Source organism: Streptococcus suis (assembly GCF_046032115.1).
GTDB lineage: Bacteria > Bacillota > Bacilli > Lactobacillales > Streptococcaceae > Streptococcus > Streptococcus suis_AJ.
In genome coordinates, this window is the sequence record NZ_JARQOZ010000014.1 from 1 (window position 1) to 56,575 (window position 56,575).

Annotated in this window: 49 protein-coding genes; 40 read left to right on the forward strand and 9 right to left on the reverse strand. The window is 41.0% G+C overall.

All coding sequences use genetic code 11. The annotated features are described in order from the left end of the window. Positions 1-89: 89 nt before the first annotated feature. From tet(40) to P7J36_RS05760, 4 genes are all read left to right on the forward strand, one after another. Positions 90-1,310: a tetracycline efflux MFS transporter Tet(40) gene (gene tet(40) / locus P7J36_RS05745; RefSeq protein ID WP_009247026.1), complete on the forward strand. Its 1,221-nt coding sequence runs from the start codon at positions 90-92 to the stop codon at positions 1,308-1,310. A 360-nt stretch (positions 1,311-1,670) separates the two neighbouring features. Then, complete coding sequence (locus P7J36_RS05750; protein WP_185731051.1) at positions 1,671-2,261, forward strand: relaxase family protein; 591 nt, start codon at positions 1,671-1,673, stop codon at positions 2,259-2,261. Between the two features lie 525 nt (positions 2,262-2,786). Further along, positions 2,787-3,686: an AraC family transcriptional regulator gene (locus P7J36_RS05755; protein WP_024412812.1), complete on the forward strand. Its 900-nt coding sequence runs from the start codon at positions 2,787-2,789 to the stop codon at positions 3,684-3,686. 225 nt (positions 3,687-3,911) lie between these two features. Further along, complete coding sequence (locus P7J36_RS05760) at positions 3,912-4,514, forward strand: hypothetical protein (RefSeq protein ID WP_024411247.1); 603 nt, start codon at positions 3,912-3,914, stop codon at positions 4,512-4,514. 449 nt (positions 4,515-4,963) lie between these two features. On the opposite strand, the gene P7J36_RS05765 is transcribed toward P7J36_RS05760, so the two are convergent. The 4 genes from P7J36_RS05765 to P7J36_RS05780 form a co-directional block, all read right to left on the reverse strand. Then, complete coding sequence (locus P7J36_RS05765; RefSeq protein WP_408551715.1) at positions 4,964-6,682, reverse strand: phospho-sugar mutase; 1,719 nt, start codon at positions 6,680-6,682, stop codon at positions 4,964-4,966. A gap of 89 nt (positions 6,683-6,771) precedes the next feature. Next, entirely contained in the window at positions 6,772-7,341 is a 570-nt protein-coding gene (locus P7J36_RS05770; RefSeq protein ID WP_014638079.1) for an ECF transporter S component, read from the reverse strand. Beyond that, positions 7,328-7,876, reverse strand: coding sequence for a phosphopantothenoylcysteine decarboxylase (coaC, locus tag P7J36_RS05775; RefSeq protein ID WP_408551714.1), 549 nt, complete (start codon positions 7,874-7,876; stop codon positions 7,328-7,330). Before coaC ends, P7J36_RS05770 begins: the two co-directional genes overlap by 14 nt. Then, complete coding sequence (locus P7J36_RS05780) at positions 7,869-8,564, reverse strand: phosphopantothenate--cysteine ligase (protein WP_408551713.1); 696 nt, start codon at positions 8,562-8,564, stop codon at positions 7,869-7,871. Before P7J36_RS05780 ends, coaC begins: the two co-directional genes overlap by 8 nt. A 501-nt stretch (positions 8,565-9,065) precedes the next feature. Here P7J36_RS05780 and P7J36_RS05785 point away from each other — a divergent pair. Further along, positions 9,066-10,736: a formate--tetrahydrofolate ligase gene (locus P7J36_RS05785; RefSeq protein ID WP_408551712.1), complete on the forward strand. Its 1,671-nt coding sequence runs from the start codon at positions 9,066-9,068 to the stop codon at positions 10,734-10,736. A 34-nt stretch (positions 10,737-10,770) separates the two neighbouring features. Here P7J36_RS05785 and P7J36_RS05790 read toward each other — a convergent pair whose 3' ends face one another. Both P7J36_RS05790 and P7J36_RS05795 read right to left on the reverse strand, forming a co-directional pair. Beyond that, entirely contained in the window at positions 10,771-11,574 is an 804-nt protein-coding gene (locus P7J36_RS05790) for a PrsW family glutamic-type intramembrane protease (RefSeq protein WP_408551711.1), read from the reverse strand. A gap of 18 nt (positions 11,575-11,592) precedes the next feature. Further along, positions 11,593-12,291 carry a CPBP family glutamic-type intramembrane protease gene (locus tag P7J36_RS05795; RefSeq protein ID WP_398582301.1) on the reverse strand — a complete coding sequence of 233 codons (699 nt, stop codon included), beginning with the start codon at positions 12,289-12,291 and terminating at the stop codon, positions 11,593-11,595. 166 nt (positions 12,292-12,457) lie between these two features. Here P7J36_RS05795 and P7J36_RS05800 point away from each other — a divergent pair, with 166 nt between their 5' ends. The 14 genes from P7J36_RS05800 to P7J36_RS05865 all read left to right on the forward strand — a co-directional run bounded on the left by P7J36_RS05800 (position 12,458) and on the right by P7J36_RS05865 (position 31,276). Beyond that, positions 12,458-13,105 carry a response regulator transcription factor gene (locus P7J36_RS05800; protein ID WP_398582300.1) on the forward strand — a complete coding sequence of 216 codons (648 nt, stop codon included), beginning with the start codon at positions 12,458-12,460 and terminating at the stop codon, positions 13,103-13,105. A gap of 1 nt (position 13,106) precedes the next feature. Next, positions 13,107-14,456, forward strand: coding sequence for a sensor histidine kinase (locus tag P7J36_RS05805; RefSeq protein ID WP_398582299.1), 1,350 nt, complete (start codon positions 13,107-13,109; stop codon positions 14,454-14,456). A gap of 108 nt (positions 14,457-14,564) precedes the next feature. After that, positions 14,565-15,881 carry an FAD-containing oxidoreductase gene (locus P7J36_RS05810; RefSeq protein ID WP_408551710.1) on the forward strand — a complete coding sequence of 439 codons (1,317 nt, stop codon included), beginning with the start codon at positions 14,565-14,567 and terminating at the stop codon, positions 15,879-15,881. 181 nt (positions 15,882-16,062) lie between these two features. Further along, on the forward strand, positions 16,063-19,113 hold the full coding sequence (locus P7J36_RS05815; RefSeq protein WP_408551709.1) for a DEAD/DEAH box helicase family protein: 3,051 nt from the start codon (positions 16,063-16,065) through the stop codon (positions 19,111-19,113). Positions 19,114-19,120: 7 nt separating this feature from the next. Further along, the gene (locus P7J36_RS05820) at positions 19,121-20,737 is read left to right on the forward strand and encodes an HsdM family class I SAM-dependent methyltransferase (protein ID WP_408551708.1); all 1,617 of its coding nucleotides are present in this window, start codon (positions 19,121-19,123) and stop codon (positions 20,735-20,737) included. Continuing rightward, positions 20,730-21,923: a restriction endonuclease subunit S gene (locus tag P7J36_RS05825; RefSeq protein ID WP_408551707.1), complete on the forward strand. Its 1,194-nt coding sequence runs from the start codon at positions 20,730-20,732 to the stop codon at positions 21,921-21,923. The genes P7J36_RS05820 and P7J36_RS05825 overlap by 8 nt, the downstream gene beginning before the upstream one ends. A gap of 6 nt (positions 21,924-21,929) precedes the next feature. Beyond that, entirely contained in the window at positions 21,930-22,892 is a 963-nt protein-coding gene (locus P7J36_RS05830; protein WP_408551706.1) for a DUF6731 family protein, read from the forward strand. An 8-nt stretch (positions 22,893-22,900) separates the two neighbouring features. Beyond that, positions 22,901-23,449, forward strand: a complete 549-nt coding sequence (locus tag P7J36_RS05835; RefSeq protein WP_408551705.1) for a hypothetical protein — start codon at positions 22,901-22,903, stop codon at positions 23,447-23,449. Positions 23,450-23,508: 59 nt separating this feature from the next. Further along, on the forward strand, positions 23,509-24,516 hold the full coding sequence (locus P7J36_RS05840; RefSeq protein ID WP_029185951.1) for a Fic family protein: 1,008 nt from the start codon (positions 23,509-23,511) through the stop codon (positions 24,514-24,516). A 57-nt stretch (positions 24,517-24,573) separates the two neighbouring features. Beyond that, positions 24,574-25,191: a DUF5052 family protein gene (locus P7J36_RS05845; RefSeq protein ID WP_408551704.1), complete on the forward strand. Its 618-nt coding sequence runs from the start codon at positions 24,574-24,576 to the stop codon at positions 25,189-25,191. Further along, on the forward strand, positions 25,192-25,701 hold the full coding sequence (locus P7J36_RS05850) for a GNAT family N-acetyltransferase (RefSeq protein WP_408551703.1): 510 nt from the start codon (positions 25,192-25,194) through the stop codon (positions 25,699-25,701). It abuts the gene before it with no gap. Further along, positions 25,691-26,344 (forward strand): DNA alkylation repair protein, encoded by a 654-nt coding sequence (locus P7J36_RS05855; RefSeq protein WP_408551702.1) that lies wholly within the window; start codon positions 25,691-25,693, stop codon positions 26,342-26,344. Before P7J36_RS05850 ends, P7J36_RS05855 begins: the two co-directional genes overlap by 11 nt. Positions 26,345-26,352: 8 nt before the next feature. After that, positions 26,353-26,640, forward strand: a complete 288-nt coding sequence (locus tag P7J36_RS05860; RefSeq protein WP_044759672.1) for a DUF1905 domain-containing protein — start codon at positions 26,353-26,355, stop codon at positions 26,638-26,640. A 388-nt stretch (positions 26,641-27,028) separates the two neighbouring features. After that, the gene (locus P7J36_RS05865) at positions 27,029-31,276 is read left to right on the forward strand and encodes a sialidase domain-containing protein (protein ID WP_408551701.1); all 4,248 of its coding nucleotides are present in this window, start codon (positions 27,029-27,031) and stop codon (positions 31,274-31,276) included. A 223-nt stretch (positions 31,277-31,499) separates the two neighbouring features. Here P7J36_RS05865 and P7J36_RS05870 read toward each other — a convergent pair whose 3' ends face one another. Continuing rightward, positions 31,500-32,276 carry a glycyl-radical enzyme activating protein gene (locus P7J36_RS05870; protein WP_408551700.1) on the reverse strand — a complete coding sequence of 259 codons (777 nt, stop codon included), beginning with the start codon at positions 32,274-32,276 and terminating at the stop codon, positions 31,500-31,502. A 131-nt stretch (positions 32,277-32,407) separates the two neighbouring features. Here P7J36_RS05870 and P7J36_RS05875 point away from each other — a divergent pair, with 131 nt between their 5' ends. The 8 genes from P7J36_RS05875 to P7J36_RS05910 all read left to right on the forward strand — a co-directional run bounded on the left by P7J36_RS05875 (position 32,408) and on the right by P7J36_RS05910 (position 40,569). Next, entirely contained in the window at positions 32,408-33,151 is a 744-nt protein-coding gene (locus tag P7J36_RS05875; protein WP_248049585.1) for a DeoR/GlpR family DNA-binding transcription regulator, read from the forward strand. 12 nt (positions 33,152-33,163) lie between these two features. Further along, complete coding sequence (locus P7J36_RS05880; protein WP_024398892.1) at positions 33,164-34,138, forward strand: sugar-binding transcriptional regulator; 975 nt, start codon at positions 33,164-33,166, stop codon at positions 34,136-34,138. A 188-nt stretch (positions 34,139-34,326) separates the two neighbouring features. Next, entirely contained in the window at positions 34,327-34,650 is a 324-nt protein-coding gene (locus tag P7J36_RS05885; protein WP_011922241.1) for a PTS lactose/cellobiose transporter subunit IIA, read from the forward strand. A gap of 32 nt (positions 34,651-34,682) precedes the next feature. Continuing rightward, on the forward strand, positions 34,683-34,988 hold the full coding sequence (locus P7J36_RS05890; RefSeq protein WP_002935430.1) for a PTS sugar transporter subunit IIB: 306 nt from the start codon (positions 34,683-34,685) through the stop codon (positions 34,986-34,988). 12 nt (positions 34,989-35,000) lie between these two features. Beyond that, positions 35,001-36,302 carry a PTS sugar transporter subunit IIC gene (locus P7J36_RS05895; protein WP_024376530.1) on the forward strand — a complete coding sequence of 434 codons (1,302 nt, stop codon included), beginning with the start codon at positions 35,001-35,003 and terminating at the stop codon, positions 36,300-36,302. A gap of 151 nt (positions 36,303-36,453) precedes the next feature. Continuing rightward, positions 36,454-38,898: a glycyl radical protein gene (locus P7J36_RS05900; protein WP_408551699.1), complete on the forward strand. Its 2,445-nt coding sequence runs from the start codon at positions 36,454-36,456 to the stop codon at positions 38,896-38,898. A gap of 14 nt (positions 38,899-38,912) precedes the next feature. Next, positions 38,913-39,581 carry a fructose-6-phosphate aldolase gene (locus tag P7J36_RS05905; RefSeq protein ID WP_014638067.1) on the forward strand — a complete coding sequence of 223 codons (669 nt, stop codon included), beginning with the start codon at positions 38,913-38,915 and terminating at the stop codon, positions 39,579-39,581. A 31-nt stretch (positions 39,582-39,612) separates the two neighbouring features. Then, positions 39,613-40,569 carry a dehydroquinate synthase/iron-containing alcohol dehydrogenase family protein gene (locus tag P7J36_RS05910; RefSeq protein WP_099875998.1) on the forward strand — a complete coding sequence of 319 codons (957 nt, stop codon included), beginning with the start codon at positions 39,613-39,615 and terminating at the stop codon, positions 40,567-40,569. A gap of 236 nt (positions 40,570-40,805) precedes the next feature. Here P7J36_RS05910 and P7J36_RS05915 read toward each other — a convergent pair whose 3' ends face one another. Then, a complete protein-coding gene (locus tag P7J36_RS05915; RefSeq protein WP_408562435.1) occupies positions 40,806-42,059 on the reverse strand; it encodes an IS110 family RNA-guided transposase in 1,254 nt (417 codons plus the stop codon). Positions 42,060-42,426: 367 nt separating this feature from the next. Between P7J36_RS05915 and P7J36_RS05920 the strand changes: the two genes are divergently transcribed. From P7J36_RS05920 to P7J36_RS05950, 7 genes are all read left to right on the forward strand, one after another. Then, on the forward strand, positions 42,427-43,521 hold the full coding sequence (locus tag P7J36_RS05920) for a glycerol dehydrogenase (protein ID WP_029180529.1): 1,095 nt from the start codon (positions 42,427-42,429) through the stop codon (positions 43,519-43,521). Between the two features lie 169 nt (positions 43,522-43,690). After that, complete coding sequence (locus P7J36_RS05925; protein WP_029180530.1) at positions 43,691-44,767, forward strand: aspartate-semialdehyde dehydrogenase; 1,077 nt, start codon at positions 43,691-43,693, stop codon at positions 44,765-44,767. Positions 44,768-44,839: 72 nt separating this feature from the next. Further along, positions 44,840-45,775 (forward strand): 4-hydroxy-tetrahydrodipicolinate synthase, encoded by a 936-nt coding sequence (gene dapA / locus P7J36_RS05930; protein ID WP_408552081.1) that lies wholly within the window; start codon positions 44,840-44,842, stop codon positions 45,773-45,775. Between the two features lie 364 nt (positions 45,776-46,139). Next, positions 46,140-46,472 (forward strand): VOC family protein, encoded by a 333-nt coding sequence (locus P7J36_RS05935; RefSeq protein ID WP_408552080.1) that lies wholly within the window; start codon positions 46,140-46,142, stop codon positions 46,470-46,472. An 85-nt stretch (positions 46,473-46,557) separates the two neighbouring features. Continuing rightward, on the forward strand, positions 46,558-46,947 hold the full coding sequence (locus P7J36_RS05940) for a VOC family protein (RefSeq protein ID WP_408552079.1): 390 nt from the start codon (positions 46,558-46,560) through the stop codon (positions 46,945-46,947). Between the two features lie 152 nt (positions 46,948-47,099). Then, on the forward strand, positions 47,100-47,321 hold the full coding sequence (locus P7J36_RS05945; RefSeq protein ID WP_408552078.1) for an alpha/beta hydrolase: 222 nt from the start codon (positions 47,100-47,102) through the stop codon (positions 47,319-47,321). Positions 47,322-47,408: 87 nt separating this feature from the next. Further along, positions 47,409-47,702, forward strand: a complete 294-nt coding sequence (locus P7J36_RS05950) for a hypothetical protein (RefSeq protein ID WP_408552077.1) — start codon at positions 47,409-47,411, stop codon at positions 47,700-47,702. A gap of 28 nt (positions 47,703-47,730) precedes the next feature. On the opposite strand, the gene pepF is transcribed toward P7J36_RS05950, so the two are convergent. Continuing rightward, positions 47,731-49,521, reverse strand: a complete 1,791-nt coding sequence (gene pepF, locus P7J36_RS05955) for an oligoendopeptidase F (protein WP_408552075.1) — start codon at positions 49,519-49,521, stop codon at positions 47,731-47,733. Between the two features lie 166 nt (positions 49,522-49,687). Here pepF and P7J36_RS05960 point away from each other — a divergent pair, with 166 nt between their 5' ends. From P7J36_RS05960 to pynA, 6 genes are all read left to right on the forward strand, one after another. Continuing rightward, positions 49,688-50,026, forward strand: coding sequence for an ATP cone domain-containing protein (locus P7J36_RS05960; protein WP_002935455.1), 339 nt, complete (start codon positions 49,688-49,690; stop codon positions 50,024-50,026). A 185-nt stretch (positions 50,027-50,211) separates the two neighbouring features. Continuing rightward, the gene (gene nox / locus P7J36_RS05965) at positions 50,212-51,579 is read left to right on the forward strand and encodes a H2O-forming NADH oxidase (RefSeq protein ID WP_002943642.1); all 1,368 of its coding nucleotides are present in this window, start codon (positions 50,212-50,214) and stop codon (positions 51,577-51,579) included. 288 nt (positions 51,580-51,867) lie between these two features. Further along, a complete protein-coding gene (gene pcrA, locus P7J36_RS05970; protein ID WP_408552074.1) occupies positions 51,868-54,147 on the forward strand; it encodes a DNA helicase PcrA in 2,280 nt (759 codons plus the stop codon). Positions 54,148-54,587: 440 nt separating this feature from the next. Continuing rightward, a complete protein-coding gene (locus P7J36_RS05975; RefSeq protein ID WP_408552073.1) occupies positions 54,588-54,908 on the forward strand; it encodes a hypothetical protein in 321 nt (106 codons plus the stop codon). A 4-nt stretch (positions 54,909-54,912) separates the two neighbouring features. Continuing rightward, the gene (locus P7J36_RS05980) at positions 54,913-55,329 is read left to right on the forward strand and encodes a hypothetical protein (RefSeq protein ID WP_408552072.1); all 417 of its coding nucleotides are present in this window, start codon (positions 54,913-54,915) and stop codon (positions 55,327-55,329) included. Positions 55,330-55,762: 433 nt separating this feature from the next. Continuing rightward, entirely contained in the window at positions 55,763-56,446 is a 684-nt protein-coding gene (gene pynA / locus P7J36_RS05985) for a pyrimidine 5'-nucleotidase PynA (protein WP_408552071.1), read from the forward strand. Positions 56,447-56,575 lie beyond the last annotated feature (129 nt).

Consider the following 56,575-nt stretch of genomic DNA (forward strand, 5'->3'; position numbering starts at 1 on the left):
ATAGATAAGGTTCGGCATATGTTCCACAAGTTAGCTTAACAGCTTGCAAAAGTCATATAAAATGAGATTTGAAAGGAGAATGTAACTTCATGTTTGCTAAAAATTCAAAGGCATATTCTGTCTACCTGCTGTTCCGATTTGTCTGTTCCCTGGCGGTTTCTATGTCCACAGTGCTTTCCATCGTGTACCACCTGGAGGTGGTGCAGCTGGATGCTTTCCAGCTTGTCCTGGTAGGGACGGTTCTGGAGACCTCCTGCTTTCTGTTCGAGATACCCACCGGTGTGGTGGCGGATTTGTATAGCCGTCGGCGCTCGGTGCTGATTGGAATGTTCCTCTACGGCCTGGGCTTTCTGATGGAGGGTGCGCTACCGTGGTTCGCGCCGGTTCTGCTGGCCCAGGTTGTCTGGGGTTGCGGTGATACCTTCATCACCGGCGCTCTGGAGGCGTGGATTGCCTCGGAGGAAGAGGACAAACCCATAGACAAGGTGTTCCTGCGGGGCAGTCAAATGGGGCAAATCGGCGGCGTTCTGGGCGTGGTGCTGGGCACACTGCTGGGAAACATAAACCTGCAAATGCCTGTCATCTTGGGGGGCAGTTTGTGCTTGTTGTTGGGGCTGGTGTTGGTTCGCATCATGCCAGAAACCAACTTCTCCCCTGCTATTGAGGAACGGCAGGGCTTGCTTAAAGACTTTGTCTGCCTGTTCAAGCTCAACCTGGGCTTTGTGAAAGGCGCACCTGTGTTGCTGGCGCTCTTAGCAATCACACTATGCGGGGGACTTGCCAGTGAAGGCTTTGACCGGCTCTCCACCGCTCATTTTCTGGATGACACGGTAATACCCGTTATCGGGCCGCTGAACAGCGTCACTTGGTTCGGTGTTATCAGTCTTATCGGCAGCGGCTTAGGTATTCTGGCTTCTCAGTTGCTCATCGCCCGCATGGAGAAAAAAGGGACTGTCAGCCGAACCAGTGTGGTCATGTCCACCAGCGCCGGGTATATCCTGTGCCTGGTTCTCTTCGCGGTGGGGCGGAGCTTTTGGTTCATGTTGTTGGTGTTCCTGCTGGCGGGGCTTATGCGCACCATCAAGGAGCCTGTGCTGGCCGCCTGGATGAACGACCATGTGGATGAGAAAATGCGCGCCACAGTCTTTTCCACCAGCGGACAGCTGGACTCTTTCGGGCAGATCATCGGCGGGCCTATTGTGGGGCTGGTAGCCCAGCAGGTGTCCATACCCTGGGGGCTGGTCTGTACCGCTTTCCTGCTGTTGCCCGCGCTGTTCTTAGTGCCGGTGGCGGGAAAGAAGCGGGATTGATATGGCATAGTTAAGTTTACTGACGAGCGGGAGATTACTTCCGCTCGTCTTCATTTAGTAGCGCAAAATTTGAGGACTCTTTATTTCCTTATTCGGTATAGCGGAGGCGGCTGTCAATTCGACATAATTTTCTTGTGATACTTTACCGTACATGAGCATTTGTTTCGTATTTGAAAGAACAAACTCACCAAATAAAAAAAACGATATTCGGGTGGGTTATTTTGTTATACCCTAAATTACCCTCTGAGTAAGCACGACCTTAAAGACTTAAAGGAACGGTGCAACGAGCAGAGCTGGGAACAGGGCTTGCATGTGCCGGAGAAAGGAAAGACATTTGCTGGAGAAGTCCGGGAAGAAACGGTGGCATGGAGCAAAGACACCTACCAGCTTTTGAAACAGGCAGAGCAGGGAAAGGTCAAAAGCTATGTGCAGGATATTGCCCTTGCGGTGCTGGATTGTAAGGAAACAGCGACCAGCCGGGAAACCTTTATCCGGCTGATGAATGAAAGAGGGTACGGGGTGGACTGGCAGGACAGCCACAAGTACATCACATATACCGACTTAGCCAGGGAACAGGCAGGAGAAAAGGCTTGTAAAATCAGGGATAACAAGCTGGAAAAATACTACAATATGGATTTTGGAAAGGAGAGTATGGAGCATGAGTTTGAGAGAAATGCACGAACAGCAGAAGCAGAGCAGTCCAAGAGAGCAGCTTCAAGAGTTAAACCGACAGAGCCGGACAGAGCTGGAAAACAGTCTGCTCAAAGAAGCGTTGGCGATGTCGAGCGAGAACTGCGAGGAATTGATGAAGCAGTCAAATCAAGAACAAGTGAGGGCAGAGCAGAACAGGAAGCTCATCAGCGAGCTGAAGCAGAGCGTAGAGCTGCTGAAGAACAGCAACGAATTGCTTCAAGACGCTATATCGGGCGAGATTGGGAGCCTGAAAGATGAGGTTAAGGAAAACACCGTCCAAGAGGTTAGAAAGGCGTTACAGGCGAATATAGAGGCTATACAGAGGGCTACAAAGCTTCTTGAGAAGCAGTCTGATACACTTACGAGCGTGATGAAGCAGAAGATCCGGGAGCTTGAGGAAAGTAAGAACAGTTTTTTTAGATATGAGGGCTTGAAGTTGTACCTGTTTTGGGGCGGTATGGTCTGCAAAGGCTGTAACTACAGGGGGAAACCATTGTGGTTACAGCCTTTTTTGCGTTTTTGTGGTAAAATGATGAATGAACAGTATCAAATCGTTATCGGCAAAATTTTATCCAAACGATATAGAAAGCTATATTGCTTATAAAGCACCATTCATAGAGAAAATTTACGCTGAAATAGGACTATGAAAAATCTAAGTTTATCGAACTTAGCAAACTATAAGTTTCTAAGAGATAAAACCTATAAAACTTGTACGGATATTGTAGGGTAGGAAAAGAAATCTTCCTCTATACTAAAATAAACCGAATGAAAAGGGGGATCGAAGTGAATATTATCAAGTCGTTTAACAATACGATTGATTATCTTGAAACAGTTCTTGATGATGAAATTGACGAAAAGAAAGTAGCACAGCTATCCGGATATTCGTACTCGATGTTTAGTCGCTTGTTTTCTATTCTGACCGAAACAACGCTCTCAGAATATTTAAGAAGCAGAAGATTGACGGAAGCAGCCGTTATTTTAAGAGATACGGACGAAAAGATTATTGATGTTGCCTTCAAATTCGGATATGAGTCATCGGATTCGTTTGGAACAGCTTTTAAGAATTTTCATGGATTTACTCCTTCAGAGGTAAGAAACGGGAAACCATTCAAATTAGTATCACGAGTGCAATTATCACTCAGTGTAAGAGGAGGAAGAAGTATGAATATTACAATTCAAAAGAAAAAAGCATTTACAGTTGCAGGGATCAATGAAAATAGCATCAATTCATCATTATGTTCAGGTATATGGGGGAAATTGTTTTCTAAGGTTAGCCATGAAGAAATCTCAAAATTTGGGACAGGAGAATCTGTTGGGGTTTGCCACGATATATTAAACCTTGATAATCATGATGTTTTAGAATCCAATACAATTAGCTATATGGCAGGCTATATTGTTAATGATGTGGATAAAGCAAGAAGCATAGGCTTAGATGTTTTGGAAGTGGAAGAAGCGGAGTATGCTGTTGTAGAATTAATAGGATCTGTTCCGGATTGTATTCATAACGGATGGAAATATGCGTTGGAAGTTTTCTTCCCTGAGCATGGTTATGTTCATTCAGGAAAACCTGACTTTGAATATTATTATGAAGGTGATATGGATAGTAAAGATTATAAAATGGAGCTTTGGATTCCGATAACTAAAGCTAAAAAAATACCAGTTAATCTATCTGATACCTTTTAACGATATCTCGATAGGACTTAAAGGCGAAATCGCGGTTCGCTTCCTGCAAGGAACTGAGGTAGATTTATAGAGTAAAGAAAGGCTGTGACGACAGTGGGAACCCACTGTGGTTACAGCCTTTTTTGCGTTTTTGTGGTAGAATCAAATTGTAGAACAATTTGGAGGTCATAAGATATTAGTCGACTTTATGATTCGATTGAAGAATCCTTCCGATTCAGTGAGTATTTGAATTTCAGCGATTATACTGAACTAAAGAATTTTAATTCAAATAGTGTTGTATTCGAAATTGAAAACAAAATAGATGGTCAGTTAATTAGTTTTGAGGCTGATACAGATATTAACGCCTATGAAGGATCCGAAAGTTTCCTATATTTAAAGTATAAAAAAGATGGAAGTTCAAGTTCAGAATCAATTGGAAGAGTGTCCTATACTAATGGAGAGGTTGAATTCGATGAGTTTCAAGGTACTTATATGCCGGTCCAGATGGATGGTGTTTCAGAGCACGAACTGTCTAGATTAGGTAGTAAAATGGTTGATATAATAAATAGTGATTTTATAGACTATAAGGATTTGGTGGGAAGTTCCGAATATTCCATTATTAAAGACGGTGGTTCTTATCCAATTTTAGATTTACCATGTCAAGAGTGTGGAGAGTATTGGATATGTATTGACGAAGCTTTTACTGACAGAGGAAAGTGTTTGAACTGTGGAGAAATAAATGAGGTGACAGGCTGTGAGCGTTGTGGCGGCTATGATTTTGGTACACCTAGTGATTATGACTATCCATTTTTATGTGATAGCTGCTGTAATTACTATAAAGAAGAGTAAATAAATTCCGTTCCACAGTATCATTCTAAAATAACTTTCAATCCCTTTCGTCTATTAGTATAGAAGAAAGCTCTCAGCACACATAGAAGTAGTCGGTTTGTTAGAAAAACGCATTTAGGTTGTCCAGCTTGCTTACCTGTTTTCCGGCAAGCTGCTTCAAAGGTCCACTGGACCTTTGAACTCCCAAATACGCATCACGTCGAGTGTGTTGCTCTGCTCGTAAAAGCCTAGAAACCTTTGAACGAAAGGATTCCATAGGAGAAGTACCCATTTTCTCTAATTAGATAAAAATGTAACCTCTGTTATTCTTGTATAACTACTTTACAAGTTTTGAAAATTAGATATTATCTGCATCATTTATATATTTGTATATTTATGTTCGAGAAAATCTATACGCATAGTTAAGAAAGAAAAGAGCCGCGAAAGCGACTCTTTTTGGTTTTAAATGATTACCCAACAAACTCGTTGATTTCTTTTTCGATGTTGGCGATTTTTTCTTCTGCTTCAGCAAGGGTTTCACCAACCGTTGCGATGTAGAATTTGATTTTTGGTTCTGTTCCCGAAGGACGAACTGCAAACCAAGAATCATCTGCCAAGGTGTATTTCAAGACATCTGATGGAGGAGTAGTGAGTTTTTCAACGTTTCCATCTTTGTCTGTCTTAGTTTGAAGGGCAAAGTCTTCAAAGACTGCGATGTCCGTTGCGTTGAATTGTGCAGGTGAGTTATCGCGGAATTTAGCCATGATTGCCTTGATTTGCTCTGCACCGTCTTTACCAGAAAGGGTAACTGAGATTGTTTTCTCAGCAAAGTAGCCGTATTCTTTGAAGATTTCATCGATACCATCGGCCAAGGTCATACCACGTGAACGGTAGTAGGCAGCAATTTCAGCAACCATAAGCACAGCCTGGATAGCATCCTTGTCACGCACGAATGGTTTGATGAGATAACCAAAGCTTTCTTCAAAACCAAACATGTAAGTGTGGTTGTGTTTTTCTTCGAACTCTTGGATTTTCTCAGCGATGAATTTGAAACCAGTCAAGACGTTGAACATGGTAGCACCGTAGCTTTCAGCAATCTTCGTTACCAACTCAGTGGATACGATTGATTTAGCAAGGGCAGCGTTTGCAGGAAGTGTGCCTGCTTGCTTGTGGGCCTCAAGGATGTATTTAGCAATGATAGCGCCGATTTGGTTACCAGAAAGGTTCCAGTATGAACCGTCAGCTTGACGAACTTCAACACCAACACGGTCAGCGTCAGGGTCAGTTGCAAGAAGGACATCTGCACCGACTTCACGGCCCAATTCTTCCGCAAGGGCAAAAGCAGCTTGGCTTTCTGGGTTTGGTGAAGCGACAGTAGAGAAGTCAGGGTCAGCAGTAGCTTGTGCTTCCACAACTTGAACAGATTCAAAACCAGCTTGTGCAAGGGCACGACGAGCCAACATTTCACCCGTACCATGAAGCGGAGTGTAGACAATCTTCATGTCTTTACCGTATTCAGCAATCAATTCAGGGTTGATGCTGAGGTCTTTTAGTTCTTCAAGATATTTAACGTCAGTTTCTTCGCCAAGAACTGTAATCAAGCCGTTTTCCTTACTAGCTTCAAGGTCAGCCAATTCAACTGCAAATGGATTGTCAATGGCACGGATGAAGTTGGTCAATGCATCTGCATCAGCTGGTGGCATTTGTCCGCCGTCTTCACCGTAAACCTTGTAGCCGTTGAATTCTTTCGGGTTGTGGCTGGCAGTCACCATGATACCTGCGATGGCATTGTAATGACGAACTGCAAATGACAACTCAGGAGTTGGACGAAGGCTTTCAAATACATAGGATTTGATGCCATGTGCAGCCAAAACTTGAGCCGATTCAAAGGCAAATTCTGGAGAGAAGTGCCGTGAGTCGTAAGCGATGGCAACACCACGTTTTTTAGCTTCTTCACCTTTTGATTCTACCAATTTTGCCAAACCTTCAGTAGCTTGACGAACGACGAATACGTTGATACGGTTGGTACCAGCGCCAATATAGCCACGCATACCAGCTGTACCAAATTCAAGGTTTGTATAGAAGGCATCTTCTTTGTTTTTTTCATCCATTGCGACTAATTCTTCACGCAAGTAATCTGGGAGGTCCGCAAAGTCGAGCCATGTCTGATAGGTTTCTTGATAAGTCATCGCATATCTCCTTAAAATTTTTCTATTAAACGCTTTCATTATACCATTTTCAAAAAAAAAAATCACGCTTTCACGTGATTTTCTGATATTTATTTTTGAACTTTCTGTAAAACTGGAACAATAGCTATGGTTAAGAGACCGGAGATGGTTAATTCTGCAATAGAATTGAATGAGACGATACTAGCTAGTAGCAATTTTATATCCCCAGCATATACATTAGAAAATAGGAAGAAGATACCAGTCAAGACAAAAATTGTATTTGTCAAGGTACCAGTAAGACCTGCTAGTAGGAGACCCTTTTTGTTTTTCATCAATTTGTAAACAAAATATGGTGTAACTCCGATTAAAATACGTGGAACTAAGGCAATCAGGATAGAATTGAAGTTTCCATGTTCTACGAAAGGCGAGAAAACATAACTCATCGGTGAAAGGATTATGCTATTGCGGATGATACTCATTATTCCCATAAAACCACCCAGTTGTGCCCCCAAGCGTGGACCGTAAAGAATGGAAGCGATGATGATGGGAATATGGGTAATAGTCGGTTTTATTGGCAAGATAAAATTAGCAAAAATCATCTGACTGACCACTTCAATGACAATCATGATTGTTAGAAATATTGCAAGAGTCGCAACGTCCCTGGATTTATTTGTTTTCATTTAGAACCTCCATAACTTTATTAAGAATCATATCAACCTCGGCCAGAGCACCTGTACCAAAGTCGCCGCAAGCAAGCAGGGCTTCGCGCGGTTTGATTTCCTCAAAACCATACTCTATGAGGGTTTTGATATTTTTCTGGGTAGCAGGATTGAGGTACATGTTAGTATTCATAGCAGGTGCCAGCAGTTTTTTAGTACCAATTGGCAGAGCCAGGGCTGTTGCAGTAATAATGTTGTCAGCCATACCATTAGCTAATTTAGCTATCGTATTGGCAGAAGCAGGTGCCACGATGAAGAGGTCTGTCGCCTTGGCAATATCAATATGCTTGATAGAGCTGGGATTTTCTTCTAACATGACATCTGTGTGAACCAGATTTTTTGACAAGGATTGGAAGGTTAAGGGCGTTATAAAGTCCATAGCTGAGCGGCTCATGAGGACAGTAACCTGGTGCCCTAGTTTTGTCAATTGACTGGTCAAGTCTGCTGCCTTATAGGCTGAAATAGAGCCAGTAACGGCAAGTGTGATATTAGCCATTTTTTTCTCCTTTTTCTAGGGTATTTAAAATGAGCTGAGCAATTTCATCTTTTGTCTGTGCTTGAATTTCCCTTGTTTTATCAACTAAATAGGCAATGTGCTGATTTTCTCCAATATCCTTCAAGTCATTAGCAAGTATATAATCAGCGCCATTTCGTTCAATGCTTTGGCGAGCTACGGCAAATAATTCCTCCTTAGGAACATTAACCAATAGTTTGAAGCCAAAGAGTGTGATAGCTGGCTTCCATTTTTTTACATAGGAAATGACCTTGGGAGTTTTTTTCAAGAAAAGAACTTGGTAGTCATCCTTGGATGAAATCTTACTTTCTGTATTCTGTTTTTTTAGTAGACTAGAAATGTCTTCAGTTGCTCTTAGTTCATCTAAACCAGCCATATAAACAGGTGTATAATCGGATACAGCCATGCTATGAATCAGAGCCTGATGTGATTTGACTAAAGGTTCTAATGTTTCTTTCAAACTATCAACATTTGTAATTTCGATAATGGTTAAATTCTTCTGAGAATCTGGTTTAACAGCCTGTCTTGTAGTCACAAGAGTAACTTCATGACCGCGTTTCAAGGCTTGTTCGGCAATGATTTTTCCAAGATTTCCAGAAGCATGGTTTGTAATAGCGCGGACTTGATCGATAGCTTCGCTTGTTCCGCCTGATGTAATCAATAGTTTCATGTTCATATTTTACTAGAATTTCTATTTTTCGTAAAGTTTGCACTAATCTATTTGCTAATCAATCTGTGACACTGGAAAATGATGCTGCTAATACAAAAAATATAAGGGCCTGTATTGTCGTCATTTAGTTTTTCTTTTATTACTTCGTTAACTCGCCTTGCCTAACTTCAGTTATGCCTGCGGCTCATTGCCTCGTACTAAAAGTAAACTAAAAGACTATATAAGTGAAGTGTTTTATGCAAGCGGTCGTTTGCTTGCTCATCAAGGCAATTTTTAAAAGAATACTGACTTTCTTTTGAAAAAACTAACTAAAACCAGTCTTAGATGGAAGTGTAGAGCTTGATGAGAATGCAGTTTTTAAAAATTTGTATCTGTTTAAGTAAGGAAACCTGTAGTTTTTCTGAAAATTCCGTACGTTAGTGAATAAATAGTAAAAAATATGCGAAAATAAGCTGTGGTATGGTATAATGTCCATAAAAAATAAGGAAATTAGGAGCTCTCATGAAAACAGATATTGAAATTGCACAAAGTGTGACCTTGAAACCAATCACAGAAATCGTTGAAAAAGTTGGTATCAGCTTTGATGATATTGAACTTTATGGAAAATACAAGGCAAAATTGTCCTTTGATAAAATTAATGCGGTGAAAGACAATGCGCCAGGGAAATTGATCTTGGTGACAGCTATCAACCCAACGCCAGCTGGTGAAGGCAAGTCGACTATTACTATCGGTTTGGCAGATGCCTTGTCTAAAATTGGCAAGAAGACCATGATTGCTCTCCGTGAGCCTTCTTTGGGACCTGTCATGGGGATTAAAGGTGGAGCTGCAGGTGGTGGCTATGCTCAGGTCTTGCCTATGGAAGACATCAATTTGCATTTTACAGGCGACATGCATGCCATTACCACAGCAAATAACGCCCTTTCAGCCTTGATTGATAACCATATCCATCAGGGGAATGTGATTGGCATTGATCAACGTCGTATTATCTGGAAACGTGTTGTGGACCTCAACGACCGCGCCCTTCGTAAGGTAACAGTTGGCTTGGGTGGTCCGCTCAATGGCATTCCTCGTGAAGATGGATTCGATATTACCGTAGCTTCTGAAATCATGGCGATTTTGTGCTTGGCGACGGACATCGATGACTTGAAAGAACGTTTGGCCAATATCGTTATTGGTTATCGTTTCGACCGCAGCCCTGTCTATGTACGTGATTTGGCGGTGGAAGGTGCCTTGACCCTCATTTTGAAGGACGCTATCAAACCAAACCTTGTCCAAACCATCTATGGCACGCCAGCCTTTGTCCATGGTGGTCCATTTGCTAACATTGCTCATGGCTGCAACTCAGTCCTCGCTACCACAACCGCTCTGCGATTGGCCGACTATACCGTCACAGAGGCAGGTTTCGGGGCTGACCTTGGAGCAGAGAAGTTCCTTGATATCAAGGTGCCAAACTTGCCAAAAGCACCCGATGCTGTGGTGATTGTAGCGACACTTCGTGCTCTTAAAATGCATGGCGGAGTGGCTAAGACAGAACTTTCTGCTGAAAATGTAGAGGCGGTCAAAGCTGGTTTTGCCAACCTCAAACGTCACGTTGAAAATATCCAGAAGTATGGTATTCCAACAGTTGTTGCTATCAACGAATTCGTTTCAGATACAGCTGATGAAATCGCTGCTTTAAAAGAACTTTGCGCAGAAATTGGCGTACCTGTCGAGTTGGCTAGTGTTTGGGCAAATGGCGCTGATGGTGGTGTTGAATTGGCTGAGATAGTTGTTGCTACTATTGATAACCAAGCAACAAACTACCAACGCCTCTACAAGGCTGAGGATAGTTTGGAAGAAAAAGTGACCAAGATTGTTACACAAATCTACGGTGGTACAGGCGTTGTCTTTGAGAAGAAGGCTCGTAACCAGCTGGCTGAATTTGCTAAGAATGGCTGGGATAAGTTGCCAGTCTGCATGGCCAAGACCCAATACAGCTTCTCAGATGATCAGTTTGCCCTCGGTGCACCAACAGGATTTGACATTACAGTCCGTGAATTTGTGCCAAAATTAGGTGCAGGCTTCATCGTGGCTCTGACAGGTGATGTCATGACTATGCCAGGTTTGCCAAAAGCCCCTGCAGCTCTCAACATGGATGTGGCAGAAGATGGAACTGCGATTGGTCTATTTTAGAAAAGACAAAATCCGCTCGGTTGAGCGGATTTTTCTATGCTTTATCGACTTGTCGGTAGGCAACTAGGCCCAGTAGGATACTAGCCAGCGGAAGCAGTGATGTCATAAAGCCAGTATTCAAAGGCGAATTGAAGAAGAAATGTAGGCCTAGACTGGCAAGGAGCCAGAACGCTCCTTGGGCTTTGGATAGACTTTTCTCCTGACCAAGCAGAGCAACTAGACCAACCGCAAAGAGTAGGGTAAATACCCAGTGGGTCCAGCCAGCCTGTCCTACCCGACCGATAATGGTTTCAAATCCATCCAGTTTACCCACAAACATATCTCGGAAGGTAAACATGATATCTTCAACAATTTGGAAACTGAGACCTGCAATCATACCGCTGACCAAGGCATCTTTTACAGTCATTTTTCTCGCAATCAGCAAAACCAAGAGGACAACCAAGCCCTTCCCAAACTCTTCCGCAAATGGTGCAGATACAGCAGCACCCCAGTCATAGCGAAAATCATCGCTGACCTTAACGATTTCAAGCAAAAAGTAGCCAATGGCTGTGTGACCAATGTCAGAAAATGCCACTCCAGCAGTCAGCCCCAAAAGCCAACTCAAATGACTGACTTTTTTGGAAATAGCATAGCGCTTTTCTAAGTGACGGATGAGGACCAGTAAGGGAAGGAGATAGAGGGCTACCAGTGAAATGGTTAGTAGAAAGAGAGGATATTTTTCTTCCATGCCATTCGGCTTTGCCAGTTCATCAAAAATCATCTTGCAACCACTGACAAAACCAAGGCTGGCAAGAATAAGGGCAAATTGACTTTTATAGGTATTCCATAGGTGTTTCATAAGATTCCTTTCGTATGCTTAGTAAAGAAGATAAGACAAGACTGTCAGACCAATGACATCAGCCAGACTATGAGCTAAAAAGAAGGGGAGAAGATTGCGGGGCTGGAGTTTTTGATAGAGAAAATGAAAGAGAAGCCCCACAATCAAGCCAAGCCCAATTCCAGCTACCAGACCTTGGTAGGTATGAAAACTAGACCGAATCAGGAGCGAGAAGGGAAGAATCCACTTCCTAGCCTCTGGTTTGACCATAAAGCATAGCCCAAGAAAAAAGATTTCCTCGTAAAAGCCGTTGAGGAGAGAGTAGGCTAGTAGGGTGATGTCTATATTTGGAAAAAGGCTGAACATGGAGGGCGTGACTGGACTTGTCAATTGATAAGTCAGCAAGTGAAACAGGTCCATAGAAAGAGCCGCCAATCCGAAAATTACTAGAGCCTGTAGGGGAACCCAAGGTGTCCAGAAAATGTGTTTTTTCAATTGAAACAAATCCACCTTCCGCCAGATAAGATAGGCGAGGGCTAAGCCAAGCCAGACCAACTGGATCAGCAAGGCCTTGATATTGTCTAGAGCTGTAAAGGTCAAATTCTCCGCCAGGCTGGTTTGTTGGGTGAAAAGGCCGATACACTGTAAGGTCGAGTTGATGATTCCCTCTCCGAATAAAATCACAGCCACAACTAGCAAATCCACTGGAGAAATATCCTTCTTCTTTTCTTTTAACATAAGTATCCTTTCTAGTTTCTATACTCAGTTTAGCAGAACCAACTATTCTCACCCTACCCGTCATCTGTTTTTTATCTGTTTTTTGCAGCGATTGTCAAAAATTAGTTGAGCCCTCGGACAAATAAGCCTATAATGGAGAGAGGAAGAGAAAGAAAAGGGAGCAAGTATGGCACGCATTTTGGTACTAGAAGATGACCCTGTTATCAATCAGGTTGTCTGTGAATTTTTGAAGGAAGAGGGACACGAGGTCTTGAGTTTTGTCAATGGCAGAATAGCTTATCAAGCCAGCCAAGAGAGCCAGTTTGACCTCCTTATTCTAGACATCATGGTTCCCGAGATGACAGGCTTGGAAGTCTTGCAGGAAGTTCGGAAAACTTCCGCAATTCCTATTCTCATGCTGACAGCCTTGGGAGATGAGTGCACCCAGCTTCTGTCTTTTAATCAGCAGATTAGCGACTATGTTACCAAACCCTTTTCTCCCCTTATTCTGATGAAACGGGTTGAGAATATTCTCCGTCAGGAATGTCAGACGGATCAACTGGTGGTGGGGAACATCAGCCTATCTGAAAAAACAGGTATGGTTTATGACCAGGGCAAGCTGGTTTCCTTGACCCAGAAGGAGTATGCCATTCTACACTATCTGATCAAGCACAAGGGCCAGATTGTCGGTCGAGACGGCCTGATGTTAGATATCTGGGGCTATACAGAGTTGGATAGTCGTGTCCTAGACAACCACATCAAAAATCTACGCAAGAAATTACCAGACCTTCCCCTAAAAACGGTCATTGGCCGTGGCTATCAGTTGGAGAAATAAGATGAAACTAGCCAAAAAACAATTCCTCATCGTAACCCTAATGGTCAGCCTGACCTCACTTATCTTGCTTGGCCTGCTCTACTATGCCATGCCTATCTACTATAATCAGGCTAAGAAGGACCAGCTCAGACAGGAATATAACCAAGTTCTTACATCTCTAGAAGGTCAGGACCAGACAAGGATTATTGCCAGTTTGACCGCCTACGACCAAGATTCCCCCGACCTACTTTTGACCCTCTATTCTGCCAATCAGGAGATTATCTATCCTTCTCAGGAAGAGAGCAGTCAGGAGCGGGGAAGCAGTTATCTGGAGCAAGGCCAGTACGATGAGATTGGTTCTTGGTCGGCTCTTATTACTACAAAAGAAGGTAAGGAGTTGGTTCTTACAGCCGAATATGGTTTTTATACCCTATCAGGAGTCAGTCAAACCCTCTTGACCTTCTATCCCTTTGTGCTCCTCTTGATTATTGCCCTAGCCGTGACCTCGGCCTTTATTTACAGCCGCTTCTCAACTCGTAGGATTGCCCACCTCTCTGCGACGACACGGCAAATGCAGAGCTTACAAGCAGGTCTGGCCTGTCAAGTGACGGGTCGTGATGAGATTGCAACCTTGGCCCTGGACATCAATCATCTTTATGGAAAATTGCAGAGCAGCATAGAAGAGTTGCGGGAAGAAAACGAGCGTAGCCTGGTGCGTGAGAAGGAGAAGTCTGACTTTCTCCGTATGACCTCGCATGAACTCAAAACGCCCATTGCCAGCATGACTGGTCTGGTTGAGGGGATGCTCTATAATGTCGGGGATTTCAAGGACCATCAGACCTACCTAGCCAAGTGTCGTGATATCCTAGCTGAACAAGCAACCCTCGTTCAGTCTATCTTAGAAGCTACCACAGTGGATATGGCTATAAAAAACAAGGGAGAAGAAATTGCCCTTCATCGTCTGCTTGAAGAAATCCTGCCTTCCTATGTTGACTGGGCACTGTTAGAAGGTTATCAGTTTCAAACTGACTTGGAAGAAGTCTTTATTCATGGGAATCTGATCTACCTGACCAAGGCTCTAAAAAATATCCTAGACAACGCCTTTCGTTATGCCAGTCCGCAGGCAAACATCAAACTCAAACTTCAGGCCAATCAGCTTTTACTAGACAATCAGGTTTCTTATTTGCTCAGCCAAGAAGAACTTGATCAAGTCTTCCAGCCTTTCTACCGACCAGATTACAGTCGCAGCAAGGAGGACGGAGGGACAGGGATTGGACTCTACCTGGTTAAGCAGATTTTGGACAGTCACCAGTTTTCCTATGACTTTTTCCCGCTTGATCATCATACCATGCGGTTTGTCATTCGGTTTTAAGACATGAAATCCCTTATTTTCAAGGGATTTTTGTCATCCGTAGCAGAATTGTGCCAAAAATTTTCTTTTTTGATAGACTAATGGTGAAAAATAATAAAGGAGTATCTTATGGAACAATATGATTTAGTAGTCATTGGCTTTGGTAAGGCAGGTAAGACCTTGGCAGGTAAGCTTTCTGCAGCTGGGAAAAAGGTTGCCTTGGTTGAGGAAAATCCTGCTATGTTTGGAGGGACTTGTATCAATATCGGCTGTATTCCAACCAAGACTCTCTTGGTTGCGGCTGATAAAAACTGGACTTTTGAGCATGTTATGGAGCAAAAAGAAACAGTTACAACCCGTCTACGTAATAAAAACGAAGCAGTCTTAAAAGGCAGTGGTGCTAGTTTGTACCAAGGACACGCGCGTTTTGTGGCGGATAAGGTTGTAGAAGTGTCAGCTGGTGAGGAATCCGTCCAACTGACTGCGGAAACGATTGTCATCAATACAGGTGCTAAGTCGCGCGTGCTTCCAATTCCAGGTTTGTTGGACACAGCTCACGTCTATGATAGTACAGGTATTCAGAACTTGGAAACTCGTCCTGACAAGTTGGCAATTATCGGCGGTGGTAACATCGGTCTGGAATTTGCTGGACTCTACAGCAAACTCGGCAGTCAGGTAACGGTATATGAAGCTGGCTCTGCTATTTTACCAAGAGAAGAGGAAGTGGTTGCTCAGCTAGTCAAGGAGTATATGGAAGAAGCTGGCGTGACCTTCGTCTTGGGTGCGAAAATCGAGCAAGTAGCAGCTGCGGGCGAGCAAGTAGCTGTGACGGTCAATGGCGAAACGGCAGTCTTCGATGCTGTCCTCTATGCGACAGGTCGTGTGCCAAACACGGCTGACTTGGGCTTGGAAAATACAGCTATTGAGCTTTTGGAAAATGGTGCTGTTAAGGTGGATGACTACTGCGAAACCACTGTTCCAGGTGTCTACGCAGTGGGCGATGTCAATGGCGGTCCACAATTCACTTATACCTCCCTAGACGACTTCCGTATCGTCTTCGGCAAATTGACTGGTACTGGAACTTATAGCTTGAGCCAACGTAAGTCTATTCCAACCAGTGTCTTTATCACGCCTGTGCTTTCTCGTGTCGGTCTGACCGAGAAGGAAGCTAAGGAAGCAGGTTACGACTACATTGCCAATGAACTGCCTGTTGCCAATATGCCACGTGCCCATGTCAATAATGACCTCAAAGGTATTTTCAAGGTTATCGTGGATAAGGAAACGAAGCTTGTTCTGGGTGCAACACTATTTGGACGCAATTCAGAGGAGCTGATTAACTTGATTGCTATGGCAATTGACAATAAGATTCCTTATACCTACTTCAAAACACAGATTTTCACCCATCCGACGATGGCTGAGAATTTGAATGATGTTTTTAATTTTTAATACTTTTATTAGTTAAGGCTTCGTTTCCTAGACTAGTCTTAATTTTCATTGATTGACCATTTTTCATCAAGAGATAATTTTTCTTTGATGAACTGTGACCGTCCGTAATGGGCGGTTTTTTTGTCGGAAAGCCTTTGCAAATATGGTATAATGATTGATAAGAATAAACTAGGAGCCTTGTATGATGAGAAAGGAACACAATGAGTTTACAAGAGTGCAATTGCCTGCAGCTTTGCATTTGACTCGTCTTGGATATGATTATCTTTCAGCTACAAGTGAAGATATTAAAAACAGAGACCATTCAACCAATATCCTTGTTTCGATTTTTAAGCAACAGTTTTTAAGATTCAATAATTACGCAAGTGAAGCTGACTTTGAACGGGAATTTGAAAACATCCGTTTGGAATTAGACCAAGATGATATTGGATGTAGTTTTTTCAAGCGAATTCATTCTGACTCTGACTACACCTATATCAAATGGGACGATCTTGAAGCCAATACCTTCCATATCGCCTTGGAAGTTACTTGCCAAAAAGGTGAGGATGAGTTCCGACCAGATATTACAGTCTTTATCAATGGTCTACCACTCAGCTATATCGAGGTCAAACAACCCAATGCCATCCGAGATGGGAAAACGGGGATTCAGTCTGAAAAAGAACGCACCAAGCTTCGCTTTGAGAATAAAAAATTCAGACGCTTTAACAATCTCACTCAACTCATCGCTATTTCAGACAATCTGCCCTACGATGATCGTCAAGGTCAGCAGTTGCAAGGGTCATTTTATTCTACCAATGCCTATTCTGGTACCAAGTTCAACTCCTTCAAGGAAGAGCAGGAGGGACAAGTACAATCCAGCCTGTCTAGCTTAACAGAGGAGATGATTGACTTGGTTCTCACAGATGTCAATCGTTTTGCCTTAAAGTCACAGGCGGAGTTTCGAACTAACTTAGACCCAGCTAGCCCATGTAACTCCTTCTTGACCTCCCTTTATCAAAGGGAACGTCTCTTTTTCATGCTCCGCTATGGTTTAGTCTATGTGGAAGAACGTGATAAAAACGAACAGGTTCAACTACAGAAACACGCCATGCGCTATCCGCAATTCTTTGCGACTAAGGCGATAGAGAGAAGCTTGGAAGCTGGCATGAAAAAGGGTGTTATCTGGCATACACAGGGTTCTGGAAAAACTGCTTTGGCCTTTTTCAATATCCGCTATTTGAGGGACTATTATGCCCAAAAAGGAATTGTACCGCAGTTTTACTTTGTGGTGGACCGATTGGATTTGGCTGATCAGGCTTTTAAAGAATTTAGCAAGCGCGGACTCAAAGTCAAACGCATTAACAAACCGAGAGAGCTAAATCAGATCCAAGATCAATATGATGTGTCTGTTGTCAATATCCAAAAATTCAAAGAATCCTCTGATTTAACAGACCATTCAGGTTATGATTTAAATCAACAGAATATCTATTTCATCGACGAAGCACATCGTTCCTACAATGAAAAAGGCTCCTATCTGCCAAATCTCTATAATGCAGATAAGCAGGCTATCAAAATCGCCCTGACAGGAACACCTTTGATTGCTCCTAAAGCAGATGGAAAAACCAAGGAAACGGCTGTAACGACTCGTGATATCTTTGGAGATTATATCCACAAATACTATTACAATCAATCCATTTCAGATGGCTTTACCCTGCGATTGATGCGCGAGGACATCGAAACTTCTTACAAGGAAAACCTAAAAGCCATCCATGAAGAAATTCAAAAAGGCTCGATTGATAAGAAAGAAATATTTGCTCATCCTCGCTATGTCAGTCCCATGTTGGATTTCATCTTAGATGATTTTACAAGAGCACGGGATATTCTTTTTGGTGACCAATCAATCGGTGGAATGATTGTCTGTGATTCATCCGAACAAGCACGAGAATTGCACCAGCAACTGGAAAAACGGCGACTAGCAGGTCAGACCAGTTTCACCTCTACCTTGATTTTGCATGATGTGGGAGACAAGGACTACAAGAAAGGAGAGGTAGACAAGTTCAAGAAAGGGCTGTTCGATTTCGTCATTGTTTATTCTATGCTTTTGACAGGATTTGATGCCCCTCGTTTAAAACGCCTCTATCTTGGACGGAAAATCAAGGCTCATAATCTCTTGCAGACCTTAACCCGTGTCAATAGACCTTATAAGGATTATGCTTTTGGCTATGTCATTGATTTTGCGGACATTTCCAAGGAATTTGACAAGACCAACAAAGCCTACTTAGAAGAACTCAATCGCGAATACCAGTCAGCCTTGACGGATGAAGACGGAGACAATCCTTTTGGAACTATTTTTGTATCTCCAGAAGAAGTGCAGGACCAGCTGGCAAGTTCCAATCGCGTTCTGATGAACTATCCTACGGATAACTTAGAATTTTTCGGTAGAGCCATTGATGATGTCAAGGATAGGAAAGAGCTGATTGCCCTTAGAAAGTCTCTAGAGACCATTCGCCAGTACTACAATATGGCACGTCTACATGGCTATCATGATGTTATCGAGCAGGTCAATATGGGAGAAATTGCCAGTCTTTTAAATATGCTTTCTCGACGTTTATTGACCCTGAGTTTGATTGACAAGCCAGATAGTTTTTCAAGCCAACAATTGCTCAATCTTGCCATGTCTGAAACCAGCTTTAGCTTTACCAAGATAAAGGAAGAAGAGCTACGACTTGCGGCTAATGACTTGGACGATATCCGACGCCGTGTGGCCAATGGTATCAATCTGCGGAGGGATGAGAAAGATCCAGAATGGGTCAGCCTGTTTGAAGAGTTTCAACGCGTTCTTAACAAACACATGACCCAAGAAGTCGAAGGGTACAGTCTAGCGAGAATCAAGGAGACCAAACAAGCCTATCAAAGTTTATTTGACTCTGTTGAGGATTACAAATCAAGAATGAACCGTTTGGCTATGAACTTTGGTGGAGATACTATGTCAGCCCGTACTTTCAAACGTGTCACCCAATCAACAGTAGTGAGTGATTTCCCAGCCATTTACCAAGTTCTTAAAGGTGCTAAGCCATTGATCGATTATCAAATTGGTCTCAATCAAGGCATTCTTGAAAATGAAGCCTTTTTAGAAGGGGAAATCAAACGCCTAGCCCGTGAAGAAATGAAGAAAACAGAAGAAGGGAAGCAACTCAAACGAGTCGATTATGACAAGTTGATTCGTTCCCTAATGGAAGTCTATGAAGGAGAATAAAAAATAAATGGAAGAACATTATATCGTACAGGTACAAAGCCAGGTACAAGGGTTAGTTGATGACCTAAAAGCAGTCTTTACCCATGCAGGACTTGGAGGAGAGGCAGGAGAGTACAAACTCCTGACCCAATCCTTTCTTTACAAGTTTTTGAATGATAAGTTTCTCTACGAAGCTCAGAATATTGACGAATCCTATGATTATCAAGGTCTTTCAAACTTGTCTGAGGAGGATTATGAATGGTTTTTAGATGATATCGGGACAAAGACAGCCCATCTTAAACCTGAACAACTGATTGAAAGCCTGCACCGCCAGCAGAATCAAGCAGATTTTGCAGAGATTTTTGAACAAACGCTCAATCAGATTGCCATTGATAACAATGCTATCTTCTCCGTCCATACAGATGGTGGAACAGATATTCGACTCTTTGACCAACGCTTGATTACTGATACTATTTCCGATGCCAGCAAGCGAAATGAAGTGGCGGCTTCCATTATCAATCTCTTGGCGCGTGTTAAGTTTGACCAGCAGATCTTTTCACAAGGCTTTGACTTCTTCTCAACCTTGTTTGAGTACATGATTAAGGATTACAACAAGGACGGTGGTGGTAAGTATGCGGAATACTACACACCTCACTCTGTTGCTAAAATCATCGCGGCGATTTTGGTGGGTAATGATCAACCAAGTAACGTAAAAATCTATGATCCATCTGCAGGTTCAGGAACTCTTTTGATGAACTTGGCTAGCCAGATCGGTACCGACCGTACAAGTGTTTACAGTCAGGATATTTCTCAGAAATCTTCTAATCTTTTGCGTCTGAACTTGATTCTCAATGGCTTGCAGCATTCCATTCACAATATCGTGCAGGGAAATACTATTCTTAACAATCGTCATGTGGAGAAAATGGACTATATCGTATCCAATCCTCCCTTCAAACTAGACTTCTCAGAGTGGCGGGATCAGGTAGAAAGTCTGCCCAATAGTAGTGAACGCTTCTTTGCAGGCGTGCCAAAGATTCCCAACAAGAAGAAAGAGAGTATGGCCATTTACCAACTCTTTATCCAGCATATTATCCATAGTTTGAAGGAAGACGGGCAGGCAGCTATTGTCTTGCCGACAGGATTTATCACAGCCCAGTCAGGTATTGATAAGAAAATCCGTCAGCACCTTGTCGATGAGAAAATGTTGGCAGGTGTTGTGTCTATGCCGTCCAATATCTTTGCGACAACAGGAACCAATGTGTCCATTCTCTTTATTGATAAGAAAAATAAGGACCATGTGGTCTTGATTGACGCTTCTAATCTTGGCACCAAGGTCAAGGAAGGCAAGAACCAAAAGACCGTCCTCAGTCCAGAAGAAGAATTGCAAATCATTGAGACCTTTATTAAGAAAGATGTTGTCGAAGACTTCTCTGTCAAGGTCAGCTATGAAGAAATTAAGGACAAGAACTACTCCCTCAGTGCCGGCCAGTACTTTGACATCAAGATTGACTATGTCGATATCAGCCCAGAAGAATTTGAAGAAAAAATGCAGGGCTACCAAGACCGCCTAGCCAGCCTATTTGTCCAATCGCATGAATTGGGAAAGGAAATAGAGAAGCAGATGAGGAGGGTGAGGTATGAGTGAGTGGAAATTAAAAAGTCTCAAGGATTTATCAGTTAGCATTACAAGTGGACTGACACCATTAAAAAGTAATTCGGAGTATTGGAATAATCCAGTTATTCCTTGGTTAAAAACGGATCAACTAGGTGAAAAATATATTTGGGATACGAACACAAAAATTTCAGAGATTGCTTTAGAAAAAACTAGTCTAAAACTATATCCCCCAAAAACACTATCTATTGCTATGTATGGGGAAGGGAAGACTAGAGGTAACATTTCAATAATAATGAAACCTATGGCAACAAATCAAGCATGTTGCAATATAATGATTAATGAAGAGAAAGCTGATTTTGAATATGTTTATTATTACCTGAAAACTCAGTATGAATCACTTCGGAATCTATCATCAGGGGTTAGAAATAACCTAAATGCAAATGATATAAAAAATTATGAAATTAGAATTCCAGAGTCACTAGTTGAACAAAGTAACATTTCGAAAATATTAAGTGTACTCGACCAAAAAATCGCTATTAATAACCAAATAAACGAAGAGTTGGAGGCGATGGCTAAGACCCTTTATAATTATTGGTTTGTGCAGTTTGATTTCCCTGATGAAAATGGAAAGCCCTACAAGTCCTCTGGCGGTAAAATGGTCTATAACGACCAACTCAAACGGGAAATACCAGAAGGCTGGGGGGTGAAACAGTTGGGGGAGTTAGATATCGCAACAGGGAAACGCGATGCCAATTTTGGTACTGAAAATGGTCAGTATGATTTTTGGACAACAGCCAATGAACCTATAAAGGCAGATGAGTATTCTTTTGAAGGGAAAGCTATATTAATTGCTGGTAACGGCAATTTCTATATCAACTTTACAGAAGGAAAGTTTGAGGCATATCAACGAACATATGTTATTCAATCAGCAGATGAAAACGAGTTATTATTCATGTATCCCGCATGTTTGCAATCCATTGAAAAGCTTAGAAAAGGCTCGAATGGGTCAATAATTAAATATATTACAATTGGAGATGTTCAAAATATCAGTCAGCCACATTGTCCAGTCATTGCTAATATGTTTGTTGATATTTTTCGTCCCATTATGAATACAATACAAAAAAATAAACAACAAAACCAAGAACTGACCCAACTGCGTGATTGGCTCTTGCCAATGCTTATGAATGGACAGGTGAAGGTGGAGGAGGGAGATTAAAAGAATATGTCAATGAATCAAGTACTTGTAAAGTTTTTATACTTTCAACTAAAAGTTGATAGAACTGTTGATAATTCACGGAAAAAGATGCTTTTTGATTTAACGCAATTTGCTGAAAAGGTTAAAGAGTTAGATTTAGATGCTAGAAGTTGGAAATATAATGGTGATCCAATCAGATTGAAAAATTTTCGAGTTGATGAAAATGACTTGCTTTTAATGCAATTTGAACGATTGACCAACAATGCGATGCCCTATATTGCAAAGGCCTCAGAGGAAATCGAAAGAGATGTCCCATTAGATGATGATGAATTTATAGCAAATGATATAAATGCAATCTTTGACTTGAGTAATTCTGTTTTAATGTTGCAAAGAAACATTCACGCTTTATCACCGAAGGCGATCATACAGTATATCAATTATTTTTGGAATGAAGATAGAGCTGAAAATGAGTGGGAAGTTATTGAATTTATTCCAATAATAGATCCAAATATTTATGATTCAGCTGCGAGGAATAGTGACTTTAAAAAACTAACTGTAAAAACAGCAAATAAGTATAATTCAAAAAATGGGGTTAGAAATATGCTTAGTGATGCAGTGGATGGAGTTCTTGGTAATATTATTAGGGCCAGTCAACCTGTGAGTGGTTTAAATTTAGAGGTAACTTTCAGCACAGCACGATCAAAGGATGATACTTTGAATGATTCTGAGGTTAAAAAAATCATTCAAGAAATTCGAGAGCATGAAAACTATTTTGAAAAAGCAGAACTATCCATTATCAATAGCGGGCACATCGAAGTATTGAACCTATTAAATGCATTATTGTTAGAAAAAGAAAGATTTGAGCAACCGCCAAAAACTAGATTGCGATCGGATGTCGTACTAGATAGAATGAAATATTGCTATTTGCCTGCGAACGAGGGATTAAACAGAAAGTTAAAGATTAACTTAATGTTGCGAGATGGAAGTTGAGAAATCGTATGATAAAAGGAAATCGTTTCAATTATTTATACCCATGGATTATTGGAGTCCTATTATTGATAGTTGCTAAGATTTTAAAATTATCTGTAAAAATGAAAGGTTTTCCGGGGATCTTGGAATCAATTATTCAATTTTCAGGGTTGGTCATCGGATTTTATACTGCTATGTATGGTTTGGTTTTAGTGTCTTCAAATACAGAAATATTCCAAAAATATCAACAACAAGGAATAGATAATATTTTTAGAAGTAATCTTAGAGATTCATTACGTTTTGCTTTCTTTGCATTCATAATGTCTGTTATAATGCAAGAGTTGAGATTTCATCAAGAATGTGTCAGAATACTGAGTATTACTACTTCATGGAGCCAGATTGGTTTTTATATTTGGATATTTATCGTTGGTGTTTTCTTAGGGACATCATATAGAACAATAAGATTATTATTGCAATTATTATTTAATCAGTTCCTTTCATCTGAAAAAGTATTAAGTACGACAAGTGGTGAAACTATCGATGAAAGAAAAGCAAGATTAGATAAATTAAGAAACTAGAACACCTAATAAATATGAGGTTTAATTTTTGTAAGAACAACCTTAATAGAAAGGTCATCATGCAACCAAACTATACTTTAACTGAAAAAATGATTAGTCGAGTAGCAGATATTTCTTCATTGACGACTCGCCTTGTTTTAGAAAAGCGCGATCTGCATTTACGAAAGGAAAACCGTATTCGCTCTATTCAGTCATCTTTGGCGATTGAAAATAATAGTTTAACTGTGGAACAGGTAACAGCTATCATTGAAGGAAAACGTGTCTTAGGAAGGCCGAAAGAAATTCATGAAGTTCAAAATGCTTATGAAGCTTATGAATTTGCTTTTGGATTAGACCCTTATGATATCAATGATTTCTTGCGTGCTCATGCTGCATTAACACAAGGATTAGTAAAACAATCAGGGAAATTCCGTACAACGGATGTGGGAGTCTATGACGGTGATGGAAATGTAGTCCATGTTGGTGCCCGACCTCAATTCATTAAACCTCTTGTTGAAGACTTATTTTCTTGGGCAAAACGGAGTGATTTACACGCCTTGATTAAAAGCTGTATTGTCCATTATGAATTGGAAATTATTCATCCTTTTGAAGATGGAAATGGACGCATGGGGAGATTGTGGCAAAGTTTGTTACTTTACCAATGGGAGTCAATTTTTGAGTGGATTCCAATTGAAACAGTAATCTATAAATACCAACAGGCTTACTATGATAGTTTAACAATCAGTAATACATCAGTTGATGCAACTGTTTTTATCGAGTTCATGCTTGATGCAATTTTTGAAACATTAGAAGAATATTCGCTCACCAATTCGCTCACCAATTCGCTCACTAATTCGCTCACTAATTCGCTCATTTTGAGTGAGCCGATTATGAGCGACAAAGAGCAGGCTGTATTTGAAAAGGTTGCTCTTTTTTTACGTCAACATTCGATTATCTCCAGTAGAGATTTACAAGAGGTAATGGGTTTCAGTCCAGCTACAGCTCGTCGATACTTGTCTCGATTCGAGGAATATGGATTTCTTCGATCCTCGGGCAGTACCAGGAAGAAGTATTATTCGCTGTCATAGACGGTCTCAAAAAAATTTTTCATGGTACAATAAGGTATCAACTATTGGAGGTTTTATATGAAATGGAATAAAAAGTTAGCCCTCAGTGCTGTTTTAGTAACTAGCCTAGTCACTCTTTCTGCCTGTCAATCAATTTCAAATTGGTGGAAAAATACCAAGGAAGAATGGATTGGCTTAGAGATGACGGTACGGACTTATGATGAAAATTCTCAGTTGATAGATGAAATGTCTGGTAAATCCCTATCGATTTCGCGGAACAAGGAATTTGACTCTGTGGATGCCGAAGGCTATTCCAATGCGGATTCGTCTGTTTTGAAAGTCACACTTGGCAATTATGAAATTGACCATGTCGGTTCGTCCTTGATTGCTGCCGAAGAAGGCTTGGAAGATTTGTATGCGAAATATCAGACCACAGTAGATATTGCAAATTACGATCGTGCAATTCCGCTTGTTAACCGTATGGTATCTAGTCTCAAAAATGATTTTACAGGTAAGGCAAAGGTGGTTTTGATTCGTTCGCAAAACGGAACCCCGCTTGCTACTTATGTAGGTGATAAAGTGTCTCTTTATGCATCTGATGCACCTAAGACTTCTGAACTCTTGATTGATGGCAAACGGTTAATTATCTACCGTTGTGATTATACCATTTATGATAGAGAATTATTGGAGAACTAAATGATAGACATTCGTTCTGCAAGGATAGGGGATGCGGCAGACCTGGTGGCAATTTATGCTCCTTATGTAGAAAAGACAGCTATTACCTTTGAGACTCAGGTACCGACTGTGGGTGAATTTGCAAGTCGAATTGAAAAGACCTTGGGGAAGTTTCCCTATCTGGTCGCAGTAGAAGAAGGGAAACTTCTTGGCTATGCTTACGCTTCAACCTATTATGCCCGAGCTGCCTATGACTGGACGGTGGAATTATCTGTCTATATCCAGCAAGAAGTTCGAGGAAAAGGAATCGGCTCCATGCTCTATGATGCCTTGGAAGAGGAATTGATAGTGCGTGGTTTTAAGAACTTCTTGGCCTGCATTGCCCTGCCAAATCCTGCCTCCATTTCCCTCCATGAAAAAAGGGGATATGAACAGGTGGCACATTTTAAAAATGTGGGGTATAAATTTGGGTCCTGGCATGATATTGTCTGGCTACAAAAATCCTTGGTAGGTGAGAATGATGAACATTGAAGAACTAGAAAAACGCTTGTTGGCTGTGGCGGATGCCAGTCAGGCTCAACCTATGAAAGCCTATATGAAGAATCATTTTGAGTTTCTAGGCGTTCGTTCCCCAGACCGTCGAACAGTTGCCAAACAATTCTTCAAAGATTTTAAGGCCTCGGGAATTGATTGGAACTTTGTAGAGGCTTGCTGGTCTAAGCCCTATCGTGAGTTTCAGTATATTGCCATTGATTACCTGGTTACCAAGAAAAAAGACTTGGTTTTAGCTGATTTACCTCGATTGAAACAGTTAGCTCAGACCAAGTCTTGGTGGGATAGTATTGATGGATTAGATAAACTAGTTGGTAAGATTGTGTTGGACAATCCAGAGGCCAAGCAGACCATTTTGGAATGGAGTGTGGATGATGATTTCTGGCTGAGACGAATTGCCATTGACCACCAACTCTTGCAGAAAGAAAAGACAGATACAGAGTTGCTTGAGAAAATTCTGGTCAATAATCTCAATCAGACAGAATTTTTCATCAACAAGGCGATTGGCTGGAGTTTGCGGGATTATTCTAAGACCAATCCTGAATGGGTACGGGCTTTCCTTGACACCTACCGTTCCCAAATGGCAGGCTTGTCCATCCGTGAGGCTAGTAAATACATCTAGGAGGAACCATGTCTAAAGTCTATGAATTTGAAGCCCGTATCCATCCCGTACCAGATAAAGGAGGAGCCTATGTCATCTTTCCCTATGATATACGAGAAGAGTTTGGCAAGGGGAGGGTAAAGGTACATGCCAGATTTGATGGTCATCCCTATGATGGCTCCATTGTCAATATGGGAGTTAAGGATGAAGCAGGCAATATCTGTTACATTATTGGCGTTCAAAAGGCTATTCGAACTGCTATTGGTAAACAGGCTGGTGATAGAGTACAAGTAACCATTCAAGAACGAATGGAGTAATCAGGCTTGCAAATCCTTGAGATTATGGTAGAATAGATTCATGCGATGAGCCGAGTAGTGACTTTGTCACATTCGATGCTAGGGAGGTCTTCATTTAATTGAAACGCAGGAGCGGACCTTGAATAGTTGTGTGAACCGGCTATTCTCATTGGAAACAATGCCCTTGCCCACCCTTGAGGTGGGCTTTTTTAAGCCTTTTTCAAAAATAGTTGTGTTTACTTGTTTTTATGTAGTAGCTATCAGTAGATGGCTTTCTTCCATAATACTTCTTTTATTATAGGACTGATAAGGGAGAAATAACAGTAAGTTACATCATAATAGATATAAATCTATATGGAAGAATGTGCTTTCTCGCAATAGTGTAGTATGTAAGGAATTTGGTGAAGATATGAAAAAAATTACAAAATCATCCGTTTATAAAGTTTCTTTATTTTCTAGCTTAGTTTTCCCCACAATCATGTATTCTGAGGCAGTTTTGGGGCAAGAGTTAGAGCAAGTTGCCCTTGAACAGCCATTGGTAGTTAAACAAGAACAAGCAGTTACAAGTGTCTCTACGGAGCTGGAAATATCATCTACTCAAGTAGAAACAACTTCTCAGAATCTGTCAACAGAAGAAGGAACCGTCCCATCTAATATTGGAGGAAATCTAGAGGAAGTTTCAGGAACTGTTGTTGAAGAAACGGAAACATATCCAGCTCTACGTGCTGGATATGAGACGGTCAATGCGGATGTTCCCTCTCAAGAATTTGAAAATAATGAAATTACCAAGGTAGAAGCGATTCAATTAAATAGTAGCAATGACAAACGTCATGTGTTGAGTGAAGGGACAGAACACCTTATTAGACAATCTGAAACAGGCACGATTTATATGGAGTATAAGGCTGCTCAAAATGCAGGTTTTCACAGTCTGTTCTCCACATCCAGTGATACGAAATCAAATGAATACACGGCTCTCATTGCAAAAGATGGTAGTGTTACTCTGGAAAGTCGTGTGGATGGTGGTCGAACAATTGCCAATGTTACCCAGATGGATGCTACAATGGTCAATGGTGAGTGGAATGCAGTTGCCATGACCTATGAAAAAGTCTTGAATAGTCAAGAAATGGATGTCAAGCTTTACATCAATGGTCAATTTTCTGGTGCAACAAGAGCTAGTCAAGGAATCTTTACCAGTGCAACTGCTATGAACCATGCTCAACTTGGAGCAACAAAGCGTGGCAACGATTTACGGTGGGGTGTTGATCAATTAGATATTAGAAATTTTACGTTTTATAACAAGGCCCTTACAGCTGAAGAAGTTGCTCGGCGTTCCATTCTATTTACTCGTCAACCAGCTCCTGTAGATAGTTTGGCAACAACTGGCATATCTGAAAAAGTGGTGGTTTTTGAAGGTGGACGAGCTGGTCAGAAAGGTCCAGAAGGGGCAGCTAGTTTCCGTATTCCTGCTCTCTTGAAGACTGACAAGGGTACTTTGATTGCTGCGACAGATATGCGTCACGATCATTCGGGCGACTGGGGAGACATTGCTCAAGTTGTGAAACGTAGTTCGGATAATGGAGTAACTTGGGGTTCAACAATTAAAATTGTTGATTTGAAGAATAATGAAAAGGCGACCAATCGTAGTATTGGTGCACCTTTGACCATTGATACAGCTCTTGTTCAAGATCCAACGACGAAGCGAATTTTTGCTATTTATGATATGTATCCAGAGGGACAGGCCTTGTTTGGGATGCCATCTCAAAGAGAAGTAGAATATACAGTCATTAATGGAAAATCCTACCTTAATCTATATTCTAATAATGCTGATCGTCCTTATACTTTACGAGAAGATGGATATGTATACTCGCCTCAAGGTCAAAAAACGGCTTACCGAGTCAATACAAAGGATTCAAGTCCAGCTTATGCCAATTTAGGTGATTTGTATCACAATCAGCAATTGATTGGCAATATCTATAATCAGACGGATTCGGCAAGTCCTTTCCGTGTGGCAAAGGCAAATTATATCTGGATGTCATACAGTGATGACGACGGATTAACCTGGTCAAGACCCGAAGATATCACACCAAGTGTTAAAAAAGATTACATGAAGTTCCTTGGTTTGGGACCAGGTACTGGTATTACCTTGCATACTGGTCCTAATAAAGGTCGATTGGTGGTTCCGGCCTATTCTGCAAACTGGAAGACCGGTTTATATGGTTCGCAATCAGCCTTGGTCTTTTATTCTGATGATCATGGAAAAAATTGGAAGGCGGGTCAAACATTTAACGACAATCGTCAATTGGCTGACGGAACGCTCTTACATTCTAGTACCATGAATCTCTCAAAAGAACAAGGTACAGAGGCTACACTTGTCCAACTCGGAAATGGACAGTTGAAGATGTTTATGCGTGGGCTTGCAGGCAAGGTGCGTGTGGCAACAAGTCTTGACGGAGGTCAGACTTGGCTGAATGATCTTGAAGTAATGGATGCCATTCACGATCCTTACGTTCAATTATCTGCGATTCGTCATGTTCGCAATGGAAAAGAATATGTGCTGTTAGCGAATGCTGCTGGTCCGGGAGGCAATCGTACAAATGGTACTATCCATGTAGCAGAAGTTGGGACTGATGGCCGATTGAACTGGCTCCACCATAGTTTGATTCAGGATGGTAACTTCGCTTACAATTCCCTACAATATCTCGGAAATGATACTTTTGGTATCTTATATGAACATTCATCGGGAAATCAAAATGCCTATAGTCTTTATTATAAACAGGTTACTTGGGACTATTTGACTCGTCCAGTGACTGCAAGTGCCGCAAGTGCAGTACAGACAATCAGTTTAGGTCGTGATAATAAACTTTATCTTTCCTTTACAAAGCCGGTTATTGCCTTAAATCAACCAAATCTGCGAACAAGTACAGGTCAAGAATTGACTTTCCTAGGTCAGTTGGATAGCCAGACTTTAATATATAGTTGGAATCAGCAAGCAGGAAGTTTTGCAATTGAAGGTCTATCAAGAGGTTCGATTGTGACCCTGGCAAATAAGGTAGCACTCGTAACAGCTGTATTTGAGAAGCTTCTGGCTGACAGTTCTAACAAAGTATCAAGTGATCGTCTTCTGGTGACTGGTGAGGATGTTTATGAAGATAGTTTCAGACGTGGTTTAGGTAACTTAATGGATGGAAATCTAGAAACTTTGACGGAATTGCGTTGGAATTTGACAGATAAAATTACTCTTCCGCAGACTATTTCAATTCAGACACGTAATAATCAAGCAATTCAACTCGATAAGCTGGCTCTTTTCAAGCGTATCAATAATTACGGTACAGTTACTAAGTATCGTATTAAAACTTACGATGGTACAAACTTGACACATGATTCAGGGATTATTGAAGTTCCTTATGCTCAGACAGAAGATCATTATAAGTTCACAAGCAGAGTGTTTGCGAATAAGGTTGAATTGATAATTTTAGAAGCGAAATTCCGACCAGATATTATCAACAATCGTACTATGACGATTAAAGAAGTTGAATTGTACGAGGTGGGAAGTAGCGTTGAAGAACAACCTTTGTTTAGAGTGGAAAAGATTGATCCTTCTCGCTTAGCGGTTCGTGGTGAAAATGTCTATGAGGATACCTTTGGACGTGGTTTGCCTAATTTGATGGATGGCAATAAGGAAAGTCTAACAGAGCTACGTTGGAATTTGACAGATCGAATTACCTTGCCTCAGACAATCACTATTCAGACTACAAATGGCCAAGCAACTAGATTGCATAGTTTGGTCATGACCAAGCGTATCAATAACAATGGTACTGTTACAAAATACCAAATTAAAGCCTATAATGGTGCAACTTTGGTTCATCAATCTCAAGAAATCGCCGTACCTTACGAAAGAGAGATTGAAACTTATCAATTTAGTCGAGATATTCGATCAGATAGAATCGAATTGATTATTTTGGAGGCGCGTGTGCGACCAAATCAAATCAATAATCGCATGATGACCTTGAAAGAAGTGGAATTGTTTGAATATATTCCAAGTCAAGCTGAGCCTTCCTTTGCTAATCATCAGGTACTGAGTTTGGAGCCTCTTCAGACAAATGTTCAAAACGGTAAGCGTATTGAGCTAGCTAGCACTGTCAAAGACAGTCTTCTAGCTATCAATAGTGGAACGATTTTCATGGACTTCAAAGCCAGCACCACTTCAGGTTTTTATAGCTTGTTCTCGACATCGAGTGCCAGTCTAAAAAATGAGTATTCAGCTCTCATTGTACGGGATGGGAAACTGATTTTTGAAAGCCGTATCGGTAGTAGCGGTCAGACTATCGGTCATATTACAGAGGCCAGTCAGCGCCTCATCAATGGGAACTGGAATACTGTCGCCATGACCTACGAACAAGTTGGGACAAGTCGTCAATTCTTGGTCAAATTATATGTGAATGGAAAATTGTCTGGTCAGACAACCATGTCACAAGCTCCATTTACTTCTGCAACTGCTATGGACTATGTACAGGTTGGTGGCACACGTCGGCAGACAGAACTACGTTGGACAGTTGATGAGCTTAATCTTCGTCAATTCATGTTTTATAATAGTGTTTTGACACCTGAGGAAATTGAACAACGTTCACGGATGGTTGTAAATGAGTCTACCCTATAATTGGGAGATAAGTTAGATTGAAGAAAAGTCTATTTGGGACAGACTCTTCAATCTTTTATTTTTGTAGTCAAAATAAGAACTCTTAGAAAACATTTGAATGAGGTTTCTAAGAGTTCTATTATTCCGTATATCTTTGTAGAAGTATCAATATTTAATTTGGTCTGAACATTGAACGAATCAGTCAATACTGCTCATTCTGATGGTTAATATTATTAAAAGTGTGCTAGAAGTAACAATTGATATTATGTTTCAAAAAGATTGCCTGATAATCAGCCAAGTCTTCTGGATGGAGAGCCTTGACATCGGTCATAGCATAGGTTCGATTGAGAAGCTTATACTTATTTTCTCCAAATTGATGGAAGGGGAGTAGTTGAACTTTGTCAATCTTGAGTTGATTAAAGAGACAGGCGAATTGTTCAGCATCTTCAAGGGAATTATTAAAGTCAGGGATAACAGGGATACGTAGGACGATTTCTTTTCCGATGGAAAAGGCGTATTGGATATTTTGTATGATAAGGTTATTGTTGACGCCGGTGACTTTTCTATGAGAAATTGTATTATAATGTTTTAAATCAGTATAGATAAAGTCAACGTATTGGATAAGGTCAACAAATTTGCGGTGTTCTACGAAAGCGGTGGTTTCAATAGCGGTATGAAGGCCGTGTTTTTTTGCCTCCATAAGAATAGCTTTCGCAAACTCATATTGGGCAAAAATTTCTCCGCCAGACAGCGTGAGCCCACCACCAGATTCTTCATAAAAATCAATATCTTTCATGACTTCGGATATGATGTCATCAACAGATTTTTCTTCTCCCATGATGGTCATTTTTTTACTAATAGCATCAAGCATGGGTTCAGGTTTTCGTTTTTGAGATTCTGGATTTGCACACCAAGGACAACGTAGGGGGCAGCCTTTCAAGAAAACCGTCGTACGTATACCTGGACCGTCATGGAGTGAAAAATGTTGAATGTTAAAAATAATGCCTTTTCGTGTATTCATGCTCTTTCTCCTTTTCGATTAATTTGATTTTATCACACAAAAGAAAGTTTTACAATTACGAACGTAAGTTTAAAAGTTGCAAATAGTTGAAAAAGAGTCAAAATTTGATAGAATAATGATGAGGTGATGAAATGGAACGATTAGATAAAATTATACAACTGGTATCACAACATGAAAGAATAGATGTCAATAGTTTGGCGGAGCAACTGGACGTTTCTAAGGTAACCATCCGTAAAGATTTAGATAAGTTAGAATCAAAAGGTTTATTACGTAGAGAACATGGCTATGCTGTTCTAAATAGTGGTGATGACCTTAATATTCGGATGTCCTTTCGCTATGACGTAAAAAAACGAATTGCAAAAGAAGCAGCAAATCTTATTGCCGACAATGAAACGATTATGATAGAGTCTGGGTCAACTTGTGCTCTCTTGGCAGAAGAAATTTGCAAAACCAAGAGAAATGTGACCATCATAACAAATTCTTATTTTATAGCCAATTATGTGCGACAATATGATAGCTGTCAGATTATTTTATTGGGTGGTGAGTTTCAAAAAGATTCCCAAGTAACAGTTGGGCCGCTCTTGCATAAAATGATTCAGTTTTTCCATGTTGATAAGGCTTTTGTAGGAACTGACGGCTATGATAGTGAGCATGGTTTTACAGGTAAAAACTTAATGCGAAGCGAAGTAGTGCAGTACATGTCTGACGTTGCTGAAAACATGATTGTGCTAACAGATTCTAGTAAATTTACAAAACGAGGGACAGTACGCAGATTTGGTTTAAGTCAAGTTGCTCAGGTCATTACAGATACGTCGATTTCTGAAGATCTTGTCAAGGAATTAGAAAATGCTAGAGTCACAGTAAGGCTAGTTTAGGTTGGGGGCAATATGAAGCAAGAAAAAAGAAGGCAGTTGGCAAAAATAGCCTATCTTTACTACGAAGAGGGGAAAAGCCAAGCTGAGATTGCTGCTGAGACAGGAATTTATAGAACGACAGTCAGTAGAATGTTGACCAAGGCTAAGTCAGAAGGCATTGTAAAAATAGAAATTCAAGATTTTGATAGGCGCCTATATCGACTAGAAAAATATGTTCAAGAAAAATATGGATTAAAAGGTTTAGAACTGGTTGAAAACAGCACCGATGAGGACCAGCTTGATTTAGAAAATCGTCTGGCACAGGCTGCAGCCGATATGCTTACCAATCTAATTGATGATGGAAAGAAAGTTGGTTTTTCATGGGGGAGAAGCCTCAGTCTTATTGTAGATAAGATAGGAAATCATCGTATGAAAGGTGTCAAATTTGTTCCAATAGCTGGCGGTCCAAGTCATATCCACGCACGTTATCATGTGAATACTCTGATTTACGATATGGCCAATAAATTTCGTGGAGAATGTAGTTTTATCAATGCGACGATTATCCAGGAGAATCAAGAACTTGCTCAAGGTATTCTTTCTTCTAAATATTTCGAGGAGCTATGTGCTGACTGGAAGGACTTAGATGTAGCAGCAATCGGTATTGGCGGTCGAGTCGATGAAAAAAATCGTCAATGGTTAGATATGTTGACGACGGCTGATTTTCAAGCCTTGTCAGATGAAGGTGCCGTTGGTGAAACCTGCTGTCGTGGTCTGAATCAATACGGACAAGCTGTTGTTGAGGATTTGCAAAAGAGGACCATTGCCATCTCTTTAGATGATTTAAAAGAAGTTCCAGATACCATAGCTCTTGCATACGGGGAGGAAAAGGCTCAAGCCATTTTAGCTGTATTGCGAGCTGGCTACATTCATCATCTGGTCACAGATGAACGAACAATCGTAAAAGTTTTAGAACTGGATAATGATGTGCATATCCATACAAATTTGTAAGAGAGTACTTCAATCGCTTAAAGGTGGTTGAAGTATTTTTCTATCCCAAAAAATGCACAAAAGTGCAGAAATATATTAAAACAGAAAATGTTCTATAAATATATTTACGCTATAAAGAGAAAATGATATGATTTAGTTACGAAAGAAATATAATAACTTACAAATAAAACAAATCGGAGGAAAAAGAAATGGAAATGATTGTTGCAGATCAATTGATCATGGGATTGATTATTTATGCTGGAGATGCGAAAAGTCACGCTTACCAAGCTTTGTCGCTTGTCAAAGCAGGTGAAGAAGAGCGAGCAGAAGAGGAATTAGAATTGGCAGATGCAGCATTATTAGAAGCTCACAATATGCAGACAAAATTCTTAGCACAGGAAGCTGGGGGAGCAAAATCTGATATTACAGCACTATTTGTCCATTCGCAAGATCATTTGATGACATCCATTACAGAGATCAATTTGATTAAAGAAATCATTGATTTGCGGAAAGAACTAAAAAAAGTTGGCTAAAACAAAAAAATTATATTTAGGAGGAAACCGAAATGGTTAAAATCGCTCTATTTTGTGCCGCTGGTTTTTCTACAGGCATGTTGGTAAACAACATGAAGATTGCAGCAGCAGACGCAGGTGTCGAAGTAGAAATCGACGCGCATTCCCAAGGGAAAATTGCAGATTACCTTGACGAAATCGATGTAGCTTTACTGGGACCACAAGTAGCATATACGCTTGATAAGTCAAAAGCGCTCTGTGATGAAAAGCAAGTCCCTATTGCCGTGATTCCAATGGCAGACTACGGGATGTTGGACGGGAAAAAAGTTCTTCAATTGGCACTCAGCATGGTTTCATAAAGGAGTATGGTCATGTCCAAAATTGATACACAAAAAATTATTGTCCCAATCATGAAATTTGTGAATATGAAAGGAATCATCGCTCTAAAAGATGGTATGTTGGCTATCTTACCTTTAACAGTAGTCGGTAGTATTTTCTTAATTTTGGGGCAGTTGCCTTTTGAAGGCTTAAATGCTGCAATAGCTTCTATATTTGGAGCGGAATGGACTGAACCGTTTATGCAAGTCTATAGCGGAACCTTTGCGATTATGGGCTTGATTTCTTGTTTTGCGATTGGTTATTCTTACGCCAAAAATAGTGGAGTTGAGCCTCTCCCTGCGGGCGTACTGTCCTTGTCTTCATTCTTTATCCTCTTGAAATCATCTTATATTCCAGTTGATGGAGAACCAATCGGTGATGCCATCGCAAAAGTATGGTTTGGTGGTCAAGGAATTATCGGTGCGATTATTATTGGTTTGGTAGTGGGCGCTATCTATACGACTTTTATTCAGCGTCATATTGTTATCAAGATGCCTGAACAAGTACCGCAAGCTATTGCCAAGCAGTTTGAAGCTATGATTCCAGCTTTTGTCATCTTTTTGCTATCTATGATTGTCTATATTGTTTCCAAGATGGCGACAAACGGTGGTACATTCATTGAAATGATTTATGATGTGATTCAAGTGCCACTACAAGGTTTGACTGGTTCATTACCAGGTGCGATTGGAATTGCTTTCTTCATTTCCTTCCTCTGGTGGTTTGGTGTACATGGCCAGTCAGTTGTCAATGGTGTCGTTACTGCTTTACTATTGTCAAACCTCGATGCCAATAAGGCCCTTTTAGCAGCAGATAAATTGTCTCTGGAAAATGGCGCCCACATCGTGACCCAACAATTCTTAGATAGTTTCTTGATTATGTCAGGTTCAGGTATTACCTTCGGTATTGTTTTTGCAATGCTATTTGCCGCTAAATCAAAACAATATAAGGCTCTTGGTAAGGTAGCGGCCTTTCCTGCACTCTTTAACGTAAATGAACCAGTCGTCTTTGGTTTTCCAATTGTGATGAATCCTGTTATGTTCTTACCATTTGTCTTGGTACCGATCTTAGCGGCTTTCATTGTCTACGGTGCAATCTCAATAGGCTTTATGCAACCATTTTCAGGTGTGACCCTACCATGGTCTACTCCAGCAATCATTTCTGGTTTTATGGTAGGTGGTTGGCAAGGTGCAGTTGTTCAAATCATTATTTTAGCTGTCTCAACTATTGTTTATTTCCCATTCTTCAAAATCCAAGATAAGATTGCCTATGAAAGTGAAATGAAAGAACCAGTTTAGTCAATGATGTCAGACAAAAGAGTTGCACAAATGTGCAGCTGGCTTCGGAAATCTTAGCGCTCACTAGCATCAATTGACAATAACCCCTATTACAGGATATACTTAATTTACAAACGAAACAAAATTAAGTTTCGAAAGAAAGGGTAAAACTATGAAAACAGTGACTGAAGTAGCTAGCACTAGCATTAAAACTGAGTATTTTGGAAGTCTGACTAATCGGATGAACAAATACAGAGAAGATGTCCTTGATAAGAAGCCCTATATTGACGCGGAACGGGCTGTTTTAGCAACAAAAGCCTATCAAGAACATAGAGAGAAGCCCAATGTATTAAAAAGGGCCTATATGCTCAAGGAAATATTGGAGAACATGACGCTTTATATTGAAGAAGAAAGTCTGATTGCAGGTAACCAAGCTTCTTCAAATAAAGATGCTCCCATCTTCCCAGAATATACCTTAGAGTTTGTATTGAATGAATTGGATTTATTCGAAAAACGGGATGGGGATGTCTTCTATATTACCGAGGAAACCAAGGAGCAGTTGCGCAGCATCGCTCCATTCTGGGAAAAGAATAATCTTCGTTCACGTGCAGGTGTCTTGCTTCCAGAAGAAGTTCAAGTTTATATGGAAACTGGCTTCTTTGGTATGGAAGGTAAGATGAACTCTGGCGATGCCCACTTGGCTGTCAATTACCAAAAGGTATTGGAACAAGGTTTGCGTGGTTTTGAGGAGCGAGTTCGTGTAGCAAAGGCTAATCTCGATTTGACGGATCCTGCAAGTATTGATAAATATCATTTCTATGACTCAATCTTTATCATCATTGATGCGGTGAAAGCATACGCAGATCGTTTTGTCGCCTTGGCTACTGAATTGGCAGAGAAAGCTCCAACCGCTCAACGCCGTCAAGAACTACTGGAGATTGCACGGATTTGTGCGAAGGTGCCGTATGAACCTGCTGAAACATTTGCAGAGGCAGTGCAATCGGTCTGGTTTATCCAGTGTATCTTGCAAATCGAGTCGAATGGACATTCTCTATCCTATGGACGTTTCGACCAATACATGTATCCGTATGTGAAAGCTGATTTAGAAGCAGGACGTGAAACGGAAGATAGCATCGTCGAACGCTTGACTAACTTGTGGATTAAGACCATTACTATCAACAAGGTTCGTAGTCAATCACATACCTTCTCATCTGCTGGTAGTCCACTATACCAAAATGTAACCATTGGTGGACAAACACGTGATAAGAAGGATGCTGTCAATCCACTTTCTTACTTAGTATTGAAATCTGTTGCCCAAACACACCTGCCACAGCCAAACTTGACTGTTCGCTATCATGCAGGCCTAGATGCTCGCTTCATGAATGAATGTATTGAAGTCATGAAACTTGGTTTTGGTATGCCTGCCTTCAACAACGATGAAATTATCATTCCATCCTTTATAGAGAAAGGTGTCTTGGAAGAAGATGCCTATGACTACAGTGCGATTGGCTGTGTAGAAACGGCTGTTCCTGGTAAATGGGGCTACCGTTGTACAGGTATGAGCTATATGAATTTCCCGAAAGTTTTATTGATTACCATGAATGATGGTATCGATCCTGCATCAGGCAAACGGTTTGCACCAGCCTTTGGTCACTTCAAAGATATGAAATCCTTTGAAGAGCTTGAAACGGCATGGGAAAAGACACTTCGTCATCTAACACGGATGAGTGTTATCGTTGAAAATGCAATTGACATGGCTTTAGAAAGAGAAGTACCAGACATTCTCTGCTCGGCTCTGACAGATGACTGTATCGGTCGTGGCAAGCACCTGAAAGAAGGCGGAGCAATTTACGATTACATTTCTGGTCTGCAGGTTGGCATTGCCAATTTATCTGATTCTCTAGCAGCAATCAAAAAATTAGTCTTTGAAGAAGGACGATTGACTCCAGAAGAATTGTGGCATGCTTTGGAAACAGACTATGCTGGAGAGCGTGGTAAAGAAATCCAGGAAATGTTGATTGAAGATGCACCAAAATATGGTAACGATGATGATTATGCAGACCAATTGGTAACAGCAGCGTATGATATTTATATCGATGAGATTGCCAAATATCCAAATACTCGCTTTGGTCGTGGTCCGATTGGTGGTATCCGTTATTCAGGTACATCATCCATTTCAGCAAACGTTGGACAGGGGCGTGGTACCTTAGCAACTCCAGATGGTCGAAATGCAGGTACACCGTTGGCAGAAGGTTGTTCTCCATCACATAATATGGATAAAAATGGACCGACATCTGTTTTGAAATCAGTTGCCAAATTACCAACGCATGAAATTGTTGGAGGCGTTCTGCTCAATCAGAAGGTCAATCCACAAACACTTGCCAAAGAAGAAGACAAACAAAAATTAATTGCCCTCTTGCGGACATTCTTTAACCGCTTGCATGGCTATCATATTCAGTACAATGTTGTCTCTCGAGAAACCTTGATTGATGCACAACTACATCCTGAAAAACACCGTGATTTGATTGTCCGTGTAGCAGGTTATTCAGCATTCTTCAATGTATTGTCGAGAGCAACACAAGACGACATCATTGGTCGTACAGAACATACATTGTAAAAGAGGTTATTATTATGGAATTCATGCTGGACACCTTAAATATAGAGGAAATACGAAAATGGGCTGAGGTTTTACCCCTTGCGGGGGTGACCTCAAACCCAACGATTGCGAAGAAAGAAGGTGACATTGACTTTTTTGAACGTTTGCACCTTATCCGTGACATCATCGGTCCAAATGCTTCACTACATGTGCAAGTTGTGGCAAAGGATTATGAAGGGATTTTGGCAGACGCTAAAAAAATTCGTGAATTGGCACCGGAAAATGTCTATATTAAGGTTCCGGTAACGCCTGCTGGTTTGGCTGCTATGAAAACATTGAAAGCGCAAGGTTATCAGATTACAGCAACAGCGATTTATACCGTTTTTCAGGGCTTGTTAGCTATTGAAGCGGGTGCAGATTACTTGGCACCGTACTACAATCGCATGGCCAATCTGAATATTGATTCGAATGCGGTCATCGCTCAGTTATCAGAAGCGATTGATAGGGAGTGTTCGGAAAGTAAAATTTTAGCGGCATCATTCAAAAATGTGGAGCAAGTAAACCAAGCATTTGCAAATGGGGCGCAGGCTATTACGGCAGGTGCAGATATATTTGAAGCAGCCTTTTCTATGCCATCCATTGAAAAGGCGGTAAATGATTTTGCAGATGATTGGTCTGCCATTCATGGAAGGTATACTATCTAAACATTTCTATATTATAAAATAAGGGGGCACTATGAAACAATTCTCAGGTCTTTCACGCACTATCCAAGGAAATCATCTTTTAGACACTTGTGCGATTGACATTTTGAAAATAGGTCATCGCCCCCTTGTTTTATGTGCAAAACAGGAGTATAATACGACTGTAGAAAGTTTTGTGAAAGTTTTAACTTGTCATGGACTTATTGTTAAAATAGCCTATATGGAGGAGTGGGATCAGAACTCGGTTGAAGAATATGGGGAAGTTGGTTTCCGACATCGTGCAGACCATATTATTGGCATTGGTAATAGTTCTATAGCAGCTTGTACAAAGGCTGTTGCAGATTTACTAGACTTGCCAGCCGTTCTTATACCGACTTCACCGTTTACCACTCTACCTTGGGTATCAGTGGAAAATAAGAAAAGAGAGCGACCATTGTTTAATGAGTCCATCCAGCTAATTATAGCGGATAGGGAGCAATTATTGACACAAACTACCTCGGAGTTGATAAATGGATTGGTCAATACTCTTCTTTATCTAGCAGCCATAAAAGAAGTAAAAAGAAATCATCTATTCAGCTTGGTAGATGATATTCTTATCAGAGGTTTTGAAAGCGTTTTATTAAGAAGTAGTCTTCAAGCTATAGAGAATTTTGAAGCCCGAATATTATCAAAAGAAGTACAAGATATCTTAGAAATTCTTTCTACTTGTGTAACATTAGACCTACCTAGTGATGCTTGGGACGTGATTCAACAAATAGAATCAAAGCTCAGCGAAAGAAGAGAGGATTTAGTGGATGAGCCATTGAAACGAAATGTTGTCCTCTATTTGTTTCTGACCTATTTGACTCAGGAATCAGAAGAATTTCAAGCCAGGCTGAAGTGGTGTCAACAGTTGCTTTTGTCTGCAAACTCTAGCAATCTATTGTTGCTGGAGGCCGTTTTCAAGGAAATTGCACTAGAGATGGGAGAAGATTGCTCGACACGTTGCTAGTAGGCATCGCTGTACAATGGCAATATTTAAAATACAGGCTCATGCCTCTTGCTTTCGGCAATGCTAACTGTCGTTTATTACTCAATATAACACTATCTATTATTTCAAGTCTAGTGGTAAAAAGTCAATAGAAAGTTGATTAATTTTTAGATGATTTTCTAGACAAAAGGGTGCACTAAAAACACCTAGCGAAAAACGCTTTTTTCGCCAGCTTATCCAAGGACTTGTGCCGATAATCACTTATCTTCCATAAGCCTCCTTGGTGGCGTATAGAGTTGGCGGTTGCGTAGTAGCGCATCCACCAGACGCACAAATTTTCTAGCGGTTAAGACGATGGCTCGTTTGTGTTGATGTTTAGGAACTTCTTGATACTTCTTCATGTAAAAGGTTTGATACTCACTATCATGTCGCCTCACCGAGTTGGCGGCTTCAACCAAGTAATAGCGAAGATAGCGATTGCCTCGTTTTACAAGTTCCGTATTTTGAGAGTTAGTGTTCCCAGATTGATACTGTTTCCAATTCAATCCTGCATATTTAGCGACTTGAGGATGATCTTTAAATCGCTCAATCTGTCCAATTTCAGCGATAATTCCTGCAGCGTAAACTTTACCAACACCAGGCACAGAAGTTAAACACTGGTATTCGGGAATGACTTCTACCATGTCTTCAATAGCTTTATCAATATCCTTAATCATTTGTTCCAGATTTCTGATTTCTCGAGCTAATAGCCCAAGAATGACATTGACAGAATCCTGTTGGAGTTTAGAGAGACGATAAGAACCACGAATGGCCGCTTGAATAGCTTTCGCTAGCTTTTCAGGAGCTTTGAATCGTCCTCTTCCTAGTTTCTGGAGAAATTCTGCCAGATCTTCGAGAGCAATAGTGGCTAATTCGTCTAGGGAGTAGTCTTCTGTCATAAGAGAGATGATTGTGCTAGACCAGAGATTGGTTGAGAGGTTCTCATTCTTGATTTCAGTTGATAAGGTATTGCACTTGTAGTAGATATTCTCAATAAAGTGCTGCTTGGTCTTGGTCAACTGCTCAATGAGTTGAAGCCTGGTTCTGGTCAAGTGCTGGAGCGCCATGTATTTCTCTTCCTTGAGAAAAGCAGGTGAGAATCGCTCGATACGGAAATAATCGGCAATATAGAAGGCATCAAGGGTATCATTCTTGTTTTCTTCAAAGGCTTCCCGGTATTTCTTAATCTTATTGGGCTGTTCGACCATGACCTCAACCTTTAGAGCTTTCAAGTCGCTGTCTTCATGAAAGAACATGGCAGGGTGAAAGCTGTAGAGACTGGTGGCTTCCATACCAATGACGATGCGTTCAAATGAATAGGTATCATTGAGTTCAAGAATTTGTTTCTTGATTTCTTGAGCCCCTACTAGGTCATTAGGAAGAGAAGCTGTAAAGGGAGTTGTTGTATCACTAAGCATGATACAGACATCTAATTTGGTAGAGCTAACGTCTAAACCGACAAAACATTTCATTTGGAAGTTCTCCTTTCATTTGTATTTGGAAAGTTTCTTGACTACTGTAAGGTTCCCCAGAAACACGTTGGACCAACAGCCTCGCATAAGAGAATTCTAATCACTAGCTCACCTGCCGCCTGTACGCTACTACGTACAGAAGTGAGCGTAATGGAAACAGTTAGTGTGTTGGAAGTAGGAACAACGCTTGGGTAACAGACTTTAAAATGAAGTCTAAGCAACAAGGAGGAAAAGAAACAACCGTGAGTCCATTCCATGACTCTATTGTTCTGGAAAACCTTGCAATAGTCAAGTTAATGTTATTACAATTGTTAAAAATTTGGGGTTGAAAAATCCCCATAAACTTATTTTACGAGGAGGAATTCTTATGAAAGTATTTGCAAGTCCATCTCGCTATATTCAAGGTAAACATGTTCTTTTCCAAGGTGCAGAAGCTATCGGAAAATTGGGAACAAAGCCTTTGATTCTTTGTGATGATTTAGTATATGGGATTGTCGGTGAGAAGTTTTTGTCCTATCTCGTTGAAGAAGGGATGCAAGTCCATCGTGTTGCCTTTAATGGAGAAGCATCTGACAAGGAAATCCAGCGCGTCGTAGAAATCGGAAAAGAACAGGCTAGTGACGTCGTAATCGGTCTAGGTGGTGGCAAGACGATTGACTCAGCCAAGGCGATTGCTGATTTACTAGGAGTGCCAGTCGTCATTGCTCCAACTATTGCTTCAACAGATGCTCCGACATCTGCTTTATCTGTCATTTATTCTGAAGAAGGGGCGTTTGAACGCTATATTTTCTATAAGAAAAATCCAGATCTTGTCTTGGTAGATACAGCGATTATTTGTCAAGCACCGCCACGTCTTTTGGCTTCTGGTATTGCAGATGGCTTGGCGACGTGGGTAGAAGCGCGTGCTATTTTACAAAGCAATGGAACAACAATGGCAGGAGGAGGTCAGACACTTGCTGGTATCGCTATTGCACAAACCTGTGAACAAACACTCTTTCAATACGGACTTCAAGCCATGGCCAGCTGTGAAGCCAAGGTTGTGACATCTGCTTTAGAGAATATTGTTGAAGCCAATACCTTGCTAAGTGGTTTAGGCTTTGAAAGTGCAGGTTTGGCTGCGGCGCATGCGATACACAATGGATTCACCGCCTTGGAGGGAGATATTCACCATTTGACACATGGTGAAAAAGTGGCTTATGGGACCTTGACCCAGCTCTTCTTGGAAAACCGTCCGAAAGAAGAATTGGAAAAATACATCCGTTTCTATCAAGCCTTGAATCTTCCAACAACTTTGGAGGAGTTACATTTGGCTGATGCTAGTTATGAAGATCTATTGAAAGTCGGCCAACAAGCGACGATTGAAGGAGAAACAATTCACGGTATGCCATTTGCTATTTCAGCAGAAGATGTAGCAGAAGCTCTGATGGCTGTTGACTACTATGTTCGCTCGTTAGACAAATAAGAAGAGCATTCACAGTTGAGCATGTCCATCTAAACTTGTGAATAGAGGTTCGAAGTAATTGCCTTGGGAAATTCTTTCTCAGGGCTTTTCATTTGAAAAAATTATGATATAATTGTTAAATATAAAATATTTAGAAAATTTTGAAGAATTGATCTAAAGGAGATTTTTTATGGCTTATGTAGTAGCTGTTGTTGGTGCGACTGGTGCAGTTGGTGCCCAAATGATTAAAATGTTGGAAGAGTCAACACTTCCAATCGAGAAAGTGCGTTTCCTTGCTTCTGCTCGTTCAGCAGGCAAGACCTTGCAGTTTAAGGGGCAGGATATTGTCATTGAAGAAACAACAGAAACAGCTTTTGAAGGCGTGGATATTGCCCTCTTCTCAGCTGGTGGTTCTACATCTGCCAAGTATGCTCCATACGCAGTAAAAGCAGGAGCGGTTGTCGTTGATAACACTTCTTACTTCCGTCAAAATCCAGATGTACCATTGGTTGTTCCTGAGGTTAATGCTCACGCGCTTGATGCCCACAATGGTATTATCGCATGCCCTAACTGTTCGACCATTCAGATGATGGTTGCTCTTGAACCTGTTCGTCAGAAATGGGGCTTGGAGCGGATTATCGTATCGACTTATCAGGCAGTTTCTGGTGCAGGTATGGGAGCTATCTTGGAAACACAAGCTCAGCTTCGTTCTGTCTTGAATGATGGCGTGGAACCCAAAGCGGTAGAAGCGAATATTCTTCCTTCTAGTGGCGATAAGAAACACTATCCAATCGGCTTTAACGCTATTCCTCAAATCGATCTCTTCACTGAAAATGACTATACTTATGAAGAGATGAAGATGACAAAAGAAACCAAGAAAATCATGGAAGATGACAGCATTGCCGTTTCTGCAACATGTGTCCGTATTCCAGTCTTGTCTGCCCATTCTGAGTCTGTTTACATCGAAACCAAGGAAATCGCACCGATTGATGAAGTGAAGGCAGCTATTGCATCCTTCCCAGGGGCTGTTTTAGAAGACGATGTGGCTAATCAAATTTATCCGCAAGCGATTAATGCTGTCGGTAGTCGCGATACTTTTGTTGGTCGTATCCGTAAAGATTTGGATAAGGAAAACGGTATTCACATGTGGGTTGTTTCTGACAACTTGCTCAAAGGTGCTGCATGGAACTCTGTTCAAATCGCTGAAACCCTTCATGAGCGTGGTCTAGTTCGTCCAACGGCAGAATTGAAGTTTGAATTGAAATAATTTTATTAACCTAAAGTACACAAAAGGCTGCACTCAGCCTTTTTTAGCAACAATCAGTAAGAGAGGAAGCCTATGTCTATTCAAGATTTACGTGATGTAAAAATCATAACAGCCATGATTACACCTTTTAAAGAAGATGGTGCAATTAACTATGATGTGTTGCCAGAGTTGGTTGAGCATCTATTGTCTCACCATACGGAGGGGATTTTGTTGGCAGGAACAACTGCCGAAAGTCCAACCCTTACGCACGCGGAAGAATTAGAATTGTTTGCGGCGGTACAAAAGATTGTCAATGGTCGTGTCCCACTGATTGCTGGTATCGGTACCAATGATACCCGTGACTCGATTGAGTTTGCTAAGGAAGTTGCGGCTTTCGGTGGATTTGCGGCAGGTCTTGCCATTGTACCTTATTACAACAAACCTTCTCAAGAAGGTATGTACCAACACTTCAAGGCTATTGCGGATGCTTCTGATTTGCCAATCATTATCTACAATATTCCAGGTCGTGTCGTGGTTGAAATGATGCCAGAAACCATGTTACGTTTGGCTGAGCATCCAAACATCATCGGTGTTAAAGAGTGTACAAGCCTTGCCAACATGGCTTACCTAATTGAGCATAGACCTGACGACTTCTTGATTTATACAGGTGAGGATGGCGATGCTTTCCATGCAATGAACTTGGGAGCAGATGGTGTGATTTCTGTTGCATCTCACACGAATGGTGATGAGATGTATGAGATGTTTACTGCTATTGAGCAGCAAGATATCCGAACAGCAGCTGCCATTCAACGCAAGTTTATTCCGAAAGTTAATGCACTCTTCTCATACCCAAGTCCTGCACCAGTTAAAGCGGTTCTTAACTATATGGGATTTGAAGTTGGACCACTCCGCTTACCATTGGTACCTTGTCCAGAAGAAGACGCAAAACGCATTATCAAAGTTGTCGTTGACGGCGACTACGAAGCGACCAAAGCCACAGTAACAGGAGTCGTAAGACCGGATTATTAAAATAGTCAGGGGAGTGAAACAGTTCGGGGAACTGTTTCAGCTGGTCACCAAGAAATACGAAAGTGACCACAGAAGACCCGAGCTCAAAAAACCGAAAGCGAGGACAGTCTACGGATAGACTGTTTTAACCCGAGCCTGAAAATATGAAAGCGAGGCTAAATTGGTGAACTTTTTTTGAACAATTAAGTTCTATCCCACTCCCTTTAAGATTTATTTAACCTAGTTATTTTATAATAAAAACATCTTTTTCATATAATCTCCTGAAAGCACTCGAATGGATTCGGGTGTTTTCTTTGTGTATTTTCTTCAATTATACAACTAATTAGCGATAAAATATGTCTATCATAATCAGTGAGGTCATCCTATGAACAATACAGGTATTCATCACATTTCAAGTTTGGTAGGAAATATTCACCAAGCCTATCATTTTTATCATCATATTCTCGGCTTAAAATTGACCTTGAAAACTGTCAATCAAGAAGATTCAAGCATGTATCATCTCTTTTTCGGTGATGATGAGGGCCGTTATGGAACGGAATTTACCATTTTTGATATGCCCAATCATCCTAGTCATCGATCTGGCAGTAATCGTTTGGAACGAACTGTTTTTCTGGTTAAAGATGTTGCTGCCTTGGAATTCTGGCAGAAAAGACTGACAGAGTTTGAAGTGGAAAACGAAGGAATTCAGGCCTTTTGAAATGGACATATTTTAAATTTCCAAGATGATGATGGTCAGTTGCTTGGTTTGACTTATCATGACTCTATCGGAGAAATGTTTCCGTATGACACAGACGAAATTCCGTCATCGACTTTATTTGATCCTTGACCAAGAGTCGCCAATCAGTGTAATGGGAGTCGGGACCATTCATCATATCGCATTTGGTGTCTTAGATGAGTCTGACTTGGAAGACCTGATTAGTCGCTTAAATCTTATCAATTGTCCCCATTCTGGAATTATCAATCGAGATTTTATGCATTCCTTGTACTTCCGAGCACCCAATTATCTCATGTTTGAAGTTGCGACCATGGCTGGCGAAAGAGAGACTGACATGCCAAGACAGGAAAATCAGCTAGATAAAGTTGAACTGTTCTTGCCAAGTTTCTTTGAAGAAGACAGACAGGAAATTGAAAAAAATCTATCCCAGCGTTATAGTCTTTCAGTTTGCTTTTAGTACTCGCTCCAACTATCTGGGAGATAGTTGGAGGTTGGAAATAGAGCGAACAAAGTTCGCATCAACAGCTGCAGGCAGTACAGGAGTACGGCAAAGCGAGTTAACACAGTAATAAAAGATAAACTGAATGACGATATTAGGAGAAATGAAGTATGGATTATTACTTTATCAAAGGGACCAGCCCCCGTCTTTTGGTCTTTTTTCACGGAATAGGCGGCAATAAGGAATCCATGCTCTTTCTCCGCCAACAGCTGGACCCTAAAGCCTCTGTTCTTTCTTTCAATGGAAGTTGGGGTCAAGGCAGGGAAAGGCGTTTCTTTGCCCCGCTGATTGATGGTCAGCTGGATCTTTTCGATTTTAAAATGCGCTTATAGACTTTTCTGGATTTTTGGCAGGACTTAGCTACTCAATCCTACCAGCAGATTACCTTCGTTGGTTTTTCAAACGGTGCCAATTTTATCATGGGCTTGTTGACCAAACAGTCAAACCTGGCGGACAATTATATCTTGCTCCACCCTTCGGCTTTAGATTATGCTTTTCCTATGGGAAATAGCAGAGCAGAGATTTTGTTTACACTGGGGCAGAATGACCAATATGTCGACCCAGTCGCTCTTGAAAATCTTGTAGATGACTGGCAAGCGTCAGCCTTTCCCAGAGCCAACCTAGCTCGTTTTGACAAAGGACATTATCTAAGTCATGACGAATTGACCTATGTGAGCAATTGGTACCAAGAAAGAACAGACAAAAAGGCCTGAACCAATGTGTTCAAGCCTTTAAGAGTTATTAGATTAAGGATTCTAATTTGTCAACCAAGGAACCAACATAGGCGATGGTTTCTTTGAGTGGTTGGTCAGTTGAAACGTCGACACCTGCGTGTTTAGCAAGGTCTTGGGCAGAAAGACTTGCACCGAGTGACAAGGTTTCTAACCATTTTTCAACAACTTCTTCAGGATTTTCTTCTAGTTGTTTCGCCATGGCTGTACCAATGGTCAAACCAGCGGAGTAGGTATATGGATACAAACCAATGTAGTAGTGTGGTTGACGCATCCAGATAAGACCTGCATCGTCACCGATTTCAAAGTCTTCACCCCAGAATTCCTTGATGACATCCAACTTGATTTGGCAGAGAATATCACCATTGAGGTATTCTTCATTGTCCAAACGAGTGTAGACTTCACGTTGGAAGGCTGCTTCAAGCAAGTGAGTCACCATGTTGTGGAAGTAAGTACGGCTAATCAACTCGCTAATCAAGTAAGCCTGGAAGCCAGGGTCTTGGTTGTTTTTCAAAAGGGTGTTACATGTTAGGACTTCATTAGCAGTAGAAGGTGCCTCGATGAAGTAAAGGGATGGATCGTAGCTGAGGACGCTTTGTTTCTTAGCTAATTGGAAATGACCAGCATGTCCCAATTCGTGAGCCAATACCAAGACTTCGTTCATCAAACCTGTCCATGAAAGTAAGATGTAAGATGGTCCATCATAAAGAGTAGCACAGAAGCCACCAGTAGCCTTACCTTCGTTTTGAGCAAAGTCAATCCAACGCTCATCAAATGATTGTTCAATCATTTTCACATAATCTTCACCAAGAATGCCCAAGCAGTCAATCAAGAATTGTTTGGACTCTTCAGGAGTAATACGTTGGTTGTATTCAGATGGTAGACTGATTTTCAAGTCGGCGTGTGTGATTTTTTCCAACCCATGAGCCTTGGCAACCAGTTTGATATAGCGACGCATGTGAGGAGCCAATTCTTTCATGATGACATCAATTTGACGGTCAAAGAGATCACGTGATACGTTTTGACGATGTAAGAGGAAATCAATTGTGCTGTCAAAACCACGCAAGCGAGCTTCGATTTGTTCGTTTTTGATATGAGACAAGTAAGTCGCAGCAGTTGTATTCTTGTATTTCTTCAAGGTTGAATAGAAACCAGCAGCTGAATTGCGACGGATTTCGGTATCATGGCTAAGTTCATAATCATTTTCAAAGAGCACATAGCTATTGCCGAGCGTTTCGCCATTTGCCTCAAAGTTGTCAAATGTCATATCTTCAAACTTGGTCACACCGTAGTTATTATATGGCTGACCAAAGGTTGGGGCGAAGTTTGAAAGAAGTTCTTCTTGAAGTGGATGGAGTTGATGGGGTTTGTCTCGTAAAATAGCATCGAAGAAAGCAGCCCATTGTGGTTGTTCTTCTTTTAATTCAAGAAGAAAGGCTTCATCTAATTGACCAAGTTCTGAATAGAGGAAATCTCGTTGAGGACGTACCTTGGCAGAAACGAGGTCGTATTCATTGGCCAGGCTCGCCAATTCAGTATTCATCTTGTCAACTTCTAATGGCAAAAAGGCATAGTGGGAAAGTCTGCTATCAAGAATAACGATTTTTTCGTATTCTGTTAAGGCGGAAACGATGGTATCCTTATCAGTTAGCTTCCCTTTGAAATTCGATTCGAAAGCTGTCACTTGCTTAGCGTAGGCTACCAAATTTTCTTTGTAGTTATCAGGGGTCGGAAATAGAATGTCTGTATCCCAAGTTAATTGCACATCAATTTCTTGACGTTTAGGCATTGCGTTTGTCATGATTTTCTCCTTATTTCATTTTAATAGGTCCATTATATCATACTAAAGGGCTTTCAGCGAAAATAAGCCAAGGCAAAATTTATGAAAAAGAATACTTGACAAAATACACAAAAACCTAGATAATGTAAGTATGAAAGGGTTTACTGAAAACCAGAAAGGAGCTTTTATGCAAGTCATTAAACGTAGTGGAGAGATTGTTGAATTTGACCCAGATAAAATCTACCAAGCCATCATTAAAGCTGCACAGACAGTTTATGTCATTGATGAAACTTGGCGGAAAAATCTTGCTCAGGTCACAAAGAAAGTAGTGCTTGACTTGGAAGAAGCTCATACAGAGCGACCAACGATTAGCATGGTTCAGTCGCAAGTTGAACACCGTCTTTTAGATGCAGGTTATATTTCTATTGCTGAGCATTACATTTCCTATCGCTTGCAACGTGATTTGGAACGTAACGGCTATGGCGATAAGATTATTGTACATCTGCGTTTTGAACAAGTACGTTAAGAGAAACCTAGAGAAATCTAGGTTTTTTGCTTTTATATATCTTTACATTGTTTAAAGAAAATAGCATTTTAAAAACTTTTTGAAAAAAATGTGATATTCTGAGCAAAAATTTTGTAATCGGTATCATTTTTAGTGTATAATAGACTTTGTAAAAAAATATATTTTCGAAAGTGAGATTTCACATTATGGCTAAAATCGTTGTTGTCGGTGCTAACCATGCTGGTACTGCCGCAATCAAAACTATGTTGACAAATTATGGTCAAGAAAACGAAATCGTTGTATTTGACCAAAACTCAAATATCTCATTCTTGGGTTGTGGTATGGCTTTGTGGATTGGTGAGCAAATTGGCGGTCCTGAAGGACTTTTCTACTCAAACAAAGAAGAGTTGGAGAGCTTGGGCGCGACAGTATACATGGAGTCACCTGTTACAAATATTGACTACGATGCAAAAACAGTTACTGCACTTGTAAATGGTCAAGAACATGTTGAATCATTTGAAAAACTTCTTTTCGCAACTGGTTCACAACCTATCTTGCCACCAATCAAAGGTGCTGAAATCAAAGAAGGTTCTCTTGAATTTGAAGCAACTCTTGAAAACTTGCAATTCGTTAAATTGTACCAAAACTCAGCTGATGTTATTGAAAAATTGAAAAACAAAGACATCAACCGCGTAGCAGTTGTTGGTGCTGGTTACATCGGTGTTGAGCTTGCAGAAGCATTCCAACGTAAAGGTAAAGAAGTTATCCTTATCGACGTTGTAGATACATGTTTGGCTGGTTACTATGACCGCGACTTGTCAGACCTTATGGCTAAAAACTTGGAAGAGCATGGTATTCAACTTGCCTTTGGCGAAACTGTTAAAGAAGTTGCTGGTAATGGTAAAGTTGAGAAAATCATCACTGACAAGAACGAATACGATGTTGACATGGTTATCTTGGCTGTTGGTTTCCGTCCAAACACTGCATTTGCAGGTGAAGGAATCGAGCGCTTCCGTAACGGTGCCTTCCTTGTAAACAAACGCCAAGAAACTTCAATCCCAGGCGTTTATGCTATCGGTGACTGTGCAACTATCTACGACAACGCTACTGGCGACACAAGCTACATCGCTTTGGCTTCAAACGCTGTACGTACTGGTATCGTAGCAGCTCACAACATCTGTGGTACTGACCTTGAAGGTATCGGTGTACAAGGTTCTAACGGTATCTCTATCTACGGTCTTAACCTTGTATCAACAGGTTTGACACTTGAAAAAGCTACTCGTCTTGGTTTGAACGCTGCTGTTACTGAAGTAACAGACAATCAAAAACCAGAATTCATGGAGCATGGTAACTTCCCAGTAACCATCAAAATCGTTTACGATAAAGATTCACGTCGTATCCTTGGTGCGCAAATGGCTGCTCGTGAAGACATCTCATTGGGTATCCACCTCTTCTCATTGGCAATCCAAGAAGGCGTAACAATCGAAAAATTGGCCTTGACAGACTTGTTCTTCTTGCCACACTTCAACAAACCTTACAACTACATCACAGTAGCTGCCTTGGGTGCTGAATAATTAATTGAATACAAAAGCTCAGAGATAGCTCTGGGCTTTTTTGCATGTCATCTATCACATTGCAACTGCCTATCGAGAGAATTTTTGGTATAATGGAGAGAATGAAAATTAAGAATATGTATTCACAGTGCAACACTTCCTTAATAGGCTATTTTTTCAGCTACTCATTGTTAGTTTTTTTCAAAATACAGTCGGTATTCCTTCAAAAAACTGCCTTGATTAGCGAAAAACTATCTCTTATTTAAAAGCACTCCACTTGTAATACATGTTCTAAGAAAGTATGAGACAATGAACCCATTATTAAACGGAATGAATGACAGACAGGCAGAAGCGGTACAGACGACAGAAGGGCCGCTTTTGATTATGGCAGGGGCTGGTTCGGGCAAGACGCGAGTCTTGACCCACCGTATTGCCTACTTGATTGATGAAAAAATGGTCAATCCTTGGAATATCTTGGCCATTACCTTTACCAACAAAGCGGCGCGTGAGATGAAAGAGCGGGCCTACGCCCTCAATCCTGCTACGCAAGACTGTTTGATTGCTACCTTCCACTCCATGTGTGTACGGATTTTGCGTCGTGATGCTGACCATATTGGTTACAATCGCAATTTTACCATTGTCGATCCAGGTGAGCAACGCAGTCTCATGAAACGGATTTTGAAAAATCTCAATCTCGACCCGAAAAAGTGGAGTGAACGCTCTATCCTGGGAACCATTTCTAATGCCAAAAACGATCTGATTGATGACAAGGCATTTGAAGCCCAGGCAGGCGATTTATACACGCAGATTGTTGCTAAATGCTACACGGCTTATCAAAAGGAACTCAGACAGTCAGAGGCCGTTGACTTTGATGACTTGATCATGTTGACGCTCCGCCTTTTTGACCAAAATCCAGAGGTTCTTACCTATTACCAGCAGAAATTCCAGTATATCCATGTCGATGAGTATCAGGATACCAACCATGCCCAGTACCAATTAGTCAAGCTCCTGGCATCACGTTTCAAGAATATCTGTGTGGTCGGTGATGCGGACCAGTCTATCTATGGTTGGCGTGGTGCGGATATGCAAAATATCTTAGACTTTGAAAAGGACTATCCAGAAAGCAAGGTTGTCCTTTTGGAAGAAAACTATCGTTCGACCAAGAATGTCTTGCAGGCTGCCAATGAGGTCATCGAAAACAACCGCAATCGCCGTCCCAAAAAACTTTGGACCCAGAATGCCCAAGGGGATTTGATTACCTACTATCGTGCCAGAGATGAAAATGACGAGGCGATTTTTGTCGCAGGGCAGATTGACCAGTTGCACCGAGAAGGTAAGGCTTATAAGGATTTTGCAGTTCTCTATCGGACCAATGCCCAGTCCCGTACCATTGAAGAAGCCCTGCTCAAATCTAATATCCCTTATACCATGGTCGGCGGCACCAAGTTCTACAGCCGTAAGGAAATCCGAGATGTGATTTCTTATTTGAATATCATCGCAAATCCGTCGGACAATATCTCCTATGAACGCATTGTCAATGAGCCAAAACGTGGCGTTGGACCTGGTACGGTTGACAAACTCCGTGATTTTGCCAACACACATGGTATGTCCTTGCTAGAAGCTTCTCAAGATATTATGTTATCGACGATTAAAGGGAAGGCAGCACAGGCAGTTTTTGACCTAGCCAATCTCCTCTATAATCTTCGTAATCAATTAGACAACTTGACGGTTACCCAAGTAGTTGAGGCAGTATTGAACCAAACAGGCTACATCGATGCCCTTGCCGCACAAAATACGCTGGAAGCCAATGCTCGCATAGAAAACATTCAGGAATTCCTTTCTGTTACCAAAAACTTTGATGAAAAGGATGCTGAGGAAGAAGAGACAGGTCTGGATCGGTTGACACGCTTCCTGCTTGATTTGGCGCTGATTGCTGATACAGATGATGGCGATACAGAATCTTCAGAAGTGACCCTCATGACTCTCCATGCGGCCAAGGGTCTGGAATTTCCAGTCGTATTCTTAATTGGTATGGAGGAAAATGTCTTCCCACTCAGTCGTGCAGCAGAAGAAGAGGACGAATTGGAAGAAGAACGTCGTTTGGCTTACGTAGGCATCACCCGTGCTGAGCAGACCCTCTACCTGACCAATGCCAATTCTCGACTCCTTTTCGGTCGCACCAACTACAACCAACCAAGCCGCTTTATCCGAGAAATTTCCAGTGACCTCCTTGATTACCAAGGGCTTGCTCGTCCAGCTAATACTAGCTTTAAGGCTTCTTATGTCAATGGCAGAGCGACACAGTTTGGACAAGGTATGAGTTTGCAACAGGCCATGCAAAGTCGAAAAGCATCCGTACAACCATCTGCCAAGCTCGGAGGCAGTATGCCCTTCGCATCAAGTAACAAATCGTCTGGCTCAGGCACCAACTGGTCAGTTGGTGACATCGCAGTTCACAGGAAATGGGGACGCGGAACAGTCCTTGAAGTTTCAGGCTCAGGTAGCAATCAAGAACTTAAAATCAATTTCCCAGAAATAGGTCTCAAAAAAGTCTTAGCTAGCCTGGCGCCGATAAGTAAGGAAGAGTAGGGATGAGTCAAAAGTAAAGCGGAAACATCGCATTTTACAAGACTTGCGACGTCTTCATAATATTATTTTTAGAACGATATATGACACCTCAAAATGGGTCTTGACCTGACTGTTTTGAGGTGATTTTTTGTATACTGCTTAAAGCATCGAAACAATCTTGCATGCTTTGATGACATCTAGATAAGCAAATTTTGCATCGGACGTTTTTAGAGTGTGTCTTACCATCTATATGCTAAATGACAAATATAGAAAAAAAAAAAAACGGATAGCTCCAAGAGAAAATACTACTTGTATTGTTATACTGATAGTAGTTAAAAGTCTTTTATTTGCTAGAGACTCTCATCTTAGTAAGGAAGGGATAGCCTAGAAATGGGACGATTAGCTTGCCAGTATTTTTGTAGCTAGCGCAAAAATAGATCAAATAAAAGAAGGAGACTCTTATGAGCAAACGTAAAATTATATCAAGTTTATTTTTAAGTGCTACCGTATTGGGAGGATTGCTGTTTACACAGACACCAACCGTAAAAGCAATTGAGTCAGAGGGAGTACAAATAATAAGTCCGAAAAGTGAGTCAGCACCAATTTTTTCTCTTGGAGAACTTATTCAAGAAACTAACTATAACGAATCGGTCAAAAAGTCAGTATCCATTGATGCAACGATTGGAGACTCTGAAAATGAAGTAAAATGGACGGTAAACTTTGATTCTACCCTTTGGAACCTTCGATATGATAAGGGGGGGATACTATTTTATTATCCCTGATGGTATGCAATTGAAAAAACTTGTTAATAAGAAAACAGGAGAAAACTTGTTGGACAAATTCTCAACCGATGTTAATGATGATAAGAATGGTTCAGACAGCAAGTACCGTCACTTTAAGAAGGGTAAAGAAACACATTGGGAACGAAACTTTGATAGCCAATGGGGTTGGTCAGCAGGACGTGTAGGCAGTTGGCAAGTAAACCAATGGAAAAATGAAAATGCATTTTCTGACATCTATTATATCGATAGTCCTCGCCATGCAGGTCCAGTAACTTATGAATTGGAGGCAGAAGTAACTGATCAAACTAGAACTTCCTTCCCTCTGGTAGCGGTAATGAAAAACTTCTATGCTAGAACATCATACTTGAGTGAACCAACTTCGTTGGCAGGACTTGATGTGAAAGTTGAATGGCCGAAATAAGTGACTGACAATTTGCAGAACTAAGCCAACCAGTGGCAATCGTGTGTAGTTAAGGCTACTACGTTTGCCTTTTTCTGCGAGTCCTCGTCTTTTTGCTTGAATAAACCAGTGCTTGCATAATATGATGAGGAAATGCGTGTATCCAGGGCTGCTGATACTCAATAAAAATCAACAGTAGCCTAGGAAACGAAGCCGATGATAGAACTCTGTTGCTTTCTTATTTCAAGGCAACAGGATAAAAAGCTCCACAGGAGCTTTTCACTCATCGAGGCAAGTTGATAATGGATAATTTTGATATTTAAAGAGTATGAAATCTGAAAAACAGTATAATAGAGCCTAGGACACAGAGCTATTTTTTTAAAAACTGTGGTATACTTTAGACATACTGCCTGACATTGCTTCAGCAATTTCTGCTTAGAAAGGATTTATCATCTTGCAATACAAACACTTACTCTTTGATCTTGACCATACTCTTCTTGATTTTAGCCGTGGAGAAGAAGTAGCCTTAACCCAGTTTTTGACAGCTATGGAGGTTGAAGATATTCAAGCTTTTAAAGAAGTCTATCGACCGCTCAACCAGGCCATGTGGAAGGATTTGGAAAAAGGGAACATTACAAAGAAAGAGCTGATCAATACCCGCTTTTCACGGACCTTTGCCCACTTTGGTCGGCAAGTTGATGGAAGGGAGATGGCCTTGCGCTACCAAGAATTTATTGGGCGGCAGGGACAAATTTTTACAGGTGCAGATAAGCTTTTGCAGGAATTGACACACCGAGGCTACCAGATTTATGCGGCGACCAACGGCGTGACCTATATACAGGAAAATCGCTTGCTTCACTCACCGATTCAATCGTATTTCAAAGAAGTGTTTATTTCTGAGCAAATGGGGACGCAAAAGCCTGCGGCTGATTTTTATAAAAAAATAGCAGAGCAGATTTCAGGTTTTCAGTTTGACCAAGCCTTAATGATTGGGGACAGTTTGACAGCAGATATTCAAGGCGGCAATAATGCTGGCATGGATACTGTTTGGTACAATCCGACTCATATGATAAACAAGAGTAAGGCAGTTCCAACCTATACAATTAGTAGCTATCAAGAATTATTGGACTTACTATAAAATGTTTTAAAATTCTATAAGATTTTTCGTATATTTGTAATAAAAACACTATAAGTCTAGTGGTAAAAAGTCAATAGAAAGTTGAGAAAAATCTAGTTGTTTTTTTAGAAAACAGGGTACACTAAAAAC

What these genes read in the sequence shown, in the direction of transcription:
- P7J36_RS05765 (WP_408551715.1), bottom strand. Translation starts at nt 6,682, where the DNA reads ATGACTTATCAAGAAACCTATCAGACATGGCTCGACTTTGCGGACCTC.
- P7J36_RS05770 (WP_014638079.1), bottom strand. Translation starts at nt 7,341, where the DNA reads ATGAAAACAAATAAATCCAGGGACGTTGCGACTCTTGCAATATTTCTA.
- coaC (WP_408551714.1), bottom strand. Translation starts at nt 7,876, where the DNA reads ATGGCTAATATCACACTTGCCGTTACTGGCTCTATTTCAGCCTATAAG.
- P7J36_RS05780 (WP_408551713.1), bottom strand. Translation starts at nt 8,564, where the DNA reads ATGAAACTATTGATTACATCAGGCGGAACAAGCGAAGCTATCGATCAA.
- P7J36_RS05785 (WP_408551712.1), top strand. Translation starts at nt 9,066, where the DNA reads ATGAAAACAGATATTGAAATTGCACAAAGTGTGACCTTGAAACCAATC.
- P7J36_RS05790 (WP_408551711.1), bottom strand. Translation starts at nt 11,574, where the DNA reads ATGAAACACCTATGGAATACCTATAAAAGTCAATTTGCCCTTATTCTT.
- P7J36_RS05795 (WP_398582301.1), bottom strand. Translation starts at nt 12,291, where the DNA reads ATGTTAAAAGAAAAGAAGAAGGATATTTCTCCAGTGGATTTGCTAGTT.
- P7J36_RS05800 (WP_398582300.1), top strand. Translation starts at nt 12,458, where the DNA reads ATGGCACGCATTTTGGTACTAGAAGATGACCCTGTTATCAATCAGGTT.
- P7J36_RS05805 (WP_398582299.1), top strand. Translation starts at nt 13,107, where the DNA reads ATGAAACTAGCCAAAAAACAATTCCTCATCGTAACCCTAATGGTCAGC.
- P7J36_RS05810 (WP_408551710.1), top strand. Translation starts at nt 14,565, where the DNA reads ATGGAACAATATGATTTAGTAGTCATTGGCTTTGGTAAGGCAGGTAAG.
- P7J36_RS05815 (WP_408551709.1), top strand. Translation starts at nt 16,063, where the DNA reads ATGATGAGAAAGGAACACAATGAGTTTACAAGAGTGCAATTGCCTGCA.
- P7J36_RS05820 (WP_408551708.1), top strand. Translation starts at nt 19,121, where the DNA reads ATGGAAGAACATTATATCGTACAGGTACAAAGCCAGGTACAAGGGTTA.
- P7J36_RS05825 (WP_408551707.1), top strand. Translation starts at nt 20,730, where the DNA reads ATGAGTGAGTGGAAATTAAAAAGTCTCAAGGATTTATCAGTTAGCATT.
- P7J36_RS05830 (WP_408551706.1), top strand. Translation starts at nt 21,930, where the DNA reads ATGTCAATGAATCAAGTACTTGTAAAGTTTTTATACTTTCAACTAAAA.
- P7J36_RS05835 (WP_408551705.1), top strand. Translation starts at nt 22,901, where the DNA reads ATGATAAAAGGAAATCGTTTCAATTATTTATACCCATGGATTATTGGA.
- P7J36_RS05840 (WP_029185951.1), top strand. Translation starts at nt 23,509, where the DNA reads ATGCAACCAAACTATACTTTAACTGAAAAAATGATTAGTCGAGTAGCA.
- P7J36_RS05845 (WP_408551704.1), top strand. Translation starts at nt 24,574, where the DNA reads ATGAAATGGAATAAAAAGTTAGCCCTCAGTGCTGTTTTAGTAACTAGC.
- P7J36_RS05850 (WP_408551703.1), top strand. Translation starts at nt 25,192, where the DNA reads ATGATAGACATTCGTTCTGCAAGGATAGGGGATGCGGCAGACCTGGTG.
- P7J36_RS05855 (WP_408551702.1), top strand. Translation starts at nt 25,691, where the DNA reads ATGAACATTGAAGAACTAGAAAAACGCTTGTTGGCTGTGGCGGATGCC.
- P7J36_RS05860 (WP_044759672.1), top strand. Translation starts at nt 26,353, where the DNA reads ATGTCTAAAGTCTATGAATTTGAAGCCCGTATCCATCCCGTACCAGAT.
- P7J36_RS05865 (WP_408551701.1), top strand. Translation starts at nt 27,029, where the DNA reads ATGAAAAAAATTACAAAATCATCCGTTTATAAAGTTTCTTTATTTTCT.
- P7J36_RS05870 (WP_408551700.1), bottom strand. Translation starts at nt 32,276, where the DNA reads ATGAATACACGAAAAGGCATTATTTTTAACATTCAACATTTTTCACTC.
- P7J36_RS05875 (WP_248049585.1), top strand. Translation starts at nt 32,408, where the DNA reads ATGGAACGATTAGATAAAATTATACAACTGGTATCACAACATGAAAGA.
- P7J36_RS05880 (WP_024398892.1), top strand. Translation starts at nt 33,164, where the DNA reads ATGAAGCAAGAAAAAAGAAGGCAGTTGGCAAAAATAGCCTATCTTTAC.
- P7J36_RS05885 (WP_011922241.1), top strand. Translation starts at nt 34,327, where the DNA reads ATGGAAATGATTGTTGCAGATCAATTGATCATGGGATTGATTATTTAT.
- P7J36_RS05890 (WP_002935430.1), top strand. Translation starts at nt 34,683, where the DNA reads ATGGTTAAAATCGCTCTATTTTGTGCCGCTGGTTTTTCTACAGGCATG.
- P7J36_RS05895 (WP_024376530.1), top strand. Translation starts at nt 35,001, where the DNA reads ATGTCCAAAATTGATACACAAAAAATTATTGTCCCAATCATGAAATTT.
- P7J36_RS05900 (WP_408551699.1), top strand. Translation starts at nt 36,454, where the DNA reads ATGAAAACAGTGACTGAAGTAGCTAGCACTAGCATTAAAACTGAGTAT.
- P7J36_RS05905 (WP_014638067.1), top strand. Translation starts at nt 38,913, where the DNA reads ATGGAATTCATGCTGGACACCTTAAATATAGAGGAAATACGAAAATGG.
- P7J36_RS05910 (WP_099875998.1), top strand. Translation starts at nt 39,613, where the DNA reads ATGAAACAATTCTCAGGTCTTTCACGCACTATCCAAGGAAATCATCTT.
- P7J36_RS05915 (WP_408562435.1), bottom strand. Translation starts at nt 42,059, where the DNA reads ATGAAATGTTTTGTCGGTTTAGACGTTAGCTCTACCAAATTAGATGTC.
- P7J36_RS05920 (WP_029180529.1), top strand. Translation starts at nt 42,427, where the DNA reads ATGAAAGTATTTGCAAGTCCATCTCGCTATATTCAAGGTAAACATGTT.
- P7J36_RS05925 (WP_029180530.1), top strand. Translation starts at nt 43,691, where the DNA reads ATGGCTTATGTAGTAGCTGTTGTTGGTGCGACTGGTGCAGTTGGTGCC.
- dapA (WP_408552081.1), top strand. Translation starts at nt 44,840, where the DNA reads ATGTCTATTCAAGATTTACGTGATGTAAAAATCATAACAGCCATGATT.
- P7J36_RS05935 (WP_408552080.1), top strand. Translation starts at nt 46,140, where the DNA reads ATGAACAATACAGGTATTCATCACATTTCAAGTTTGGTAGGAAATATT.
- P7J36_RS05940 (WP_408552079.1), top strand. Translation starts at nt 46,558, where the DNA reads ATGACACAGACGAAATTCCGTCATCGACTTTATTTGATCCTTGACCAA.
- P7J36_RS05945 (WP_408552078.1), top strand. Translation starts at nt 47,100, where the DNA reads ATGGATTATTACTTTATCAAAGGGACCAGCCCCCGTCTTTTGGTCTTT.
- P7J36_RS05950 (WP_408552077.1), top strand. Translation starts at nt 47,409, where the DNA reads ATGGGCTTGTTGACCAAACAGTCAAACCTGGCGGACAATTATATCTTG.
- pepF (WP_408552075.1), bottom strand. Translation starts at nt 49,521, where the DNA reads ATGACAAACGCAATGCCTAAACGTCAAGAAATTGATGTGCAATTAACT.
- P7J36_RS05960 (WP_002935455.1), top strand. Translation starts at nt 49,688, where the DNA reads ATGCAAGTCATTAAACGTAGTGGAGAGATTGTTGAATTTGACCCAGAT.
- nox (WP_002943642.1), top strand. Translation starts at nt 50,212, where the DNA reads ATGGCTAAAATCGTTGTTGTCGGTGCTAACCATGCTGGTACTGCCGCA.
- pcrA (WP_408552074.1), top strand. Translation starts at nt 51,868, where the DNA reads ATGAACCCATTATTAAACGGAATGAATGACAGACAGGCAGAAGCGGTA.
- P7J36_RS05975 (WP_408552073.1), top strand. Translation starts at nt 54,588, where the DNA reads ATGAGCAAACGTAAAATTATATCAAGTTTATTTTTAAGTGCTACCGTA.
- P7J36_RS05980 (WP_408552072.1), top strand. Translation starts at nt 54,913, where the DNA reads ATGCAATTGAAAAAACTTGTTAATAAGAAAACAGGAGAAAACTTGTTG.